Raw genomic sequence first — 57,671 nt, forward strand, 5'->3', positions numbered from 1 at the left:
GCCGTGACCGCGACCATCAGATACAGCACGGGGGGTTGCTGCGAGGCCCGCGAGATGAGCCACCCGGAGGTGGCCATGAGCCCGACGGCGCTCCCGAGGGCGAGGCTTCCGAGCAGCAGGGCAAGGGCGAGTCGTCCGCGGTGGGCGCGGGCCATGGCGCGGACGCGGGCGAGCACACCGCCGGCGGTCGTGGGGACCTCGGTTTCCGGCTCGGCGACGAGGTCGTCCGCCGCTGCTTCCTCGATGCGGTGGGCCGCCGCTCCCTTGGACACGGCCTCCGCCTCCGCGGGCACGTAGGCCGTGGCTTCTTCCAGCCGTACCACCCGATCCGCGACCCCCAGCAACGCCGGCCGATGCACCACCAGCAGCACTGTCCGTCCCACGGCCAGGCGCCGGACCGCCTCCACGACGTCGCCCTCGGTCTGCCCGTCCAGTGCGGCCGTCGGCTCGTCGAGCAGGAGCACAGGCCGGTCCGCGAGGAAGGCCCGGGCGAGCGCGAGCCGCTGCCGCTGACCGGCGGACAGCCCTGCCCCGTCCTCGCCGAGCAGGGTGTCCAGACCCTGGGGCAGCGCGTCCACGAACGCCAGGGCTCCCGCGTCCCGAAGCGCCTGCCGTACGTCCGTGTCGTCCGCGTCGGGACGAGCCAGCCGTACGTTCTCCGCGATCGTCCCGGCGTACAGATGGGGGCGCTGCGGCACCCAGGCGATCCGTGACCGCCACTCCTCGAGGTCGACCTCGGCGAGATCGACTCCCCCGAGCAACACACGCCCCTCAGCGGGCCGTACGAACCCCAGCAGGACGTGCAGAAGCGTCGACTTGCCCGCGCCGCTCGGACCGACAAGTGCGACCGTCTCTCCGGACTCGACGGTGAAGGACGCCTCGGAAACGGCGGCCATGGACCGGCCGGGGTACCGGACGGTGACGCACTCGAAACGCACCGGCCCGGTCGGCACAGCAGCGGTTCCCGACGCCGGCACCGGCGTCTCCAGCACCGCAAAGATCTCCTCAGCGGCCGCAAGCCCTTCCGCCGCCGCGTGGTACTGCGCCCCCACCTGCCGCAGCGGCAGATAGGCCTCGGGTGCGAGCACCAGGATGACCAGGCCGATGTAGAGGTCCATCTCGCCGTGGACGAGCCGCATGCCGATCGTCACCGCGACCAGGGCCACCGAGATCGTGGCGAGCAACTCCAGAGCGAAGGAGGAGAGGAACGCGATCCGCAGGGTGCGCATGGTCGCCTGCCGGTACTCGCCGGTGATGCGCCGGATCGAGTCGGCCTGTGCCTTGGCCCGCCCGAACACCTTCAGGGTGGGCAGCCCGGCGACGACGTCCAGGAAGTGTCCGGACAGCCGGGACAGCAGCTGCCACTGACGGTCCATCCGGGACTGCGTGGCCCAGCCGATCAGCATCATGAAGATCGGGATGAGGGGCAGGGTGCCGACGATGATCGCGGCAGAGACCCAGTCTTCGGTGACGATCCGGGCCAGCACCGCGACAGGGACGACGACTGCCAGCCCCAACTGCGGTAGATAGCGCGAGAAGTAGTCGTCGAGGGCGTCGACTCCGCGGGTGGCCAGGGCGACCAGCGAGCCGGTCCGCTGCCCGCTCAGCCAGCCCGGCCCCAAGGCCCCGGCCCGCTCCAGCAACCGCCCCCGCAGCTCCGACTTCACCGCCGCACTCGCCCGATGGGCGGCCAGCTCGGTGAGCCAGGCGACAGTGGCGCGGCCGACGGCGACGGCCACCAACAGCAGCAGGGGAGTGCGGAGTTCACCGACCGACTGCCCGTGCTGGAACGCACCGACCACCACCTCGGCGATGAGCATGGCCTGCGCGATGACCAGCACCGCTCCGACAGCCCCCAGGCCGACGACGGCCAGCAGAAAGAGCCGGGTGGCGCGGGCGTACCGGAGCAGTCGCGGGTCGATCGGTTTCACGTGAAACACACCCTCTTCTCACGAGGTCTCATGGGGCGTGTTTCACGTGAAACACGCCCCAATGCGGACTCAGTGCACTGCCCCGGCAGCAGCGTCGGCGGCGATGTGCTGCGTACCGATCCGCTTGCGGAACACCCAGTACGTCCACGACTGGTAGAGCACCACGATCGGCGTCGCGATCCCCGCGCACCAGGTCATGATCTTCAGCGTGTACGGGCTCGACGAGGCATTGCTGACCGTGAGGCTCCAGTCCTCATTGAGGGAGGACGGCATGACGTCCGGGAAGAGCGACAGGAAGAGCATCGCCACGGCGGCCACGATCGTGATCCCGGACAGGGCGAACGACCAGCCCTCACGCCCCACCTGATTCGCCACCAGCGCCGCGACCAGCGAGACGACCGCCACGATCAGGGCGACCAGGCTCTGACCGTCACCACTGTCGACCTGCGTCCAGAGCAGGAAGATCGACGCCAACACAGCGGTGACGAGGCCGACTTGCAGCGCCAGCTTCCGTGCCCGCATCCGGATGTCCCCGACCGTCTTGAGTGCCGTGAACACCGCACCGTGGAAGGTGAACAGCGTCAGGGTCACCAGCCCGCCGAGAAGGGCGTACGGGTTGAGCAGGTCCCAAACGGTGCCGGCGTAGTTGAAGTCCTGGTCGATCTTCACGCCCCCCACGATGTTGCCGAAGGCCACTCCCCACAGGAACGCGGGAATCAGGGAGGTCCAGAAGATCGCGGTCTCCCAGTTGCGCTGCCAGTTCTCCTCGGGCCGCTTCGCCCGGTACTCGAAGGCGACGCCTCGCACGATCAGGCAGACCAGGATGAGCAGCAGCGGCAGATAGAAGCCGGAGAAGAGCGTGGCGTACCACTCGGGGAAGGCGGCGAAGGTCGCGCCGCCCGCCGTGAGCAGCCACACCTCGTTGCCGTCCCAGACGGGCCCGATGGTGTTGATCAGCACCCGCCGCTCGGGCCGGTCCCGCGCGAGCAGCTTGGTGAGGATGCCGACCCCGAAGTCGAACCCCTCCAGGAAGAAGTAGCCGGTCCACAGGACGGCGATGAGGACGAACCAGACATCGTGAAGTTCCATGACTGTGCAGCTCCCTCGGCCTAGTACGAGAAGGCCATCGGCTTGTCGGCGTCACGGGAGTCGCCGCCGATCTTCGTGGGCGGGTTCAGGTCGGCCTCGGTGAGCTCGGGCGGGCCGGCCTTGATGTACTTCGCGAGCAGCTTGACCTCGATGACGGCGAGGATCGCGTACAGGGTGGTGAAGACGATCATCGAGGTGAGGATCTCGCCCTGGGAGACGCCGGGGGAGACCGCGTCACGGGTCTGCAGGACGCCGTAGACGACCCATGGCTGGCGGCCCATCTCGGTGAAGATCCAGCCCCAGGAGTTGGCGATCAGCGGGAAGGCCAGGGTCCAGATGGCGATGCGCCAGTACCACTTGGTGAGCGTCGGGCCGAGCGGCTTCTTCCGGAACAGCACGAGATGCGGCACCTCGTCATCGCCCACCCGCAGATGCTGCGGCAGCAGGAACTTCTTGCGGGTCAGCCAGAGTCCGATAAGGCCGATGGTGAAGGAGGTCATACCGAACCCGATCATCCAGCGGAAGCCCCAGTAGGCGACCGGGATGTTGGGCCGGTAGTCGCCGGGCCCGAACTGCTCCTGCTCGGCCTTCTGGACGTCGTTGATGCCGGGGACGTACGAGGTGAAGTCGTCCTTGGCCAGGAAGGACAGCAGGCCCGGGATCTCTATGGCGACCTTGTTGTGGCCCTTCTCCACATCGCCGTACGCGAAGACCGAGAAGGGGGCCGGCGCCTCGCCGTCCCACAGCGCCTCGGCCGCGGCCATCTTCATCGGCTGCTGCTCATACATGATCTTGCCGAGCGTGTCGCCGCTGACGGCGGTGAGCAGACCGCCGATCGCGACGGTGACCAGGCCGAGCCGCAGCGAGGTCTTCATCTCACGGATGTGCTTCTTGCGGAGCAGATGGAAGGCGGAGATGCCGACCATGAAGGCACCGCCGGTGAGGAAGGCCGCGGAGAGCGTGTGGAAGGCCTGGGCGAGCGCGGTGTTCTGGGTCAGCACCAGCCAGAAGTCGGTGAGCTCGGCCCGGCCCTTCGCCTCGTTGATCTTGTAGCCGACCGGGTGCTGCATCCAGGAGTTGGCCGCCAGGATGAAGTACGCCGAAAGGATCGTGCCGATCGAGACCATCCACATGCAGGCCAGGTGGATCTTCTTCGGCAGTTTGTCCCAGCCGAAGATCCACAGGCCGATGAAGGTCGACTCGAAGAAGAACGCGATCAGGGCCTCAAAGGCGAGGGGGGCACCGAAGACGTCACCGACGAAGCGGGAGTAGTCGGACCAGTTCATGCCGAACTGGAACTCCTGCACGATGCCGGTGACCACCCCCATCGCGATGTTGATCAGGAAGAGCTTTCCCCAGAACTTGGTCGCCCTGAGGTACTTCTCCTTCTCCGTGCGCACCCAGGCGGTCTGCAGTCCGGCCGTGAGGGCGGCCAGCGAGATTGTCAGGGGGACGAACAGGAAGTGGTAGACGGTGGTGATGCCGAACTGCCATCGCGCCAAAGTCTCCGGCGCCAGAGCCAGGTCCACGTCGTCAGTCTCCTTACGTCGCCGTGGTCACAGCGGCAGTTTGCCCCGCTTGTTCCGTACATCTCGGATGGAACCAGGACACGCTTGTGAACGCGTTCACATTCACAAGCAATTATGACGCACCCGCTTTCGATGTCCGCAAGGGGGTCCCCCTCTCTCGTCGTCTCCGTTCCACGTGAAACATCCACACCGAGCAGTCGTTGACTATCTCGCTTGCCCCACCCACTGGCCTCACGCTTGGATGGCGCCGGTCAAGGCGAGGCCGTTCGCGCCTCGAACGAGGAGGTCCGGGGGCATGCTCGATCGGCGGTTCGAGTGGCTCTGGGCGTCGTACGCGGTCAGCACCTTCGGCACCTTTTTCGCCTTCGACGCCTTCCGTCTGATCGCCATCCTCGTCCTGGACGCCGGTCCCACAGAGGTGGCGCTGCTGGCCGCCGCGGGGCTGGCCGTGGGGGCGGTCGTCGCGGTCCCCCTCGGTCCGTGGGTGGAGTTCCGCCGCAAACGGCCGGTGATGATCGCGATGGACCTGGTGCGGTTCACTGCGCTGCTGAGCATCCCCGCCGCGTACGCGCTCGGCCTGCTCACCTTCGCCCAGCTCGTGGTGGTGTCGGTCGTCGTCGCCGTGGCCGACATCGCCTTCATCTCGGCGAGCGGGGCCTTCCTGAAGAGCCTCGTACAGCCGCAGGACCTGCTTGTCGCGAACGGCCGCTTCGAGTCCACGACCTGGACCGCCACCATGCTGGGACCACCGCTCGGCGGGGCCGCGGTGGGCCTGTTCGGGCCGGTGACGACCGTGACGGCCGATGCGGTGAGCTACCTGCTCTCCGCACTGGGGATCCGCGCGGTGGGCGCCAAGGAGCCCCGCCCCGTACGTGACGAGGGACCGCGACTGCGCGCCGGCGACCTGCTCGACGGCTGGCGCCACATCCTCGGCCACTCGACGCTGCGCCCACTGTTCTTCAACACGGTGCTGGTCAACAGCCTGATCATGGCGCCGGCGCCGCTCCTCGCCATCCTCATGCTCGGCTCGCTCGGCTTCGCACCGTGGCAGTACGCCCTCGCTTTCGCGGTGCCCTGCACAGGCGGCCTGATCGGCTCACGGCTGGCCCGCCCGTTGGCCGCCCGGTTCGGCCGGCATCGGATGATGCTCACCGCCGGGGCGCTGCGCGCCTGCTGGCCGATCGGACTGGCCTTCATCGGCCCCGGCACGGCCGGGCTCGTCCTCGTCATGGTCGTGGAGTTCGGGCTGATCATCTGTATCGGGGTGTTCAACCCGGTGGTCGCCACCTACCGGCTCGAGCAGACCCCCAAGGAGCGCGTCGCCCGCACCCTGACGGCCTGGTCGATCACCGGCAAAGCCGCCACCGCGACCATGACGGCCGTATGGGGCCTGTTGGCCGCCGTCACCGGCACCCGCACCGCGATCGCCATCGCCGGTCTCCTGCTGCTGGCCACCCCGCTCCTGCTGCCCCGACGCGACGACGCGCAGCAGCTCGAGCCGGACGAGGCGGCCAACACCCGTATCTGACGCGGACACAGCCTCCCTGCGTCCGCCGCGGCCACAGCGCCCTGCGTCCCGCTACAGCTCCTTGCGGAACCCTTCGGCCGCCTTCAGGAAGATGTCGTTCCCCTCGGTCTCGCCGACCGTCACCCGCACGCCCTCGCCCGGGAACGGCCGGACGACGACGCCCGCCTGCTCGCACGCCGCCGCGAACGCGACCGTGCGCTCCCCCAGCCGCAGCCAGACGAAGTTGGCCTGGGTCTCGGGCACGGTCCAGCCCTGGGCGCGCAGTCCGTCGACCACACGCGCGCGCTCGCACACCAGCGAGCCGACTCGGCCGAGCAGTTCGTCCTCGGCACGCAGCGAGGCGATGGCCGCGTCCTGCGCGAGCTGGCTCACACCGAACGGCACGGCCGTCTTGCGCAGCGCCGCCGCCACCGGCTCATGCGCGATCGCGAACCCGACGCGCAGTCCGGCCAGTCCGTACGCCTTCGAGAACGTCCGCAGTACACAGACATTCGGCCGGTGGCGGTACAGCTCCACACCGTCCGGCACCTCGGCGTCGCGGATGAACTCCCGGTACGCCTCGTCCAGCACCACGAGCACATCGCTCGGCACCCGGTCCAGGAAGCGCTCCAGCTCGGCCCGCCGTACGACCGTGCCCGTCGGGTTGTTGGGGTTGCAGACGAAGACCAGCCGCGTCCGGTCGGTGATCGCGTCCGCCATCGCGTCCAGGTCGTGCACGTCGCCCTTCGTGAGCGGCACCTGCACCGAGGTGGCGCCGCTGACCTGCGTGATGATCGGATACGCCTCGAAGGACCGCCAGGCGTAGATCACCTCGTCGCCGGGGCCGGCGGTGGCCTGGATCAGCTGCTGGGCGACGCCGACCGAGCCCGTGCCGGTGGCCAGATGGGTGACAGGGACTGCGAACCGTTCGGACAGCTCGTTCATCAGGCCCGTGCAGGCCATGTCCGGGTAGCGGTTGAACGACGAGGCGGCGGCCGTCACGCTCTCCATCACGCCGGGCAGCGGCGGATAGGGGTTCTCGTTGGAGGACAGTTTGTACGCCACCGGACCGCCGGCGGCAGCGGGCCGCCCCGGCTTGTAGGTGGGGATACCCTCCAGCTCGGCGCGCAGCTTGGGGCTGATCTCGCTCACCGCAGTCCTCCTCGCGACCACCGGCGGCCCCTGACCGCCGCCGGCTTCCAATGCTTCTCACCTTATGAGGATTCGGCGCTGCTGCGTATGGGGCGGCGGTCACGTCGTGCAGCCAGGAGGAGCCAATCCCATCTGCCCCACTGACATCAGGGGCATCACTGTACGAAGGTGTGCGAATTCCGGGGCGCTCACACATATATCTATGCGCCGGTGGCTCGCGCGGTGGCGCGCATCACCCGTGAAGGTGAGTTGAGACCTCTTCGAAACATCGGCTACTTGGCAGGTATGCACACGCCGACAAGTTACGTGTTGGCGTGAAAGCGCCCAACTCCCTTGTTTTCCAAGGAAATTGACGGGCTATGACCTTGCAGAAACGTGCCTGTCAACGGGTGCATATGCGTCCGCACTACCCCACCGCATGAGCCCTACTATCGGCTCGCCATGACAGCAGCAGGGAAGCACCAGGTGAGCCGCGCGGAAACCTCACGTCGAGGCAGTCGGCCGGGCCGGGCAGGCATCAGAGACGTAGCCGCCGCCGCCGGAGTCTCCATCACGACCGTCTCCGACGCCCTCAACGGCAAGGGCCGGCTCCCGGACGCCACCCGACGCCATGTCCGCGAGGTCGCCGACCGACTGGGTTATCGCCCATCGGCCGCGGCCCGAACCCTCCGTACCGGCAAGTCCGGGCTGATCGGCCTGACTGTGACGACATACGGGGATGAACCTTTCACCTTCACCGAGTTCGCGTACTTCGCCGAGATGGCCAGAGCCGCCACCTCGGCCGCGCTCGCCCGCGGCTACGCCCTCGTGATCCTCCCCGCGACCTCCCGCCACGACGTGTGGTCGAACGTCGCCCTGGACGGCACGGTCGTGATCGACCCGTCCGACCAGGATCCGGTCGTCAGCGAGCTGGTCCGGCAGGGTTTACCGGTCGTCTCCGACGGCCGCCCGGCCGGGTCGCTGCCGGTCACGGCGTGGGTCGACAACGACCACGAGGCCGCGGTCATGGGCATCCTCGACCACCTGGCCGACGCCGGCGCCCGCCGCATCGGCCTGCTGACCGGGACGTCGACGGACACGTACACCCATCTGTCGACCACGGCGTATCTGCGCTGGTGCGAACGGGTCGGACAGGATCCGGTGTACGAGGCCTACCCGGCGCACGATCCATGCGCGGGCGCCGTCGCCGCCGACCGGCTGCTCGCCCGCCCCGACCGGCCCGACGCCGTCTACGGCCTGTTCGACCCGAACGGCACCGATCTGCTCGCCGCCGCCCGGCGCTACGGTCTGCGCGTGCCGGACGACCTGCTTCTGGTCTGCTGCAGCGAGTCCACCGTGTACGCCAACACCGAGCCGCCCATCACCACGCTCTCCCTGAAGCCGCGCCGCATCGGCACGGCAGTGGTCCAGCTCCTCATCGACGCCATCGAGGGGGTCGATTCGGACCAACCGGTCGAGCAGGTGATACCGACCGAGCTGATCGTGCGTACCTCGTCCCAGCGACGGCCGCCTCGTACGACCGTCAGCCCGCCGCGGTCGCCCAAGAAGGAGTAGGACAAGGGCGGTCGCACGGCGGGCAAAGCCCGGCCCAATCGGGGCGAAAGCCGCGATGAACTGGAGTCTTGCGCTGATTCACCACCCCTGGGTCATCACATGGCGCGATCCGCATTCCTATGATGGGCCCACGACACCGCGGGCCGCTGCGACCAGGCAGTCCGATGCGGTGCAGCTGCGGCGCGATGGTGGAGGGGTCGATGACTCAGGGGGCCGGTCAGGGACCCGAGGTGGAGCGGACGGCGACGTTGCGCGACTTCCGGGTACCCGCGTATGTCCACGAGACCGGTCCGTACGTCCACAGCATGCGCCCCGGCGAGGCCGTCAGCCCCGTCGAGGAGCCTGTGGACTACCCGGACGGCTACACACCCACGCAGCGCGACCTGCCCGTCATCAACCGCGGTGACACGCTTCAGGTGACCGTCGACCCCGTGTCCGAGCCGGCCCCGCAGTCGACTGCCGGGCCCGGTCCGCTGTACGTCGTCGGAGACGTCCACGGCTATCTCGACGAGTTGGTGGCCGCCCTTCAGGAGAAGGGCCTCATCGACACCGAGGGCAACTGGTGCGCGGGCACCACCCGGCTGTGGTTCCTCGGCGACTTCACCGACCGCGGCCCGGACGGCATCGGCGTCATCGACCTCGTGATGCGGCTGTCCGCCGAGGCCGCCGCGGCGGGCGGCTACTGCAAGGCCCTCATGGGCAACCACGAGCTGCTCCTCATCGGCGCCAAGCGGTTCGGCGACACTCCCGTCAACTCCGGCGCGGGCACCGCCACCTTCCAGGCCGCCTGGCTGCTCAACGGCGGACAGAAGACCGACATGGACCGCCTCCAGGACCACCACCTGCAGTGGATGGCCCGGCTGGACGCCATGGAAGAGGTCGACGGCCATCTGCTCGTCCACTCGGACACCACGGCCTATCTCGACTACGGCGACTCGATCGAGGCGGTCAACGACACGGTCCGCGAGACGCTCACACGCAATGACGCCGACGAAGTCTGGGATCTCTTCCGCAAGTTCACCAAGCGCTTCTCCTTCCGCGACGAGGGCGGCGCCGACCATGTGCGTTCACTGCTCGATACGTACGGCGGCACCCGCATCGTTCACGGCCACAGCCCCATTCCGTACCTCCTCGGCGAAGTCGGCTCCGAGGACGGCGAGGACGAGGCCGGTCCCCATGTCGAGGGACCGCACGTCTACGCCGACGGGCTCGCCATCGCGATGGACGGCGGAGTGACCATGGCCGGAAAGCTGCTGGTCCAGCAACTTCCTCTGGATATCTGAACGTTCACAGGGCAGGCGACCCGTCACGGAGGTACTACCGGAGACGGCGCAGGCCAAGGGGCAATTTTTGGAAACCCCCTGTCACCGTGTGCCGTCACCGCTCTACCATCGGCTTATCCGTAGCAGGCTCCCCTCCGTTTCTGCCATACGGCTCGTCAGCGTGCGAGCCCCAAGCCCTACGGAGCATCGGGGGATGCACATGAACAGCGTTCCGCAGCACCTGCTGAGCGAGGACCGCCAGGAATACGAGCGGATCCTCGATGAGGCGCTGCGCTCCGCCCCACACCGCCCTGAACTGACCGCTGTCGGACAGCGGCTCAACCCCGAACAGCTGCGCACCATGGCCCTCAACGCCTCCGCACTCATCACCGCGGCGGCGGCCACCGAGTACCAGCACTACGTGAAGGTCCGCGAGGAACTGCGCCAGCCGGCGCCGTCCACCCCGTCGTCCGTCCGCGAGTCCGGTTCCACGGAGCCGGCCGCGAACACGGTGGGGCTCGCCGCCACCATGGGCGAGGTCGCCGAGACCGCCGGCGCGGGCGCCGTCGCCGTCGTCGCGGTCCTGGCACCTGTCCTCGCCGGAACCGCAGCGGCGATCTTCCTGCTCGTGGGCTACATCCTGAAGATGCTGGACCCCGTGCCGAAGTTCGCCCAGACCATGCTGACCACCGGATGGGTGTTCGGCGCCATGACCGCGGTCGCGATCCTTGTCGCCGCCGTCGGGCTGCTGATCACCGCCCTGCGCAACAGGCCCTCGCTCGACACCGGCCCTTACGGCAAGCTGAGCGGGGAGGTGGCCAGGGCCAGGGAAGCCTGGCGCGAGGCCCTGCTGGAACGCGGCATCCTGCCGTTCCTGCGAGACGCCCTGGCCGAACCCGGCGCCGCCGCGGCACTGCACCGCACGGCACCACGGGCGACCACCAGCCGCATGCCGCATCTCGGCTACAACCGCCCGGGCTTCAGCAGCCCCGACGAGGGCCCCGCCCCGGGCCACCGCCCGAGCTTCAGCAGCCCGGACTACACCAGCCCGGATTTCGGAGGCCCGGAGCACCAGCCGGAGTAGCCCGCTCCGGCATGACGCCCCTCGGCTTGCGCCCCCACGGAGGGGAGCGCAAGCCGAACACGGGGCCACGGACGGCCTGTTCCGGAGGTCGACGTCAGTTCGCGATCGGCAGATACACACGGTTGCCCGCGTCAGCGAACTCCTTCGACTTCTGGGCCATACCCTCCTCGATCTCCGACTTGGTGCTGCCGTGCTCACGGCGGATGTCCTGTGAGATCTTCATCGAGCAGAACTTCGGCCCGCACATCGAGCAGAAGTGAGCGGTCTTGGCCGGCTCGGCCGGCAAGGTCTCGTCGTGGAACTCCCGGGCCGTGTCCGGGTCGAGGGCGAGGTTGAACTGGTCCTCCCACCGGAACTCGAAGCGTGCGTCGGACAGCGCGTCGTCCCACTCCTGTGCACCGGGGTGCCCCTTGGCGAGGTCGGCTGCGTGGGCGGCGATCTTGTAGGTGATGACGCCGGTCTTGACGTCGTCACGGTTGGGCAGGCCCAGGTGCTCCTTGGGCGTGACATAGCAGAGCATGGCCGTGCCCCACCAGGCGATCATCGCGGCACCGATGCCGGAAGTGATGTGGTCGTACGCCGGCGCGACGTCCGTCGTCAGCGGGCCGAGCGTATAGAACGGAGCTTCATCACAGATCTCCTGCTGAAGGTCGATGTTCTCCTTGATCTTGTGCATCGGGACATGTCCCGGGCCCTCGATCATGGTCTGTACGTTGAAACGCTTCGCGATCTGGTTGAGTTCCCCGAGAGTTCGGAGCTCCGCGAACTGCGCCTCGTCGTTGGCGTCCGCGATGGAGCCGGGCCGCAGTCCGTCGCCCAGCGAGTACGTGACGTCGTAGGCGGCGAGGATCTCGCAGAGTTCCTCGAAGTTCTCGTACAGGAACGATTCCTTGTGGTGCGCCAGGCACCACGCCGCCATGATCGAGCCGCCGCGCGAGACGATGCCGGTCTTGCGGTTGGCGGTGAGCGGTACGAAGGGCAGGCGGACGCCCGCGTGGACGGTCATGTAGTCCACGCCCTGTTCGGCCTGTTCGATGACCGTGTCCTTGTAGATCTCCCAGGTCAGCTCCTCGGCGCGGCCGTCGACCTTCTCCAGGGCCTGGTAGAGCGGGACCGTGCCGATGGGGACGGGGGAGTTGCGCAGCACCCACTCACGGGTCGTGTGGATATTGCGGCCGGTGGACAGGTCCATGACCGTGTCGGCGCCCCAGCGGGTCGCCCAGGTCATCTTCTCGACCTCCTCCTCGATGGAGGAGGTCACCGCGGAGTTGCCGATGTTGGCGTTGACCTTCACCAGGAATCGCTTGCCGATGATCATCGGCTCGATCTCCGGGTGGTTGACGTTCGCGGGCAGCACGGCCCGGCCCGCCGCGATCTCCTCACGGACCACCTCGGGCGAAACGTTCTCCCGGACGGCCACGAACTCCATCTCGGGCGTGATCTCGCCCCGGCGCGCGTAGGCGAGCTGGGTGACGGCCTTGTCGTCGCGGCTGCGGCGCGGCTGACGTGGCCGTCCGGGGAAGACCGCGTCGAGATTGCGCAGGCCGCCGCGCGGCGAGGTGTGCTTGATGCCGTCGTCCTCGGGACGGACGGGACGGCCCGCGTACTCCTCGGTGTCGCCGCGGGCGATGATCCAGTTCTCCCGCAGCGGGGCGAGCCCCCGGCGGACGTCGGTGTCGAAGAGCGGATCGGTGTACGGGCCGGAGGTGTCGTACAGCGTGACCGACTGCCCGTTGGTGAGATGCACCTGGCGGACCGGCACCCGCAGATCAGGGCGTGAGCCCTCGATGTACGCCTTGTGCCAGCCGATGGACTTCCCGGCCTCCCCGCTGGTCGGAGTCGGCGACGGAACGTCCGTCGCGTTCTGCGTGGAGGCAGGCGTGCGTGTGTCCTTGATGGTCATGAGACCTACTCCCTACGCCGGCATTACCCGGTAACAGGTTCAGCGGTCGACGCAGCGGTTTCCGTCTGCCGACGTTTCATGGGGAACATCACTCGATTCCGATGACGTTCCACGTGAAACATTGCGAAGACGGAGGTCAGCGCCCTCTCAGCCCGGTGCTCCGAGCTCCCGCGTGTACAAAGGTGCCTACACGCTAGCGTCAATTCGGGCGTGCTGAACAGTGGGCCCCGGCCGTTCTTGCGATGATCGGGCGGTGACCACGACACCTCAGTCCCCGTACCCACCGCCCGAGCCGCCCCGCGGCCCCGGCTCCGGAAGCGGCCCCGCGAACGGCAACAGCCGTGGAAACGGGCCCGTTTCCGGCGGCGGTCGCGAGACTGGAGCCGGAATGAGATCCGGCGACTGGCCTGAGCACGGGCCCGCCTCCGACGCCGGGCCCGACCAGAGTTCGGGTGCCGGTGGCGGCCACGGTCACGGCGGCGGGGGCGGACACGGACCCGGGGGCGGCGGCGGGCATGGCCACTCGCACAGTCACGGTCCCGCCGCGCCCGTCTCCCAGCACCTGCGCAAGATCATCGCGGCGATCCTCATCCCGTTCGCCGCGGCCGTTGTCGTAGGGCTCGCAGTGCTGTGGCCCGGCGGAGCGCCGCCGCACGAGCGCACCGGGGTCGGCTTCGACCGGCAGACCCAACAGGCCACGGTCACCAAGGTGGTCGAGGTCAGCTGCAAGGACGTCAACGCCTCGGGTGAAACCCCGACCGGGGACACCTCCACCGCGGAGGGTTCCTCGGCGCAGCAGCAGGCGAACGGCACGTGCAAGAGGGCGACGATCCGGGTCGACACGGGCAAGGACGAGGGCCGAACGTTCACCGAGATCGTGCAACCGGACCAGTCGCGGCAGCTACACGAGGGCCAGAAGGTCGTCGTCGCCTACGAGCCCTCCGCGCCCAAGGACTTGCAGTACTCGGTCACCGATGTGAACCGTCGCCTTCCGATGATGGTGCTCGCCGGGATCTTCGCCCTCGCCGTGGTGGTCGTCGGACGGTTGCGGGGTGTCATGGCGCTCGTCGCGCTGGCCATCAGCTTCCTGGTGCTGAACTTCTTCATCCTGCCCGCCATCCTGCAGGGCTCGAACCCGCTGGTCGTGGCGGTGATCGGGGCGAGCGCCATCATGCTGGTCGCCCTGTATCTGTGCCACGGCCTGTCCGCGAGAACCTCGGTGGCCGTGCTCGGCACCCTCATCTCGCTGTTGCTGATCGGCATCCTGGGCTCACTGTTCATCGACTGGGCCGCGCTCACCGGCAACACGGACGACAACACCGGTCTGATCCACGGCCTCTATCCGTCGATCGACATGAGTGGTCTGCTGCTCGCCGGCATCATCATCGGTTCGCTCGGTGTGCTCGACGACGTGACGGTCACGCAGACGTCAGCGGTCTGGGAGCTGCACGAGGCCAACCCGACGATGGGCTGGCGCGGGCTGTACCGCGCGGGCATCCGCATCGGCCGGGACCACATCGCATCGGTTGTCAACACGCTCGTCCTCGCCTATGCGGGCGCCGCGCTGCCGCTGCTGCTGCTCTTCTCGATCGCGCAGAGCAGTGTCGGCACCGTCGCCAACAGCGAGTTGGTCGCGGAGGAGATCGTGCGCACGCTGGTGGGCTCGATCGGCCTGGTCGCGTCGGTGCCGGTCACCACCGCACTCGCGGCGCTGATGGTCTCGGCCGACCGCCAGGGAGGAGAGCAGGCCGCGCCGTCCGGCGCGACTGTCGCGGCTCCGACACGAGGCGGGAAGGGGCGACGCCGCAAGCGGTGAGGGGAGCGGCCACCGGGAGCGGTTACCACCGGCGACATACCGAGCCTGCAATCGCTCGCACCGACCCGCCTCGCAAAAGCGTTCCTGCACGGCTGCACAGCCCCGGCGAACCGTTGCGTCACCGCCGCCCCCCACACCCTTCACCCCGCGCTCTGCTCCTCCGCCAGGATGCGGTCCAGCGCCTCGTCGAGGTGGGCGTCGAAGTCGGCGAGGGCACCTTCCTGGCCCAGCGGCACCAGCTTGTCGGTGCGGTCGAGAAAGGCCACGAGCGGTGCCGCCGAGGAGCGGAACACGGCCTGGTCGCCCCCGACCTGAAGCCGGATCAGGACGTCGCCGAGCGTGTCGGCTTCGGCGGGCGAGACACGAACGTCGCCCTCGCCGCACGGCCGGCCCACCCCGTCGATCAACAGCTCCCGCCCGAACGCCCAGGTCACAGGGGCGTCACCGGGCAGATGGAACGTCAGCCGCACGGCATAGGGATCATCGGTCTCGTAGCGCAACTCCACCGGGATACGGAAGGAGAGCTCCTCGGACACGAGAAAGCTCATCATGACCTCTGCCTGTACGGACTCGCGCATCGCCTGTCCCGTCATTTGCCATCGTCTGGCCGGGTATGGACCCCCCGGCACTGAAGGCATCTTGCTGAACGTACACAACAGATCACAAGGAGTGAGTTTTCAGATGCTGATAGAGATCGCCAGCGAGCCCAGGAGCCGCCCGATCTCACCCTGCAACTGCCGCACCGCGGGCAGCAGCCGATCGGCTTGATGGGAGGGCAGCGAGATGGCCATCGTCGCGGCCGTGGTGCCCACGCTGATCGGAATCGCCGCGCACACGGTCCCGAGCGCGTACTCCTGCCGCTCCGTCACCGGCTGCGTCCGCCGCGTCCGTTCCAGGCGCCGTAGCAGCGCGTGGTCGTCCCGCACGGTGTAGGGGGTGATGGACTGCACGGGATAGCGGGCGAGATGGTCGCGGCGGGCGTCCTCGTCGAGTTGGGACAGCAGGCACTGCCCGATGGCGTGCGCATGGCCGGTCTCGCGGAAGTCGGCCCACTCCTCGACGGCCGGATTGCCCGGGGTGTCGGAGACACACATGACTTCGATCTCGCCGTCCTGGTACATCGCGTAGTACACGGGTACGCCGATGGCGTCGCGCCATGTCGCGAGTGTCTCGACGACCGTGCTGCGACGTTTCTGCCGGGCACCGCTGCTGCTCAGCCGCTCAGCGGCCTCCCCGAGGAAGAACAGCCCTTTGTCACGGCGCAGATAGCCCTCGTGCACGAGGGTGCGCAGCAGGTGGTATGCCGTGGGCAGCGCCAGGCCGGTCTCGCGGGCCAGCTGCTTGGCGGGGGCGCCGTGCGCATGCCCGGCGACCGATTCGAGGAGGCGCATGGCGCGCTGAACGGATCCGATGAGCGTCGCGGAGTGCGGCTGCTCCTCAGGGGCCGCTGTCTGCTGCCGGGGCTGTCGCTCCCGGGGGCCGGGCTGCTCCGGGGGTCTGATGCGGGTGCCCGGAGTCAGAACGGCTGTGGGGGGTGCGTGGGGGTCTGCCGGTGCGGTGTCAGCCGTGGCCAAGGGTCACTCCCGATGCGAGGGGGCAGCCCGTGCGGGGGGAACACGGGAGGGGGTGTGCGCCGCTCGCGGGGTTCGTACGCCCCGCGTCGAATTCCGGACTTTAACCGTCTGCCACCGCTCACAGTCGGCCCGTCCGGAAAACTTCCCTCGCCCGAGGGAACCGGTGATTCCTGTTACCGCTCACCGGCTCCCCGCGTGCTCACCAGTCGCTGCGTGAGGACGAGCTCGAAGTGAACTTCCGTACGACGTAGATGAGTCCACCGACCAGTGCCACGAAGACCAGCAGCTTGAACAGCAGCCCGATGACGAAGCCGACGACGCTGGCTATCAGCCCGCCGAACACGACCAGGGCGATGACAGGCACCGCGATCCACTTCACCCACCACGGCAGTCCCGTGAAGATCTCTCGCATCGCCCTTGTCCTTACTTCTCCGCCCGCCGCTGTGCCGGGTCCGTCGATATCCGGTCCTGTCGGTACCGGATCCTTCTGATGTCCTGCACTCGATGCTAGGGCCGCGAGGGGGCCCGGCGGGGGCCTCGCAGCCCTTGTCCTCCCCTGATCGATCCCCTAGGGAATCCCGGGGTGCCAGGTCAGCTCTCGGGCGGAGAGAACACCACCAGCACCCGCAGATCCTCACTGATGTGGTGGAACTTGTGGGCGACACCGGCCGGCACGTACACCACGCTGCCACGCGCCACTTGCGTGGTCTCCAGACCGACGGTGATCGCTGCACGGCCGCTCACAACGAAGTAGACCTCGTCCTGGTTGTGCGGCTTCTGTGGATCATGCTCGCCCGCGTTGAGCGCGTACAGGCCGACCGACATGTTCCGCTCCCGCAGAAACTGCAGGTAGGCGCCCTCATTGGCGGCGCGCTCCGCCTCCAGTTCATCCAGCCGGAATGCCTTCATCGCCCTCGTCCGCCCTTGTCCCACTGCTAGTAGCCGATCTCGTCTGCCACGATCAGACACATGAAGAATTTCGTAGTCAAGACGATCGCCAACGCGGGCGCCCTGGCGGTCGCCGTATGGTTGCTCGACAAGATCACCCTGACCGGGGACAGCACGGGCAAGAAGATCTGGACGCTCATCCTCGTCGCCCTGGTCTTCGGCCTGGTGAACTTCCTGGTCAAGCCCATTGTGACGCTGTTCAGCCTGCCGCTGCTCATCCTGACGCTCGGCCTGTTCACCCTGGTCGTCAACGCGTTGATGCTGCTGCTCACCTCGTGGCTCGCCGACAAGCTGGATCTGAGCTTCCACGTCGAAGGCTTCTGGACCGCGGTCCTGGGCGGCCTGATCATCTCGGTCGTGTCCTGGGCACTCCACGTGGTCCTGCCCGACGGCAAGGACTGAGTACGGCATGCCCTACCGCGTCTGCTTCGTCTGCACCGGCAACATCTGCCGCTCCCCGATGGCCGAGTCCGTCTTCCACGCGCGCGTGGTGGAGGCTGGGCTGGACGAGCTCGTCGAGGTCGACAGCGCCGGCACGGGCGGCTGGCACGAGGGCGACGGAGCCGACCCGCGCACCGTCGCCGTACTCGAGGAGCACGGCTACGACAGCGCGCACACGGCCCGCCAGTTCCAGGCGTCCTGGTTCTCCCGCCTCGACCTCGTCATCGCCCTCGACACCGGCCATCTCAAGGCCCTGCGCCGCCTCGCGCCCACCGAGCAGGACGCGGAGAAGGTGCGGCTGCTGCGCTCGTACGACCCCGCTGCGGGCCACGACGTCGACGTCCCGGACCCGTACTACGGGGGGATGGACGGCTTCGAGGAGTGTCTTGAGATGGTGGAGGCAGCGAGCGTAGGGCTGCTCGCCGCGGTCCGTGAGCAGGTGGAGGGAGAGGCAGCGTGAACGATTCCGCAATGGACAGGGGCGGTTCGAGCACCGGCGAGGGCACGCGCGCGGTGCGGGCCGGCCTCCCTGAACCGGTCAAGTACGAGCCGGCGCTGCCCGGTCCGGTGTTCGCCGCGCACTACCATCTGCCGGGCGACCCGACGGGCCCGTACAACTACGGCCGCGACGAGAACCCGACCTGGACGCATCTGGAGCGTGCGATCGGCGAGCTGGAGGCTCCCGGGCAGGACGGCGTCGAGACGCTGGTCTTCGCCTCCGGCATGGCCGCCATCTCCTCCGTCGTCTTCTCCCAGCTGCGCTCCGGCGACACGGTCGTCCTGCCCAGCGACGGCTACCAGGCACTGCCGCTGTTGCGCGCGCAGTTGGAGTCGTACGGCATCGAGGTGCGCACCGCTCCCACCGGAGGCGACGCCCAACTGGACGTCTTGGACGGCGCCAGGCTGCTGTGGATCGAGACCCCGTCGAACCCCGGGCTGGACGTGTGCGACATCCGGCGGCTCGCCGAGGCGGCACACGCGCGTGGCGCCCTCGTCGCCGTCGACAACACGCTCGCGACGCCGCTCGGGCAACGTCCGCTGGAGCTGGGCGCCGACTTCTCCGTGGCCAGCGGCACCAAGCAGCTCACCGGGCACGGAGACGTCCTCCTGGGCTACGTCGTCGGCCGCGACGCCGAGGCCATGGCGGCCGTACGCCGCTGGCGCAAGATCGTCGGGGCGATCCCGGGGCCCATGGAGGCCTGGCTCGCGCACCGTTCCGTCGCGACGCTCCAGCTGCGGGTGGACCGGCAGAGCGCCACTGCCCTCGCGGTCGCCGAAGCGCTGCGCGACTGGCCCGAGGAACTCGGGGTGCGCTACCCGGGACTGATGAGCGACCCCTCGTACAAGATCGCCTCACAGCAGATGTACCGCTATGGGTGCGTCGTCTCCTTCACGCTGCCCACGCGCGCGCGTGCCGACCGTTTTCTCGACGCCCTGCGGCTCGTCGACGACGCGACGAGTTTCGGCGGGGTGCGCTCCACGGCCGAGCGCCGCGGCCGCTGGGGTGGGGATGCGGTGCCGGAGGGCTTCATCCGTTTCTCCGTCGGCGTGGAGGACCCCGAGGATCTGGTGGCCGATGTGCTGCGCGCGCTCGACGAGTCGGCGGGCTGACCGCGTCTGACCGGCCCGGACGGGGTCCGGATACGTACAACGGACGGTCCGAGCCTCCCCCCTCGTGGCTCGGACCGTCCTCGGTTCCGCGCGCGAAGAACCGCGCGAACAAGGCTAGTTGACTCTGTGTCAGTGTCCAATCACAGTAGCGACAGCGACCTATCGACTTATTTATAGTTGGGCGCGGCCGGGGGGTCAGGGGAAAGCAAAGAAGGGGAGGGTGCGCCATGGATCTGGCCTTGCTGCGCACCTTTGTGACCGTGCACAGGGCCGGCTCCTTCACCCGCGCCGCCGCACTGCTAGGACTGTCGCAGCCGGCCGTCACCTCCCAGATCCGCACCCTGGAGCGGCAGCTGGGCCGCCCCCTGTTCCTGCGGCAGGCGCGCGGTGTGACACCGACGACCATCGGCGACGAGCTTGCGCACAAGGCCGCGCCGCATCTCGACGCGCTGGTCGAGATCGCCGAGACGGGGATCGACGACGAGTCCTCCTTACGCACCCTGCATCTCGCCGGTCCCCCCGAGTTCACCGCCGAGCGAGCGCTGCCCGTGCTCACCGAGCTGACCGGCGAGGACGGCCAGGGCTTCGCGCTCCGCGCCTCCTTCGGGAACGCCGAGGAGACCTTGGAGGGGCTCGCCGCTGGGCATCACGATCTGGCCATCACTACGGCACGTCCCCGAGGTGCTCTGCTCACGGCGACTGCGCTCTGCGACGAAGAGCATGTCCTGGTCGCCGCCCCGCGCTGGGCCGAGCAGATCGACTCCGGGAAGCTGCACCACATGGGGGCGCCCGTCCTGGAGAACCTCCCTGTCGTCGAGGTGCACGAGTCACTGCCCTTCGTCTCCCGCTACTGGGCCTCCGTCTTCGACTCCCGCCCGGCGGCCTCCGGCTCCGTCATCGTTCCCGATCTGCGCGCGGTGCTTGCCTGCGCGTCCGCGGGCGCCGGGCTCGCAGTGCTGCCTCGCTATCTCTGTGCGCTCGCTCTGGAGCGCGGGGAGGTCGTGGCCCTGCACGAGCCCGCGGTCCCACCGCTGCGGACGTACTTCCTGGTGGTGCGTACCGGCACGCTGGCGATGCCGCACATCGCACGAGCCCATGAGTGGCTGCAACAGGCCGCCACGGACTGGTGTTGAGGCGCCGACCACGAGGCATCACGCCCCGAGCCCAGGCGATGACATGCCGCGATGTTTCACGTGGAACATCGCGGGCCACATTTCTCCCATGACCGTCCGACCCGTGGTCAAGCGCACCGCCCGCGCCGTTCTCCTGGACGGTGACGACCTGATCCTCATCAAGCGCACCAAGCCTGGCGTCGATCCCTACTGGATCACCCCCGGTGGTGGGGTGGAACCGGAGGACACGACCGTCGTCGAAGCCTTGCACCGTGAGGTCTACGAGGAACTCGGCGCCAAGATCATCGATGTGGTGCCCTGCTTCGTGGACACCGTGGAGCACATCGGCGAGGACGGCGGCGCGACCGGAGTGAAGGTGCAGCACTTCTTCGTCTGCCGTCTGGGGTCCATGGACCCGGCCCTGCGGCACGGACCCGAGGTGGACGAGCCCGCGGGCGAGTACGAGATCGTCCGGGTGCCGTTCACCCGCGTCGGCATCGCCTCCGTGCACCTCGTCCCGCTGTCACTGCGGCACTACCTGGACGGGAACATCGAGGGCGTACGCGCGATGCACGCCCCGGACCTTGGCTGATATCGCGCTGGGGCATCAGTCCCCGGCGGCGACGAGCTCCTCCACCGAGTCATGCCGTATGCGCTCCGACGGGATGCCGACGTCTCTCAGGGCGTCCACACCGCTGCGGATCATTCCGGGCGGGCCCGAGAGATAGGCGTCGTACTCGATCCAGGGCCCGTACTCGCGTACGGCGTCAGGGAGCTGGAGATGCGCCTGCTGGTCGACGATCGCGCGGACCGAGAGCCAGGGGTGCGACTGCTGGAGTCTGAGCATCGTGTCGATGTCGTACAGGTCGTGATCGGTGCGGGCGCCGTAGAACACCTCGACCGGTCGCCGCTCGCCGTGCTCGGCGACGTCCTCGACCAAGGCCTTGATGGGCGCTATTCCGGTGCCGCCGCCCAGACAGAGCAGCCCGCTGTCCGTCGTGTGGTCCACCGTCATCGAACCGGCGGGCGGGCCGAGCCGGATGATGTCGCCAGGCCGGGCGCGATGCACCAGGGCGTTGGAGACCCAGCCGGCGGGGACGGCCTTCACATGGAACGACAGCAGGCCGTCGGAACGGGGCGCCGAGGCGAAGGAGTAGTGCCGCCATATTCGCGGCCACCACGGTGTCTCCAGGCTCGCGTACTGCCCGGCGAGGAACGGATAGGGCTGGTCCGGGCGGACGGTGACCACCGCGACGTCCGGCGTCCTGAGATCGTGCGACACGACCTCCGCGTACCACCAGGCCGGGGCGCGCAGTTCATCCGCGGCCGCCGCGTCGATCATCACCTGCGAGATCGTCGTGTACGTCCGGACCCAGGCCGCCTCCGTCTCCGCGTCCCAGATGGGCTCGGCGTATCTGCTCAGGGCGCCGATGAGGCACTCGCCGACGGCCGGGTAGTGCTCGGGACGGGTGCCGTACTTGCGGTGGCCGCGACCGAGGTTCTGCAGATACTCGACGAGGACCGGGGTGTTGTCGATGTGCTCGGCAGCGGTGAGCAGCGCCTTGAGCAGCCGGTCCCGTTGGGTGTCCATCGCGGCCGGGAACAGCGACCGCAGGTCGGGATGGCGTACGAAGAGCAGCGCGTAGAAGTACGAGGTGACCTTGTCGGCCACCGGGCCGACCTCGGCCATGGTCCGGCGGACGAGAATGGCGTCCGGCGAGGCGGCGTCCTCGGGCGGTTCCGACCGCTGGACGGGTACGCGCTGCTCGGAGGGCGGAGGGTCGGCCGGGAGGGCTTGCGGTGGCGGGGGAGCAGCCGGGGTGCCTGCCGGGGAGGGGGGCGGTGAGGTGGGACCTGCCGTGACGTGAAGTGGCGGCGTGGCAGCCCGTGTGGGGGCGGGCGCCGACGGCTCCTCGGTGGCCGTCTCGGGCGTACCCTCCGGGGCTGTGACGGAGGCGGACCTGCCCATCGGCCGCATTCCGGCCAGACGGCTGCCCTCCGCCGCGTCCTGCTCACCGCCCGGAGTCGCCGACGGCTGCTTGCGCGGCGTGAACCAGCCGCCACCGCCGCCGGAAGTGCCATTGTCGGCCGACGTGGTGGTCGGAGCGTCCATGGTGTGCCTCGCCTCGAACATCTTTCGGTCGGTCTGCGCACTTCCCCAGTCGGAAGGTGCCTGCTTTCCCCCGCAGACGGTTGTGCTGTCCCGTTCGGCGCCGCGGCCAATGCGGCCACATTCAACCCGCATTCGTGCTGCGTACGGACAAGTAAGGCGAGAGTGTGACATTGGCCGCAGTACTGTGACCGCAGCATCCCACCCCGCGTGGAAGCCTCAGCCGTATAACCCGGAATGCGGGTCTTCGATCTCTCCGTCCCGTTAGGCTGCATTGCCCTGCTCTCGGCCCGGGCCAAGAGCTGCGTGCCCCGCCCCGGAAGCGAACCGGAGTCGACCATACCGGCCGCCGCCCCGATCACAAGTCCCCCCTTGCTCCCCCACGAATGAGACGAGAGGGCGAACCAGCAATTCCCTCAATTACCGGGCGTGACGCACCAATTCATAGGCTTCCCACAGATCTCTCCCCTTGTAGGAATGCGTCGCGAGACCGGAGAGCACAGGGTCCGCGTTGACCGCGACGGAGACCGGCACCACGCCGAACAGAGCCGTGTCCGACGATGAGTCGCCATAAGCGATGCAATCGCCGCGGGTCACTCCGAACTTCTCGCACAGCATGTCGGCGATCTCGACCTTGGCTGCGGCACTGAGCACTCCGGCAGGGTCCACAGGCTCGGTGAACGGAAGGGCGGGAAAGCGGGATCCATATGCCGCGTGCGCGCCCCAGGCGGTGAGGCGCTCGACAAAGAACGACGGAGAGAGCGAGACAACGGCGCAGTAGTCGCCCTGCGCCGTGATCTCCGCCCAGACGTCACGGATTCGCGTCAGCCACGGTGCACCCTCGAAGGCGGCGGACACATGTTCCTCGGTGAGATCCGCCCACAGCCCATGCACCCTCGTCGCATACTCCGGCGGCCCGATTCGCCCCGCCGAGATCGCCCGTTCCAGCAGCACCGTCTCGGCCTCGAGTCCGAGCTGCCGTGAGATCTCCATGGGAGCGGAGGTGCCATGCAGCAATGTGCCGTCCAAGTCGAAGAGATGAAGTCTCGCCATGGGCCTTGAGGCTAATGGGACGCGCACGCCGCACTTAGCACGAGTACAGTCCGGACGAGCCGAGTCCGAGCGCCCGATGCCCGCCGTTCGCCCATGTTTCACGTGAAACATCCGGCACACATGGACGCGCTGTGCACGTCGCTATGACATGGCCAAAAGGTCGCACAACTCCCCGGAAACAGGTGGACGCAGAGGGTATCCGTCGGACAGCCTGACCTGCGTGCCGACTCCTTTCCTCACCGCTCTGCCCATCCGCCGTCTGACGCTCCGTGATCTCACCGCCTGCGCCGACTTGTCCGAGGACCGGGGGTGGCCACGCGAGGAGCACAAGTGGAGCTTCCTCCTCACAGCCGGAAAGGGCTACGGCATCGACGACCCCGACGGAGGACTCGTCAGCGCCTGTGTCGTCACCGAGTACGGTCCCCCGGAACGCCCCGACCTCGGCGCCATCGGCATGGTCCTGGTCGCCGAGCGGTACGCCCGCCAGGGCGTCGGTCGCCGGTTGATGCGGCATGTCGTGTCCGAGCTGGGCACGACGCCGCTGACATTGCACGCCACGCCGAACGGCCGCCCGTTGTACGAGGAAATCGGCTTCAAGGTCACCGGCCGGGCCGAGATGCTGCGCGGCCACTTCACGCCGGGCGAACGCACGCCTGAGGTCACCACCCGCGCCGCCACCGCCGAGGACCTCACGGCGATCGTCCGGCTCGACGAGGAGGTGTTCGGCGCCGATCGCACGCACATCATCACCCGGCTGCCCGCCTTCGCCGATCGGCTGTGTGTGGCCGAGGAGCACGACCGAATCGTCGGATACGCGGCCGCCTGGCCCAACATGGACACGCATGTCGTGGGCCCGCTGATCGCCCGTGACACGGAGATCGCCAAGGCCCTCATCGCCTCCCTGGCCGCCCATACGAACCGCCCGCTGCGCACGGACATCGATGTGCGCCATGAGGAGCTGCTGGCGTGGGCGAAGGACCGTGGTCTGGCCTCCATCGCCTTCAATGCGGTCATGACGTACGGCATTTCTGAACTGCCCGGCGACTGGACCCGGCGGTTCGCCCCACTGACGGTGGCCGCCGGCTGAGACCCTCCGATACGCCGACACCGGCCCCGTGGATGTCGGGGACCGGTGCAGCGTGGGGGCACATCAGCGGTGTACGGCGCTCTGCCGCTCGGCGGGCACGGCACCGGCCACAACGGCACTGGGTGCGCTCTCGCGGCGCTCCAGAGCGGCTGAAAGGACTGCCAGGACCAGCGCCGCCGCAGCCAGGATGGCGCCCACCCAGTTGGGTGCGGTGTAGCCGAGACCGCCCGCGATGACGAGGCCACCGAGCCAGGCGGACAGCGCGTTGCCGAGGTTGAAGGCGCCGATGTTCACCGCCGAGGCCAGAGTCGGGGCGCCGTGCGCCTGGTCGAGGACACGCTTCTGCAGGGGCGGGACGGTGGCGAAGCCCAGGGCACCGATGAGGGCGATCGTGACGGCCGCGAGGACCTTGTTGTGTGCGGTGAGCGTGAACAGCGCGAGGACGACCGCCAGGGCGCCCAGCGAGACGTACAGCATGGGCATCAGGGCTCGGTCGGCGTACTTGCCGCCGATGAGGTTGCCGCCCACCATGCCGAGGCCGAAGAGGACCAGCAGCCAGGTAACAGAGCCGTCGGCGAAGCCGGCGACGTGGGTCATCATCGGCGCGATGTAGGTGATGGCCGCGAAGACCCCGCCGAAGCCGAGGACGGTCATCGCCATGGCGAGCAGGACCTGGGCGTTCTTGAACGCGGCCAGTTCATGGCGCAGGTGCACGCCTTCGGGCTTGGGCAGGTCGGGGACGAGCTTGGCGATGCCGACCAGGCCGACGACGCCGAGAGCGGCGACGATGCCGAAGGTGACGCGCCAGCCGACGGACTGTCCGACCAGCGTGCCCAGCGGAACGCCGACGACATTGGCGACTGTGAGGCCGGTGAACATCATCGCGATGGCTCCGGCTTTCTTGTCCGGGGCGACCAGGTCGGCCGCGACGACCGAGCCGATGCCGAAGAAGGCGCCGTGGGCGAGCGAGGCGATCACCCGTCCGGCCAGCATGACGCCGAAGGCCGGGGCGAGGGCGGAGAGCAGGTTGCCGGCGATGAACAGGACCATCAGCAGCATCAGCATCCGCTTGCGGGAGATCTTGGTGCCGAACACGGTCATCAACGGTGCGCCGAACATGACGCCGAGCGCATAGCCCGTCACCAGGAAGCCGGCCGTGGGGATCGAGACGCCGAAGTCTCCGGCGACCTCGGGCAGCAAGCCCATGATCACAAACTCGGTCGTTCCGATCCCGAAGGCCCCGATCGCGAGGGCCAGAAGCGCGAGAGGCATGACGTGGTGAACCTTCCAGACGATTGCAGGAGCGCTTTGCGTACGCCCACAATAATTGCAGACGCCTGATATTTGCAAGCGCAGGCTATTGCGAGTCTGGTCTATCCTGGTGTCAGCCGCTCCGGGACGGAGGAACACGCCAATGACAGCGACGGACCCCGCGCTCACCGCCCTCGCCCAGGGCTGGTGCGCGCTCTCCCTGCTGCACGGGAGGATCGAGGCCCACATCGAGCGGGCCCTGCAGGCCAAGCACGACCTGAGCGTGCGCGAGTACTCCCTGCTCGACGTCCTCAGCCGTCAGCACGACGGGGACGGAGGCCATCTGCAGATGAAGCAGGTCGCCGACGCCGTCGTTCTCAGCCAGAGCGCCACCACCCGGCTGGTCACACGGCTCGAGGACCGTGACCTGCTCACCCGCTACCTCTGCCCCACCGACCGCCGCGGCATCTACACCAATGTCACAGAGGCAGGGCTCAAGCTCCTCGCGGAGGCGCGGCCGACCAACGACGCCGCCCTGCGTGAGGCCCTCGACGAGGCAGCCAGAAACCCCGAACTGGTTCCGCTGGTACGTGTCGTGGAGTCGCTGAACGTGCCCGCGTAGGGTGCGGGCATGGGAGATCTTGAAATACGTCCCGCCACCACGGGCGACGTCCCGGCGATCGTGGCCATGCTCGCCGACGACCCCTTGGGCGCCCAGCGCGAGTCCCCGGACGACCTGACCCCTTATCTGACGGCTCTCGAGCGCCTCAGCGCCGATCCGAACCAGCACGTGGTCGTGGCCGTAAGGGAGGGCCGGATCGTCGGGACCCTGCAGCTCACGATCATCCCCGGGCTGTCCCGCAAGGGAGCAACCCGCTCGATCATCGAGGCAGTACGCATCCACGCGGACGAGCGCGGCAGCGGTCTCGGCACCCAGCTCATCGAGTGGGCAGTCGACGAATCCCGTCGTCAGGACTGCCAGTTGGTGCAGTTGACCTCCGACGCCTCCCGGACCGACGCGCATCGCTTCTATGAGCGGTTGGGCTTCGAGGCCTCGCATGTGGGCTTCAAGCTCGTGCTGTGACGGAGGGTCCTGTTTCACGTGAAACAGGACCCTCACCTGCCGTACGCACCGAGCCGGTGGTTACCGAATGCCTCGCCAGCCCTCCGGATCGACTCCACCCGGCACAGAAGCCGCCTCGTCGTACGGCTGACGCGTGAACACGAACGACCCGAGGTCCAGATGGTCCACCGTCCCGTCCGCGCGCCGTACGGCCCGTAGAAGCTCTCCGGCGTAGTAGCCCTCCAGGCCGGTCCAGGTGCCGTCGCCGTTCGACCGGAAGCGAGAGCGACGGCCGGTGCCGGACAACGGCTCCAGTGAGACGCCCTCGGCTGCTGTGAGCCGCAGTGCGAAAGCGTGCGTCCCCCAGTACCACTGGCCCGTCAACTCCAGTGCAGCCCGGTCTACTTCGGGCAAGGGGCGCCACGGTGCGGGAATGCGCGGCTCAGCGTCGGCGACGATGCATACGAGGTCGGCGCCGACCGAACCCAGCAGGGGCCCGGAGGTGCAGTTGGCCAGCACCACCGCGGCGACGTCGTCCTCCACGCTCATGGTGAGGTTCGCCAGGAAGCCCGGCAGCGAGCCCGAATGCCCCACCAGCAACCGACCGTTCCGGCTCTGGAGCTGCATGCCGAGACCATAGATCGCACCGTCCACGACATCCGCGGCCTCAGCGGGTGCCGCCGGAGTCCGCATCTCCCGTACCGTCTCCGCACTCAGCACCCGGCTGTCCCCCTTGTTCAGGAAGACCGCGAATCGCGCCAAGTCCTCGGTAGTGGACCAGAGTTGACCTGCCGGAGCCATCCGCCCCAGGTCCTCCGTCGGCTCAGGCAACATCACATCGGCCCAGGGATGCACGGCCCAGCCGCCGGCATACGGCGCCTGGGGGTGAGCACTCGTCCGCTTCAGGCCCAGGGGTTCGAGCACTTCACGCCGAAGTACGTCCTCCCAAGCAGCACCCCGCAACTTCTCGACGAGCGCACCCAGCATCGTGTAGCCGGGGTTGGAGTAGTGGAAGCGGCGGCCTACGGGGTGCACGAAGGGCTGTTTGCCGAGCACGTCGGCGAGGTCGGGGCGCAGGGTCCCCGGCGTCCGCTCCCACCACGGCGCGGGCGACTCGGCGGCCAACCCGCCGGTGTGCGCGAGGAGTTCGGCGATGGTGGCCTCCCCCGCGCCCGTACCCGGCAGATGCTTCTCCAGTTGGTCACCGAGGTCGAGCACTCCCTCGTCGCGCAGCCTCAGCACGAGAACGGCCGTGAAGGTCTTGGTGATCGAGCCGATTCTGTACTGCACGTTCTCGTCGGGCGCGTGCCCGTCCACCGAGGTCCGGGCACCGTGCCACACCGTCCGGCCGTCTCGTACAACGGCGGCGACCAGCGACGGCGCACGCCCTTCGGACTGGGCAACCGCGATCCGGTGCAGCAGCGCCCGGCGCGTGCCGGGAAGAAGCTCATCCTGAGTTGTCGTCATGCTGCCCAGTCCATCCGGCGGGACGGCACACGTCGAGCGCATTTCCGCGTGCCCGCCCGTCGGCGTCGGATCAGGTCTGCGCCATGTCCACGAAACGCGAGTAGTGCCCCTGGAAAGCGACCGTGATCGTCGCTGTCGGGCCGTTACGGTGCTTGGCCACGATCAGATCGGCCTCGCCCGCACGGGGCGACTCCTTCTCGTAGGCATCCTCGCGGTGCAGCAGGATGACCATGTCGGCGTCCTGCTCGATGGAGCCGGACTCACGCAGGTCGGAGACCATCGGCTTCTTGTCGGTCCGCTGCTCGGGACCACGGTTCAGCTGGGAGAGCGCGATGACCGGAAGCTCCAGCTCCTTGGCCAGCAGCTTGAGGTTACGGGACATGTCCGAGACCTCCTGTTGACGGCTCTCGGCTCGCTTGGAGCCGCCGGACTGCATCAGCTGGAGGTAGTCGATGACCACCAGCTTGAGGTCGTTGCGCTGCTTCAGTCGACGGCACTTGGCGCGGATCTCCATCATCGACAGGTTCGGAGAGTCGTCGATGTAGAGCGGGGCGGCCGAGACGTCCGGCATCCTGCGGGCCAGCCGCGTCCAGTCCTCGTCGGTCATCGTGCCGGACCGCATGTGGTGCAGGGCGACACGGGCCTCGGCGGACAGCAGGCGCATCGCGATCTCGTTGCGGCCCATTTCCAGGGAGAAGATGACGCTCGGCAGATTGTTCTTGATCGACGCGGCGCGCGCGAAGTCCAGCGCGAGCGTGGACTTACCCATGGCGGGACGCGCGGCGATGACGACCATCTGCCCCGGGTGCAGGCCGTTGGTCAACGAGTCGAAGTCGGTGAATCCCGTGGGCACACCGGTCATCTCGCCGCTACGCGAACCGATCGCCTCGATCTCGTCGAGCGCGCCCTCCATGATGTCGCCGAGCGGCAGATAGTCCTCACTGGTGCGCTGCTCGGTGACCGCGTAGATCTCGGCCTGGGCGCGGTTGACGATCTCGTCGACGTCGTCGTCGGCCGCATATCCCATCTGGGTGATGCGGGTGCCTGCCTCGACCAGGCGGCGCAGGACAGCCCGCTCATGCACGATCTCGGCGTAGTACTCGGCGTTCGCCGCCGTCGGCACGGTCTGGACGAGGCCGTGGAGATACGACGCGCCGCCGACCTTGTTGATCTCGCCGCGCTTGGTGAGCTCGGCGGCGATCGTGATCGGGTCGGCCGGCTCCCCCTTCGCATAGACATCGAGGATCGCCTGGAAGATCGTTTCGTGCGCGGGCTTGTAGAAGTCGTGGCCCTTGAGGATTTCGACGACGTCGGCGATGGCGTCCTTGGACAGGAGCATGCCGCCGAGGACGGACTGCTCTGCGTCGAGATCCTGGGGCGGTACACGCTCGAAGGCCGTGCCCCCGCCGTCCCATGCGCTCTCCCGGCCGCGGTCGTGCTGTTCGTCGCGGCCACGGCCGCCGTCACCGCGTCGGCGAGACGCGGGGAGACGATCACCTGGACCGCTGTCGGCCCACGGGTCGTCCAAGGGCTCGGAAATACTCACCGAGCCACCTCCTCCCGTCCGCCCAGCGGACCTCGCCGCGCCCCTCTTTTCTACGGCACGGCACTGACAAATAAGAGGCCCAACTCCGGTTGTCTCGCGTCGGATTTGTGATGGTTTCCAAGCCGACGGGCGGGGCAGGCGTCGGACCACCGTAGGCCCCTGGGCACCGTCAGCCAATCTGGTTATCCACAGGCCATGTGGACGACGGTCCCGATGCTGTGGAGAACTCCGCAAAACCTGTGCACGACACGGTGGACAGGCCTGTGAACAAGCCCCCACCTCCGCCCCAAAGGCCGCCATGACCTGCACTTTTCCCATCCACCGGCTGTGCAGAAGAAAAACTTTCCCCGTGGGACCAAGATCACTTCAAACTGTGCACGAGAGCGCACAGGCCGAGACGGCAAGTAAGGGTCCTATTGGCATTGCATCTCTTACCTGTGGACGATTAGATTGATGCTCATGACACAGGCTTCCGCGACCCCCAAGGCCGCCCGGCGACAGCACGATCGGGAGATCGTCGCACTGGCCGTCCCGGCCTTTGGCGCACTCGTCGCCGAGCCCCTCTTCGTCATGGCCGACAGCGCGATCGTCGGCCATCTCGGCACGGCGCAGCTCGCCGGACTCGGGGTCGCCTCAGCCCTCCTCATGACAGCCGTCAGCGTCTTCGTCTTCCTGGCCTACGCCACCACGGCGGCCGTTGCCCGACGCGTCGGCGCCGGCGATCTCCAGTCCGCCATCCGCCAGGGCGTGGACGGCATCTGGCTCGCGCTACTCCTCGGCGCAGCGGTCGTGGCCGTCGTCCTGCCCACGGCACCAGCCCTCGTGGACCTCTTCGGCGCCTCAGACACCGCGGCACCGTATGCGACCACCTATCTGCGGATCTCGGCCCTCGGCATACCGGCGATGCTCGTCGTACTCGCCGCGACGGGTGTCCTGCGCGGACTGCAGGACACCAAGACGCCTCTGTACGTCGCGATCGCGGGCTTCATCGCCAACGGCGCCCTGAACATGGGACTCGTCTACGGCGCCGACCTCGGCATCGCCGGATCCGCCTGGGGCACTGTCATCGCCCAGTGCGGTATGGCGACGGCCTACCTTGTGGTGGTCGTCCGGGGCGCCCGCAGTCACGGCGCTTCGCTGCGCCCCGACATCGCCGGGATCCGGGCTTCCGCACAAGCAGGTCTGCCCCTGCTGGTCCGCACCCTCTCCCTGCGGGCGATCCTGATGATCGCCACGGCTGTAGCAGCCCGCCTCGGCGATGCCGATGTCGCAGCGCACCAGATCATCCTGTCCCTGTGGAGTCTGCTCGCCTTCGCGTTGGATGCCATAGCGATCGCCGGGCAGGCCATCATCGGACGCTATCTGGGCGCCGGAGACACCGAAGGTGCCCGAGCCGCATGCCGACGCATGGTGGAGTGGGGTATCGCCACCGGAGTCGTACTGGGACTGCTGGTGATGCTCACCCGCCCGCTGTTCCTGCCACTGTTCACCAGCGACTCCGTGGTCAAGGAGACTGCGCTGCCCGCTCTGCTGATGGTGGCCCTCTCACAGCCGATCTGCGGCATCGTGTTCGTCCTGGACGGCGTCCTGATGGGCGCAGGAGACGGCCCTTATCTGGCGTGGGCGATGGTTGTCACCCTCGCGGTCTTCGTCCCCGTCGCGCTACTCATCCCCGCACTCGGCGGAGGGCTCACCGCGGTCTGGGCCGCCATGACACTGATGATGACCGTCCGGATGTTGACGCTGTGGCTGCGCACCCGCTCGGGCCGCTGGATCGTCACCGGCGCGACGCGCTGAGCGTTTCACGTGAAACATGCGGGGTCGGCGGTTCGCGGTGTTTCACGTGAAACACCGGAAAGCAGAGAGGGGCCGCACCCCGAAGGGTGCGGCCCCACACACTGCTCTCGCGAGCGCAGCACTTACGCCGCGACAACCTCGATGTTGACCTTGGCGGCAACCTCGGGGTGCAGACGAACGGACGTCTCGTGAGCGCCGAGGGTCTTGATCGGCGCACCGAGTTCGATACGGCGCTTGTCGACCTCGGGGCCACCGGAAGCCTTGATCGCGGAAGCGATGTCGGCCGGGGTGACGGAACCGAAGAGACGACCGGCGTCGCCGGAGCGAACGGCCAGACGGACCTTGACGCCCTCGAGCCGGGCCTTCACAGCGTTGGCCTGCTCGATGGTCTGGATCTCGTGGATCTTGCGAGCACGACGGATCTGCTCGACGTCCTTCTCGCCACCCTTGGTCCAACGGATCGCGAAGTTCCGCGGGATCAGGTAGTTGCGAGCGTAACCGTCCTTGACGTCAACGACGTCGCCCGCGGCACCGAGGCCGGAGACCTCGTGGGTGAGGATGATCTTCATGTGTCGGTCACCCTTCCCTTATCGCGCGGTGGAGGTGTAGGGCAGCAGCGCCATCTCACGGCTGTTCTTCACGGCCGTGGCGACGTCACGCTGGTGCTGCGTGCAGTTGCCGGTCACGCGGCGGGCACGGATCTTGCCGCGGTCGGAAATGAACTTCCGCAGCATGTTCGTATCCTTGTAGTCCACGTACGTGACCTTGTCCTTGCAGAAAGCGCAGACCTTCTTCTTAGGCTTGCGCACAGGCGGCTTCGCCATGGTGTTTCTCCTGTGTGATCAAGAAGTGTGGAGTACGACCCACCCTCGACCACGGGCACATGGGCCCGAAGGTCTAGAAGGGGGGCTCGTCCGAGTAGCCGCCGCCACCGCCGCCGCCGGAGTTTCCACCCCAGCCGCCGCCACCGCCGCCCTGCTGGCCGCCGGCGGGAGCGCCGGTCGCCCACGGGTCGTCGGCGGGAGCACCGCCGCCGCCCTGCTGACCGCCGCCGGGGCCACCGCCCCAGCCGCCGCCACCCTGGGCGCCACCGCCACCGCCGCCGTAACCACCCTGGCCACCGCGGCCGGCGGTCTTGGTGACCTTGGCCGTGGCGCTGCGCAAGCTGGCGCCGACTTCCTCGACGTCCAGCTCGTAGACCGTGCGCTTGACGCCCTCACGGTCCTCGTAGGACCGCTGCTTCAGCCGGCCCTGCACGATGACGCGCATGCCTCGCTGAAGCGACTCGGCGACGTTCTCCGCCGCCTGACGCCAGACCGAGCAGGTGAGGAAGAGGCTTTCGCCGTCCTTCCACTCGTTCGTCTGGCGGTCGAAGGTGCGGGGAGTGGACGCGACACGGAACTTCGCGACCGCCGCACCGGAGGGGGTGAAGCGCAGCTCGGGGTCGTCGACAAGATTGCCGATGACCGTGATGACGGTCTCGCCTGCCATGGGGGAACCTCTCGGCGGGTTTGCTGCTGCTGGCTGCTAGTGCTGCTACTCAGAGTCCCGAGTTCAGCTGAGCGGGAGAGCTCAGTGGGTCTCGGGGCGGAGGACCTTGGTCCGGAGGACCGACTCGTTCAGGTTCATCTGGCGGTCGAGCTCCTTGACGACCGCAGGCTCGGCCTGCAGGTCGATGACCGAGTAGATGCCCTCGGGCTTCTTCTTGATCTCGTACGAGAGACGACGACGGCCCCAGGTGTCGACCTTCTCGACCTTGCCGTTGCCCTCACGGACGACGGAGAGGAAGTTCTCGATCAGGGGGGCGACAGCGCGCTCCTCCAGCTCGGGGTCGAGGATGACCATCACCTCGTAGTGACGCATGTGGAACCCACCTCCTTTGGACTCAGCGGCCACGGTCGTTCCGTGGCAGGAGGGTTGTGATGCGTACGCAACGGTATCGGCCGCCACTGACAATCGGGGTTCCCCTCGGGATTCCGTGCCGTGGCATGGGCAGACACCAGTGCAGAGGGTACAGAGTACCCGCACACCGGCTTCCGGTTGAAATCCGGCCGCCGACACCGACAATCTGTACACATCGGGTGTGTATGGCGCTACGATGCGCCGTCTTCCGCAGGAGGTGCCCTATGGCACAAGCATTGCGACCCAACACCGTCGGAGGCCTCTTCGCCACCGACGGCAAACCCCACCCGCTCCAGGACACGCTTCTCGCGGTGACCCTGGTGCTGGGCATCATCTCCTTCGTCACAGCGATGTTCCACAGCCTGCACCTGCTGAGCTCCTGGACAGGCTTGGTGGGGATCATCACCGGCGCCTACGGGCAGTGGATCTCGGAGACGACCCGCGAACGCTTCGGTCTGATCCTGGGCCTCGGCGCCTCAGGGGTCGGCTTCTTCCTCGGCATGGCGCACGGCGGTCTCTTCGGCGGAGTCTTCTGACGGCACCGCCACTGTCTCCTCAACACCGCACAACGCCCCGGCGGCCAACAGGCCGGGGCGAAGCTTCCGTATGCCCAGTCGGGGCGCTCGCAAGGCGCAGTAGGCTTCGGCGCTAGAGCCGGAGCCCCTGTACCCATGGGGACACACCAGCCCGAGGAGCGCCCCGAATGAGCCTGACCCTGAGGACGATCAGTCGCGAGCAGCATCTGGCGTACATCCAGAGCCTGCCAGCGGCGAGCCACATGCAGGTCCCGGCCTGGGCCGACGTCAAGGCGGAGTGGCGCTCCGAGAGCCTCGGATGGTTCGACGACCGCACCGGTGAATTGGTCGGTGCGGGGCTCGTCCTCTATCGGCAACTGCCCAAAATCAAGCGCTACTTGGCCTATCTGCCCGAGGGCCCGGTCATCAACTGGTTCACGCCGAACCTCACCGAGTGGCTGGAACCGATGCTCGCGCACCTCAAGCAGCAGGGTGCCTTCTCCGTGAAGATGGGCCCGCCGGTGATCATCCGGCGCTGGGAGGCCGGCTCCATCAAGCAGGGCATCCAGAATCCGGACGTGAAGCGCCTGCGCGACATCGAGGCCGACTTCATCGAACCGCGCGCTTTCGAAGTCGCCGACAAGCTCCGCCGCATGGGCTGGCAGCAGGGGGAGGACGGGGGCGCCGGCTTCGGTGACGTACAGCCCCGATACGTCTTTCAGGTGCCGCTGGCCAACCGCTCCCTGGAAGACGTCCACAAGAACTTCAACCAGCTCTGGCGCCGCAACATCAAGAAGGCCGAGAAGGCCGGCGTCGAGGTCGTCCAGGGCGGCTACCACGACCTCGAGGAATGGCAGCGGCTGTACGAGATCACCGCTGTGCGCGACCACTTCCGGCCCCGCCCGCTGTCGTACTTCCAGCGCATGTGGACGGCCCTCAACACCGAAGACCCCAACCGCATGCGGCTGTACTTCGCGCGCCACAACGGTGTGAACCTGTCGGCCGCGACCATGCTGATCGTCGGTGGGCACGTCTGGTACTCCTACGGCGCTTCCGACAACATCGGCCGCGAGGTCCGGCCCTCGAACGCGATGCAGTGGACGATGCTGCGCGACGCTTATGCGCTCGGCGCCACCGTCTACGACCTGCGCGGTATCTCCGACTCGCTGGACGAGACCGATCACCTCTTCGGCCTGATCCAGTTCAAGGTGGGCACGGGCGGGCAGGCCGCCGAATACCTCGGTGAGTGGGACTTCCCGCTCAACAAGCTGCTCCACAAGGCGCTCGACATCTACATGTCCCGCCGCTGACACACCACAATTTGCTTTCACATCTCTGATACACCGCAGCCACGAGAAAGGTTCCAGGTCCGGCCATGGCGCTCACGCTCTACGTCGACACCGCGCGCTGGCGGGCGCACCACAAGCACGTGCAGGAGCAGTTCCCGGGCCTCGTCCCGGTCTGCAAGGGCAACGGCTACGGCTTCGGACACGAACGGCTCGCCGAGGAGGCCACCCGGCTGGGCTCGGAGGTCCTCGCCGTGGGCACGACGTACGAGGCCGCGCGCATCAAGGACTGGTTCGGCGGCGACCTGCTGGTGCTCACGCCGTACCGGCGCGGTGAGGAGCCGGTACCGCTGCCGGACCGGGTCATCCGCTCGGTGTCGTCGGTGGACGGCGTGTACGGCCTCGTGGGCGCCCGGGTGGTCATCGAGGTGATGTCCTCGATGAAGCGGCACGGCGTCAACGAGCAGGACCTGCCGCAGCTGCACGCCGCCATCGAGAACGTCCGCCTGGAGGGCTTCGCCATCCATCTGCCGCTGGACCGCACCGACGGCTCGGACGCCGTCGAGGAAGTCATCGGCTGGATGGACCGGCTGCGCGCGGCCCGTCTGCCGCTGCACACGATGTTCGTCAGCCACCTCAAGGCCGAGGAACTCGCCCGCCTCCAGCAGCAGTTCCCGCAGACACGCTTCCGCGCCCGCATCGGCACCCGGCTGTGGCTGGGCGACCACGAGGCCACCGAGTACCGCGGCGCGGTCCTGGACGTCACCCGCGTCTCCAAGGGCGACCGCTTCGGCTACCGGCAGCAGAAGGCGGCCTCGGACGGCTACCTCGTGGTCGTGGCGGGCGGTACGTCGCACGGAGTGGGCCTGGAAGCCCCGAAGGCGCTGCACGGCGTCATGCCCCGCGCCAAGGGCGTCGCCCGCGCCGGCCTCGCCACCGTCAACCGGAACCTCTCGCCGTTCGTCTGGGGCGGCAAGCAGCGCTGGTTCGCCGAGCCGCCGCACATGCAGGTCTCCATCCTCTTCGTGCCCGCGGACGCCCCGGAGCCGACGGTCGGCGACGAGCTGGTGGCCCATCTGCGGCACACCACCACACAGTTCGACCGGCTCGTCGATCGCTGAGCAGCGGCGCCGCAGCAGAAAAGGCCGTACACGGAAACACCGTGTACGGCCTTTTGCGTAGCCCGCGTCCGCTCTGTTCGCTCAGAGCGAACGCCCCTCTGGCGGCCCCGGGTGTGCGCTGCCCCACTCCACCTGAGCTCCTTCGAACTGAGCCGCGTGCCGCGGCGGATGGGCGGCAGCGCCGAGCACGAAGACGTCCTCAGCACCGTCGAGTACCCCTCCCGAGGGGTCGTCGTCGCCCGCCCTGCGCACCATGTCCCGCTCCGGCATGAGGATGTCGCGCACGATCACCACGCACAGGTACAGCGTGCCCAGCAGGTGCACGGCGATGGCCCAGTGGTAGCCGTCGGTCGGAAGGCCCTTGTGGGCGTCTCCGCTGGTCGTGTAGGCGAGGTACAGCCAGATGCCCAGGAAGTACGCCACCTCGCAGGCCTGCCAGATCAGGAAGTCCCGCCACTTCGGCCGGGCCAGCGCGGCCAGCGGGATCAGCCACAGGACGTACTGCGGGGAGTAGACCTTGTTGGTGAGGATGAAAGCCGCGACGATCAGGAAGGCGAGTTGGGCGAAGCGCGGACGGCGCGGTGCGGTCAGCGTGAGCGCCGCAATGCCCGCGCAGCACACCAGCATCAGCAGTGTGGCGAGCGTGTTGACGGTGTCGGTGCTGAGCGGGTTGGACGAGTTCTGGGCCATGATCAGCCAGAAGGAGCCGAAGTCGACGCCCCGCTCCTGGCTGAACTCGTAGAACTTCGACCAGCCTTCGAAGGCGAACAGCATCACCGGCAGGTTCACGACCAGCCAGGCGACGACCGCCCCTCCCAGCGCCGTGCCGAACTCCCGCCATTTGCCCGCGCGCCAGCAGAGCACAAGCAGCGGCCCGAGCAGCAGGAAGGGATAGAGCTTGGCGGCCGTGGCAAGCCCCAGGAGGACACCGAAGGCGAGCGAGCGGCCCCGCGACCACATCAGCATCGCCGCGGCCGTCAGAGCGACCGCCAGCAGGTCCCAGTTGATGGTGGCGGTCAGCGCGAAGGCGGGCGCCAGAGCGACCAGCAGACCGTCCCAGGGCCGCCGGGCATGCGTACGGGTCACACAGACGGCGATGACGACGGCGCACACCATCAGCAGCCCGGAGTTGACCATCCAGTACCACTGCTCCTGGTCCTGGATGCTGCCGCTGCCGGGCGTGAGCCAGGCAGCCACCTCCATGAACACTCCGGTCAGCACCGGGTACTCGAGGTACTGCATATCGCCGGAGAGCTTGTCGAAGTACGGCACAAGCCCGTCGGCGAACCCGCGCCCCTGATAGAGGTGCGGGATGTCCGAGTAGCACGCGTGCGTGTACTGCGAGCTGGCGCCGAAGAACCAGGCGCCGTTGTAGCAGGGCGCCTTCTGGACCAGGCCGAGGGCGAACATACCGATCGCCACTAGCGCGACGACCCGCACGGGGGTCCACCAGGACGTCCCGAGCAGGGCGCGCCGGCCGATGGGCCCGCCGATCAGCTCACTGCCGGTGGCCGCGACCTCATCGGTCTTGGTCGGCGGTACCGGGGCCGGCTCGTGCACGCTCGCTTGCGTCGATTCTGCGCTGGGCATAGGGCACATCCTGCCGTACCGACCTAGGAATACGCCGAGGGCCGCCGCACCTCGTGGGTGCGGCGGCCCTCGTTTCACGTGAAACATCCGGGTGTTTCACGTGAAACACTCACACCGGACGATCCGGCGGCTAACCGGTTGAGCCTCCCAAGAAGCCTCCGTTGCCATTGCCGTTGTTTCCGCCCTCGTCGCCCGTATCTGTAGGCGTCGGTGAGGCCGTCACACCTCCGTCCGCACCTCCGGCGTCCGCACCACCCGTCTCGGTGCCGCCGTCCTCACAGCCGAAGAAGCCACAGTTCTCGCTCTCCGTGGGCGTAGGCGACGGAGAGGGCTGACTGGGCGTCGGAGTCGGCGTCGGGCTCTCCTCCTGCGTTTCCGTGATGGTGGGAGTGGGGGTCGGCGTTGGCTCGTTGATGACCTTTCCAATGGGCTTGGGCGTCGGGAAGTCCATCGCAGGCTCGCCCTTCAGCGCCGCATCCATGTAGTCGTGCCAGATCTCGGCCGGGAACGAGGCGCCGTGGATCGAATCCTGGTCACCTGTGCCGTACATCTCCAGGAACGTACGGTTCTTCTTGGTCTCATCGTCGTCGTACCGGAACATGGTGATCGACGTGGACAGCTGCGGGGTGTAGCCGACGAACCAGGCGGACTTGTTGCCGTCGGTGGTACCGGTCTTGCCGGCCACATCGCGCCCGGTCAGCTGGGCGTTGGTACCCGTTCCGTCATCGACGACCGTCTTCAGGACGTCCGTGACGTTGTCGGCGACGTCCTCGGTGAACGCCTCCTTGGTCTTGGTCTCGTGCGTGAAGATCGTGCCGTCCTTGCTCGTGACCTTCTCCACGGAGAACGGTTCACGCTGCTTGCCGCTGGCCGCGAACGTTGCGTACGCACCCGCCATACGGATCGCGCTGGGGTCGGAGGTGCCGATGGAGAACGTCGGGTAGTTGGTGCCGGCCAGGCTGTCCTCCTTGAGGCCGGCGTTCATGGAGGCCTCCTTCACCTTGTCCAGGCCGACGTCCATGCCGAGCTGCACAAAGGCGGAGTTCACCGACTCCCGCATCGCCTCACGGAGATCGATCTGGTAGTCGGGCGGAGTGCCGTACGACTTGTCGCCGTCATTGACCTGCAGCCACTCCTTGCCCTTCTCGTTCTGCCAGACCTCTCCGGTGTAATCCTTGATCTTCAGCTTGTTCTTGCCGCTGAACAGGCTCTTCGGGGACACCTGGGTCCGCTCGTCCTGCGCCTGGGTCGGACCCAGCTCCGGGTCCCGTACCCCCCACGTCATCGCCGCCGCGAGCACGAACGGCTTGAACGTCGAACCGACCTGGGCGCCGGTGACATCGGCGTTGTTGGTGAAGTGCTTGGTCGCGTCCTCACCACCGTAGATGGCCTTGATCGCGCCGGTCTTCGGGCTGATGGAGGCACCGCCGAACTGGACGTGGGTGTCCGTCTTCGGGCGCTTCTTGGGGTCGATGTTGGCCTTCTGGACCTTCTTGACCGAGTCCTCGAGCTCCTTGACCTTCTTCTTGTCGAAGGTCGTGTAGATCGAGTAGCCGCCCTTCTGCAGGTCGTCCTCAGTGATCTTCGTGTTGTTGACCAGATACGCTTTGGCCAGGTCGACGAGATAACCGACCTGGCCGCTCAGCGCGGCGTTCGAGCGCGGACTCTGGGTCTTGGGAAGCTCGGTGTACTTGGCCCGCGTCGCGGCATCCAGATGGCCGTACTCGACCATCTTGTCCAGGGTGTCCTGCATCTGGATCTTTGCGCGCCGCTTGTTCGCGTCGGCACTGGCCCCGACCGGGTCGATGGAGGGCGAACCCGCCGGGTCGTAGTACGTGGCGCCCTTGAGCGTCGCCGCCAGGAAGGCACACTCGCCCTCGTTCAGGTCGACGGCGTCCTTGTTGAAGTACGCGCGCGCGGCCGCCTGGATGCCGTAGGCCCCGCGGCCGTAGTAGGCGGAATTCAGGTAGCCGGCCATGATCTCGTCCTTGGAGAGCTTCGCTCCCACCTTGACCGAGACGAAGATCTCCTGGAACTTCCGGGAGACGGTCTGCGACTGATCGTTGAGCATCGCGTTCTTGACGTACTGCTGGGTGATCGTGGAGCCACCCTGCGTCTCGCCGCCCCGGGCCATGTTGAACACGGCACGGCCGATGCCCTTCAGGTCGATGCCGTTGTCGGTGTAGAAGGTCTTGTTCTCCTGGGAGATGACCGCGTACTGCATCGCCTTGGGGATCTGCGAGAGGTTGACGATCTGACGGTTCGTCTCACCACCCGTGGAGACCATCTCGGTGCCGTCGGCCCAGTAGAAGACGTTGTTCTGCGCCTCGGCAGTCTTCTGGATGTCGGGGATGCCCACCATCGCGTAGCCGATGCCCGCCACGGCCACCAAGCTGCCGAAGAAGCCGATGCACAGGCCGGAGACGAGCTTCCAGGAGGGCACCCAGCGGCGCCACCCGTACTTGCCGGCCCGGGGGTAGTCGACGAGCCTCTTCCGGCCCGGAGGAGCCGATCGCCCTCTTCCTCGTCCAGGACCATTCGGACCGCCTGGGCCGGCGCCTCGGGCGCTCCGGCCAGGGTCGGCCGCTCTGCGGCGGCCGCCTGCGCTTCTCTGGGCCGCACGCCGGGCCTCGGCGCGGCCGCCGTACGGCCGCTCCTCGGCTCCCGACCCGGAACCCGACCCGTACGAGTCGGAAGGCGACCCGGTTGCGCCTCGCGGTGCCGCGCGGCGGCCGGTGGGCAAGCCGGACTGGCCGCGTCGGGCCGCGGCACGTCCGCCTCCCTGCGGCTGCGGCGGTTTGCGACGGTGCTCGCTCATCGAACGACTACTCCTAGGGCAGGCGCACCGTGGCGCGCCTGGAAACGGCGGCAGGTTTCCGGTCCCCCCGAAGTACGGATGTGGTCGGTCCTGCATTCACCCGTACTGCACCAGGGACGAGGACGTCCCCAGGCGTCACTCGGTTCCCGGTGGTCTGCATGCCGCACAGACTACGCACCGTCAAAACCCACCTAGCACCGAAGTTCACCCCAAAACAGGCAACTTACTTCCTACGAATCGGTGATGTGATCCCGTTCACCGTCCTCCCTCTTGTCGCATCCGGAAGGCCGTTCTATCGTCGTGATGTATCGAGTCGATACATCAGCACGACATAAGGGCCGTCAAGGCGCCCGTCGCACGGGCCGCGGCAGAGAGGAGGCGACGATGAGCCGGCGTTCCGGGATCCTCGAGTTCGCCGTACTCGGCCTGCTCCGCGAATCCCCGATGCACGGCTACGAGCTGCGCAAACGACTCAATACGTCACTGGGTGTGTTCCGTGCGTTCAGCTACGGGACGCTCTACCCCTGCCTCAAGACGCTGGTCGCCAACGGCTGGTTGATCGAAGAGCCGGGGAACACCACCGAGGACGCCCTCGCCGCGCCCCTCACCGGCCGCCGCGCCAAGATCGTCTACCGGCTGACGGCGGAAGGTAAGGAGCACTTCGAGGAACTGCTCTCGCAGACCGGGCCCGATGTGTACGAGGACGAGCACTTCGCCGCTCGCTTCGCCTTCTTCGGGCAGACGTCGCGCGACGTACGCATGCGCGTACTAGAGGGGCGACGCAGCCGGCTGGAGGAGCGCCTGGAGAAGATGCGCGCCTCTCTGGCGCGCACCCGGGAGCGCCTCGACGACTACACACTCGAGCTCCAGCGCCACGGGATGGAGTCCGTGGAGCGCGAAGTGCGCTGGCTGAACGAGCTCATCGAAAGTGAGCGGGCGGGCCGGGACCTGAAGGGTCCCGCCCACGGAGAAGTCGCTCGCGACACCACAGAGGGAGCGCCGGGCGTCCTGCCCCGGCCCGGGGACACCCCCGGGCCGGATACGCCCGGCGACACCACCACGTGAGACCCCTGCCAGGGCCTCACTCGTACACACAGGGAGCAACCGGAATGGGTTCGGTTCGCGTAGCCGTCGTCGGCGTGGGCAACTGCGCCGCGTCGCTGGTGCAGGGAGTCGAGTACTACAAGGACGCCGATCCGGCGTCGAAGGTGCCCGGCCTCATGCACGTGCAGTTCGGCGAGTACCACGTCCGTGACGTGGAGTTCGTCGCCGCGTTCGATGTCGATGCGAAGAAGGTCGGCCTCGACCTCGCGGACGCCATCGGCGCCTCCGAGAACAACACCATCAAGATCTGCGACGTGCCGAACACCGGCGTGACCGTCCAGCGCGGCCACACCCTCGACGGCCTCGGCAAGTACTACCGCGAGACCATCGAGGAGTCCGCCGAGACGCCGGTCGACGTCGTCCAGATCCTCAAGGACAAGCAGGTCGACGTCCTCGTCTGCTACCTGCCCGTCGGTTCCGAGGACGCGGCGAAGTTCTACGCCCAGTGCGCCATCGACGCCAAGGTCGCCTTCGTCAACGCCCTCCCGGTCTTCATCGCCGGCACCAAGGAATGGGCGGACAAGTTCACCGAGGCGGGCGTGCCGATCGTCGGCGACGACATCAAGTCGCAGGTCGGTGCCACCATCACGCACCGCGTCATGGCGAAGCTGTTCGAGGACCGCGGCGTCGTCCTGGACCGCACGATGCAGCTGAACGTCGGCGGCAACATGGACTTCAAGAACATGCTCGAGCGCGAGCGCCTGGAGTCCAAGAAGATCTCCAAGACGCAGGCCGTCACCTCCCAGATCCGCGACCGCGACATGGGCGCGGACAACGTCCACATCGGCCCGTCCGACTACGTCGCCTGGCTGGACGACCGCAAGTGGGCGTACGTCCGCCTGGAGGGCCGCGCCTTCGGTGACGTCCCGCTGAACCTGGAGTACAAGCTCGAGGTCTGGGACTCCCCGAACTCGGCCGGCGTCATCATCGACGCCCTGCGCGCCGCGAAGATCGCCAAGGACCGCGGCATCGGTGGCCCGATCCTGTCGGCGTCGAGCTACTTCATGAAGTCCCCGCCGGTCCAGTACTTCGACGACGAGGCCCGGGAGAACGTGGAGAAGTTCATCCAGGGTGAGGTCGAGCGCTAAAGACCCAGGTCTTGCTCGATGGTGAGGGTCCCCGAGGCATTCCGCCCGGGGACCCTCCCCGTATGTGAGGCTGTGCCCCATGGCCGTCGTCCGTGACCTGCGCGTCCTCCTGCGCTTCCAGGGCTTCCGGCGTCTGCTCGCCGTACGCCTGCTGTCCCAGGGAGCCGACGGCATCTACCAGGTCGCACTCGCCTCCTACGTCGTCTTCTCGCCCGAGAAACAGACGTCGGCCGCCGCGATCGCCTCCGCGATGGCGGTCCTGCTCCTGCCGTACTCCCTGGTCGGCCCCTTCGCCGGCGTCCTGCTGGACCGCTGGCGCCGCCGTCAGGTCCTCCTGTACTGCAGCCTGCTGCGCGCCCTGCTGGCGTCGGCGACCGCCGCCCTGATCGTCAGCGACGTCCCGGACTGGCTCTTCTACGTCTCCGCCCTGTGCGTCACCGCTGTCAACCGCTTCGTCCTGGCGGGCCTGTCCGCCGCGCTGCCCCGCGTGGTCGACGCCGACCGGCTGGTGATCGCCAACTCCCTGTCCCCGACCGCCGGAACGCTCGCCGCGACCGTCGGCGGCGGCCTCGCCTTTCTCGTACGCCTGCTGGGCGCCGACTCCGACGCGGCCGTGGTGCTGCTGGGCGCCGTGCTGTATCTGTGCGCCGGGCTGGCTTCGCTGAGCATGGCCCGGGACCTGCTGGGTCCCGACCGGGAACTGGTCCAGCCCCGCCTCACCGCCGCACTCTCCGGCACCGCACGCGACCTGGCAGCAGGTGTACGCCATCTCGCCGCGCCGCAGCGCCGGGAGGCGACGTGGGCGCTCTGCGCGATGACGATGATGCGGTTCTGCTACGGCGCCCTGACGGTCATGCTGCTGATGCTCTGCCGGTACGCCTTCACGTCCACCTCGGAGGACGGACTCGCCCTGCTGGGACTGGCGTTGGCCATTTCCGGTGCCGGCTTCTTCGCGGCGGCGGTGCTGACGCCCTGGGCGGCGGGACGACTCGGACCCGGCCGCTGGATCGTCGTGTGTGCCGCGGCGGCCGCGGTCCTGGAACTCGTCCTGGGCCTGCCGTTCGCCACGGCTCCCATGCTGGTCGCGGCATTCGTCCTGGGCCTCACCACGCAGGGGGCGAAGATCGCCACGGACACGATCGTGCAGTCCTTGGTCGACGACGGCTTCCGCGGTCGCGTCTTCTCCGCCTACGACGTCCTGTTCAACGCCGCCTTCGTCGGCGCCGCAGCGGTGGCCGCCGTGATGCTGCCGCCGGACGGTCGGTCGGTGCCGCTGGTGGTCACAGTGGCCGTTATCTACGCGGCAGTTGCCGCCACTTTGGCCCGATTTGAACGCCAGTAAGTGTCACATCAGTGCCACAGAGTCACTCCCGGATACGGAATTGTCAGCGGAGGCCGATAACTTACGTGCGTCTTATTTCGACGCCATGTCCGCGTCACGCATCCTTTTTCAGGGGGGACCCCAGTGACAACTCCGCCGCCCCAGGGCCAGAACCCATTCGCGCAGGGCCAGAACCCTTACGGCCAGCCGCAGGGCCAGGCTCCGTACCCGCCCCAGGGCGGCTATCCGCAGCAGGGCGCCTCGCCCTATGCGCCGGTCCCACCGCAGCCGTCCGGCCGCAAGCTCAGCTTCAAGACGATCAAGAACATCGTGATCGGTGTGGTGGTCATCGGTGTGGTCATCGGCGGCATCCTCGCCAGCCGGGATGACGCCAACACCGCCGCGGTGGGCGACTGCATGCACCGCGGCAGCACCAGCGACAGCAACCCGGACCTCGAGGTCGTCGAGTGCGGCTCTGCGGACGCCGAGTACGTGGTGCTGGCCAAGATCGAAGGCTCGTACACCACTGACGCCGTGGCCAGCTCAAAGTGCGAGGCCAAGGCCAAGGACTTCCAGTACGTGTACACCGAGAGCGGCGATGGCAGTGACTTCCTGCTCTGCCTGAAGGACTACGCCAAGTAGGGCAGACATCGAGAGGGGCGATGTTTCACGTGAAACATCGCCCCTCTCGTGCGTCCTGAACGGGGGCATGTTTCACGTGAAACATGCCCCCGTTCCACATCCTCAGCCCTGCTCGGCCCACCACTCCTTGAGTGCCGCCACCGCTGCGTCATTGTCCATCGGCCCGTTCTCCAGCCGAAGCTCCAGCATGTGCTTGTACGCACGCCCGACGACCGGCCCCGGTCCAACCCCGAGGATCTCCATGATCTGGTTGCCGTCGAGGTCGGGGCGGATCGAGTCCAGCTCCTCCTGCTCCTGGAGTTGAGCGATGCGGTCCTCCAGTCCGTCGTACGCCCGCGCCAGGGCCGCCGCCCTGCGCTTGTTGCGGGTCGTGCAGTCCGAGCGGGTCAGCTTGTGCAGGCGGTCGAGGAGGGGGCCGGCATCACGGACGTAGCGGCGGACCGCGGAGTCGGTCCACTCTCCGGTGCCGTAGCCGTGGAAGCGGAGGTGGAGTTCGACCAGACGGGAGACGTCCTTCACGAGCTCGTTGGAGTACTTCAGCTCCGTCATCCGCTTCTTGGTCATCTTCGCGCCGACCACTTCGTGGTGGTGGAAGGAGACCCGGCCATCGCTCTCGAAGCGACGGGTGCGGGGCTTACCGATGTCATGCAGCAGCGCGGCGAGGCGGAGCGTGAGGTCCGGGCCGTCGTCCTCGAGCGCCATCGCCTGTTCCAGAACGATCAGCGTGTGGTCGTAGACATCCTTGTGCCGGTGGTGCTCGTCGCGTTCCAGACGGAGTGCCGGAAGCTCGGGCAGTACGTGGTCGGCGAGTCCGGTGTCGACCAGCAGCGTCAGCCCCTTGCGCGGGTGCGCGGAAAGGATCAGCTTGTTCAGCTCGTCCCGGACCCGCTCGGCCGAGACGATCTCAATGCGCCCGGCCATCTCGTTCATCGCCGTGACGACCTCGGGAGCCACCTCGAAGTCGAGCTGTGCGGCGAAGCGCGCGGCCCGCATCATCCGCAGCGGATCGTCCGAGAAGGACTCCTCTGGGGTGCCCGGAGTACGCAGCACACGCTCCGCGAGGTCCTTGAGACCACCGTGCGGGTCGATGAACTCCTTCTCCGGAAGCGCGACCGCCATCGCGTTCACCGTGAAGTCGCGCCGGACGAGGTCCTCCTCGATGGAGTCGCCGTACGACACCTCGGGCTTGCGTGAGGTCCGGTCGTACGCCTCGGACCGGTAGGTGGTCACCTCGATCTGAAAGCGTCGATCAGTGTCTCCGACGCGGGCGTCCTTCTGGACCCCGACGGTCCCGAAGGCGATCCCGACCTCCCACACGGCGTCCGCCCACGGGCGCACGATCTTCAGTACTTCCTCGGGGCGGGCATCAGTCGTGAAGTCGAGGTCGTTGCCGAGCCGGCCGAGCAACGCGTCCCTGACCGATCCGCCGACCAGAGCGAGTGAGAACCCGGCTTCCTGGAAGCGGCGGGCGAGGTCGTCGGCGACAGGAGCGATCCGCAGCAGTTCACTGACCGCGCGGTGCTGCACCTGGCTCAGGGCACTGAGGTTGTCTTCGTTGGCGTTCGGCACAACAGAAGAGGGTACGTGGCCCGGGCGACCCCCAGCGCCCTTATTAAAGGGGGGAAGACATCACACCCCAAAGCGGACGGGCACCTCGCCTCCCTGATACGCGCACAAGATCCGTCCTTGCGGCGAGCGGAGACACTCCTCCTTTATACGGGCACATACGGGACAGCCCGGCGCCGTCCACCGATCTTGTGGAGCGGTCCGCGGCACTTCCTCTCAGCGCGCATCGTTACCATGCGTGGGCGGACATTCCGACGACCACTGACGACGACGAGGGACGGACGAGCGCGTGGCCGAGGCGGCAGAATTCCAGGGGACCAGTCCCTCACCTGCCCGCCGGTGGCTGCGGCGCACGGCAGCATTGCTCGCCGGGGCGCCCCTGCTGACCGGGCTGCTCCAGCTGCCCGCCGCCACGCCGGCGGACGCCGCCGGACAGACCTCCCTGAAGGCCGCCTCCGGCTCGAGCACGGTGGCCGTCGCCGTCGACTCGCTCACCCCCGTCGCCCCCGTCGAGGGCGACACCCTGACCGTCTCCGGCACGGTGACCAACAACGGCAAGCAGGACGTCACCGGCGCCGAAGTCGACCTGCGCCTGGGCCCCCGGCTGACCACTCGCTCCGCCATCGACAGCGCCGCCCAGCGCACCGGCTACCAGGAGGGCGCCGACGGCTCACCGGTCGGCGGGGAGTCCGTCGAGGAGTTCTCGAAGCTCACGCCGGGCGTCTCCGAGCGCTTCAGCATCTCCGTCCCGGTCGACGAGCTGGATCTCGGCGCGGACGGGGTCTACCAGTTCGCCGTCTCACTCTCCGGCGAGACGTCCGCGCAACCATGGGATCAGGTACTCGGCATCCAGCGGACCTTCCTGCCCTGGCAGTCCGGCGAGGCCGACACCAGGACGAAGACGACCGTCCTGTGGCCACTCGTCTCCACGGTCCACATGACGGCGGAGACGGGATCGAACGAGCAGCAGACTCCGGTCTTCCTCAATGACGACCTCGCCAAGGAGATCTCCCCGGGCGGCCGGCTGAACCAGCTCCTGGCCCTGGGCAAGAACCTCGACGTCACCTGGGTGATCGACCCGGACCTGCTGGCATCGGTCGATGCGATGACGCGTGGCTACCGGGTGAAGAACGAGGACGGCACCACCACGGCCGGCGCCCATCAGGCGGTTGCGAAGAAGTGGCTCGCCTCGCTTCAGGAGGCGGTCGTCGACAAGGAGGTCGTCGCTCTTCCCTTCGCCGACCCGGACCTGGCCTCCATCGCCCACAACGGCACCAGCGTCACCGGCTCGCTGAGCCATCTCAAGGAAGCCACCGACGTCGCCGCCAACACGGTCGAGACGATCCTCCACGTGGAACCGATCACGGACTTCGCCTGGCCCGTGAACGGCGCCGTCGACCCGTCGATCGTCAAGGTCGCCACTTCGGCCGGAGCGGACAAGGTGATCGCCCGCAGCGACAGCCTGGAGGAGACGGGCGGACTGCCGTACACGCCCTCGGCAGCGCGCCCGATCGGCGGGGGCATCACCGCGGTGGTCGCGGACACCCGGCTGTCGATGGCCTTCCAGGGCGATCTGACGAAGGCGTCGGCCTCCACGCTCGCCGTGCAGAAGTTCCTCGCCCAGAGCCTCACGATGAACCTCCAGACGGACAAGCAGCGCAGCGTCGTCGTCGCCCCCCAGCGCATGCCGACGGCCCGGCAGGCCCGGGCGATGGCCGAGGCGGTGACGGCGCTCCAGGGCGGCGCCTGGTCCGAGTCCCAGGAGCTCACGGCCGCCGCGGCAGCCGAGCCGGACGAGGGCGCCACCACGGACGTGCCGTCGAGTTCCGCGTACCCCTCGTCGCTGCGCAAGCAGGAGCTGCCCCGGTCGGCCTTCCAGCAGATCGCGACGACGCAGGACAAGCTCAACAACTTCAAGGTGATCCTCAGCGACCAGTCCCGTGTCGTGACCCCCTTCGGGCGGGCCATGAACCGCGAGATGTCCACCTCCTGGCGCGGCCGGGCCGAGGAGGCGGCAAGCTTCCGCGAAGACGTGGAGAAATATCTCGACAACCTCGCCGGCCAGGTCACGCTGATCGACAAGTCCGAGACCAAGCTCTCCGGACGCAGCGCCACCATCCCCGTCACCGTGCAGAACAATCTGGTGCAGGGCGTCGACCACCTGGTGCTGCGGCTCACGTCGACAAGCCCGAACCGGCTCGAGATCGGCGGAGATTCCTACGAGGAGCAGCCCGTCACGGTCTCCGGCGGCCACAGCCAGACGGTGAAGTTCACCACCTCGGCCAAGGCCAACGGCCGCGCGACGGTGATCGCCCAGCTCTACACGGAGGACGGCCAGCCGTACGGCCGGCTGGTCACCTTCGACGTGAAGGTCACCGAGTTCACGGCCACGGTCATGCTGGTCATCGGCGGCGGTGTCCTGCTGCTCGTCCTGGCCGGCTTCCGCATGTACACCCAGCGCAAGCGCGCCGCCGCCCGCGAGGCCGATGGAGACGGCCCCGACGAGGCGAGTGAAGGCGACGACACCCCGCAGAACCCCGACGGGCCCGAAGACCGTCTCAAGGAGGAGTCCGGCACCCGGACCCGGGCAGGCGACCCGGAGCAGCCGAGTGACCCGGCACCGGACACCCCAGCGGAAAGCGCAGACCCGTCCGGCACGGGTGAGAGAGTGGACCGTTGAGGATGTCGTGGCCGGTGGGCCCGGGACGATGAGGTGGGGTAACCATGAACGCGCCGCACGACGGTGACCGCGGCCAGGCCGCGGGCAACTCGGGGCACCCCGAGGGCCCGCCGCCCGAGCACGGCCAGGTGCCGCCGCAGCCCCCCGCGGACATGTACCTCCAGGACGCCTACGACCAGGATCCCTACCGGGCGCAGGACCTCTCGGCCCAGGACCCGGTCGCCGAGGCGCTCTACGACCGCGCCGCGCACCCTCCGCCGCCCCCCGGCACCTACCCGCCGCCGCAACAGCTCTACGCCCAGCCGCCACAGTCCCCGTACGCCCCCGACCCGCGCGTCTGGGCCCAGACCCCACCCCCCGAGCCGGACGGCCCGACCCAGTACCTGCCATACGGCGACGATCCCCGCACCACCCAGTACGTCGGCGTCGACGACCTCGTCACCCACTCCTCCGAGGAGCGCCACGAGCCGGACGCCTTCGCGCATCTCTTCCGGGACCAGCAGCAGGGCAGCGGCCATCCGCAGTACGAGCAGGCGTCGGTACCCGGCCAGTACCCGGCGCAGGGACAGTACGGCCAGTACCCCCCGGCGACCCCGCCGCCCGCGCCTGAAGCCCCCGCTCCAGCGCCAGCCCCGGCGGCGGCCAAGAAAGCCGGCCGGGCGGGCGGTCTGCTGAAGTCGAGCGCCGTGATGGCGGCGGGCACGATGGTCTCCCGCCTCACCGGCTTCATCCGCTCCGCGCTGATCGTGTCGGCGCTGGGCCTGGGCCTGCTGGGCGAGTCCTTCCAGGTGGCGTACCAGCTGCCGACGATGATCTACATTCTGACCGTCGGCGGCGGCCTCAACTCCGTGTTCGTCCCGCAACTGGTCCGTGCCATGAAGGACGACGAGGACGGCGGCGAGGCGTACGCCAACAGACTGCTGACCCTGGTCATGGTGATCCTCGGTGCCCTCACCGCGCTCGCCATGTTCGCCGCCCCACTCCTGGTCCGGGCACTGTCGACACCCCTGGCCAACAATCCTGCGGCAAACGACACCGCCGTCACCTTCACCCGGTTCTTCCTGCCCTCGATCTTCTTCATGGGCATCCATGTGGTGATGGGGCAGATCCTCAACGCCCGGGGACGGTTCGGCGCGATGATGTGGACGCCGGTCCTGAACAACATCGTCATCATCGCGAGTCTCGGCGCGTTCCTGTGGGTGTACGGCACCGCTGAACACTCCGGCATGCAGGTCACGAACATCCCGCCGGAGGGCGTTCGGCTGCTGGGCCTCGGCGTCCTCCTCGGTCTCGTCGTCCAAGCCATCGCGATGATCCCGTATTTGCGTGAGACCGGGTTCAAGCTGCGGCTCCGCTTTGACTGGAAGGGCCACGGTCTCGGCAAGGCCGCGATGCTCGCGAAGTGGACGATCTTCTTCGTCCTCGCCAACCAGGCGGGCGCTCTCGTCGTGACGCAGCTCGCCACCGCGGCCATCACCGACTCCGGTGTCCCCGGCACCGGCTTCAGCGCCTACGCCAACGCCCAGCTCATCTGGGGCCTCCCGCAGGCCATCATCACCGTTTCCCTGATGGCTGCCCTGCTGCCCCGTATCTCCCGCTCGGCGGCCGAGGACGACACAGGTGCCATCCGTGACGACATCTCGCAGGGTCTGCGTACGACGGCGGTGGCGATCGTGCCCCTCGCTTTCGGATTCCTCTCGCTCGGCATCCCGATGTGCACGCTGATGTTCGGCTCCTCCGGCACGAGCGAAGCAACGAACATGGGCTACATGCTGATGGCGTTCGGCCTCGGCCTGATTCCCTACTCGATTCAGTACGTCGTCCTGCGCGCCTTCTATGCCTACGAGGACACCCGCACCCCGTTCTACAACACGGTCATCGTGGCTGCGGGCAACGCGGGAGCCTCAGCGCTCTGCTACGTCCTGCTCCCGGCCCGCTGGGCCGTGGTCGGTATGGCAGCCTCGTACGGCCTGGCCTACGCGATCGGCGTCGGCGTCGCCTGGAACCGGCTGCGCAAGAAGCTGGGCGGGGACCTCGACGGGACTCGCGTGATGCGGACGTACGCCAGACTGTGCATCGCCTCGGTGCCCGCGGCGCTGCTCAGCGGCGCGGCCTGCTACGGCATCAGCCGCTCGCTCGGCCAGGGCGTCATCGGCTCCTTCGCCGCGCTCCTCGCCGGCGGAGCCGTACTGCTGGGCATCTTCTACGTGGCTGCCCGCCGCATGCGCATCGAGGAGCTCAACTCGCTCGTCGGCATGGTCCGCGGGCGTCTGGGGCGCTAGAGCTGGGGTACGCGCACAACCATCGGCCCCCACCGTGTGTCGTGCATAGCGGCGGACTGTGGGCACAATTGGTTTCGGCGTCGGACGGCGCGCACGGCAGTCGAACGGCGCGTAATGGATGGGGAGGCAGGAACGACGGTGGCGGAACGGAGCACGGCTGCCGTCGACGTGGCAGACAACAGCGGCGACGAGCCGCTGACCGCACAGGCGGACCAGTCCACGGCCGACGGGGTGGCCCAGAATCGGGAGCTGGACACGGACATCGACGAGGCACAGGGGAGCGGCGGGACCGAGCGTCCCGGAAAAGCCTCACCACCCGAACTGCACAGCGGCCACAAACTCGCCAGACGCTACCGACTCGAGGAATGCGTCACCCGTCTGGACGGATTCAGCAGCTGGCGCGCGGTGGACGAGAAGCTCCGTCGCGCGGTCGGCGTCCATATCCTGCCCGCGGACCACACCCGGGCGCGTTCCGTCCTGGCAGCGGCCCGCTCCTCCGCCCTGCTCGGCGACCCCCGGTTCGTCCAGGTCCTCGACGCCGTCGAGGAGAACGACCTCGTCTACGTCGTCCACGAGTGGCTGCCCGACGCCGTCGAGCTGACCGCGCTCCTCGCCCCCGGGCCGCTGGAGCCGCACGACGCCTACCAGATGGTCAGCCAGGTGGCCGCCGCGATGGCCGCAGCCCACCGCGAGGGCCTCGCCCATCTGCGCCTGAACCCCAACGCCGTCCTGCGCACCTCGTCCGGTCAGTGGCGTATCCGCGGCCTCGCCGTGAACGCCGCGCTGCGCGGCATCAGTTCCGACACTCCCCAGCGCACCGACACGGAGTCCATCGGCGCCCTGCTGTACGCGGCGCTCACCCAGCGCTGGCCGTACGAGAGCGACGCCTACGGCCTGTCCGGGCTGCCCAAGGACGTGGGTCTGATCGCCCCCGACCAGGTGCGCGCCGGCGTACACCGCGGTCTGTCCGAGCTCGCCATGCGCGCACTCGCCAACGACGGCGCGACCGCCTCCCGCCACGAGTCCCCGTGCACCACGCCGGAGGAGCTGGTGAAGGCGATCGGCGAGATGCCCCGCATCCGCCCGCCGGAGCCGGCGTTCACGGCCCCGCCCGAGTATCAGCGCACGACCTACCAGCAGGGCACGTACGGCCGTCAGGCGCCGCGCCCCGGAGCCACCCAGCCGGTACAGGCGCCGCCGCCTCCGCTGCAGAGCCGCACCGGCAAGGCGCTGAAGTGGGCTGTCTCGGCCCTCCTGATCGCGGCCCTGGGCCTGGGCAGCTGGCAGCTCGCCGATGCGCTCATGGACCAGGGCAACAAGTCCGAGGACACCAACCAGACGCAGACGGAAGAAAACGAGAAGAACGGCGACAAGAACAAACCCGTCAAGCCGCTCCCTATCGAGGGTGCCCAGGAGTACGTGGCCGAGGGCGACGCCCAGCATCCCGGCGACGTGGACCTGACGTACGACAGCAGCACCACGACGGGATGGCGGACCAACAGCTACAACGACGGCCCGAAAATAGTGATCAAGCCCGGTGTCGGCATCGTCTACGACCTCGGCTCCGCCCAGGAGGTGTCGACCGCGACGCTCTCCCTCCGCTACGGCGGCCCTCACACCACCGCCAAGCTGTACGCGACCGAATCGCTGGATTCGTCCACACCGCTGAGCTCGATGAAGGAGCTGGGCGAGGCAACCACGAGCGGCACCTCCGCAAAGGTGACGGTCGACAAGCCGGTGAAGAGTCGCTACGTGCTGGTCTGGCTGACAGCGATGCCGTATTCGGGAGAGGATTCCGCCAACTACAGCAGCGCCGGTTACAAGCAGGCCATCACCGACGTGAAGTTCACCGGCTGACAGCTCACCGCATTCCAGGGGAGGGGGTCCGATGGCAGATGGCACCGCATACGGCGACGCAAGCGACCAGGACCTCCTCGCTCGCCATGTGGAGGGCGACCCCGACGCCTTCGGCGAGCTCGTACGGCGCCACCGTGATCGGCTCTGGGCCGTGGCCCTGCGGACGCTCGGTGACCGCGAGGAGGCCGCTGACGCGGTCCAGGACGCCCTCGTCTCCGCCTACCGGGCCGCCCACACCTTCCGCGGCCAGTCGGCCGTCACGACATGGCTCCACCGCATCACGGTGAACGCCTGCCTCGACCGCGCCCGCAAGGCGGCCTCACGCAAGACCTCTCCCGTCGACGACACCGAGCGTCTGGAGCAGCTGCTGGAGCCGCATGAGTCAGCCTCGGCTCCCGCGGAGCGCAACGATCTGAACCGCCAGCTCCTCGAAGCGCTCGGTACGCTTCCACCCGACCAGCGCGCGGCCCTCGTCCTGGTGGACATGCAGGGCTACCCCGTCGCCGAAGCCGCCCGCGTCCTCGACGTTCCGACCGGCACGGTGAAGAGCCGCTGTGCCCGTGGCAGAGCCCGGCTTCTGCCCCTTGTCTCTCATCTGAGGTCCGAAAACGCCGACGACGACAGAGAACCCGGCCGGGGACGGAACCGGGTGCACGGGACATCCGTCCCACCGGCAGCGGATCCGCATGACGCCGGTTCCCGCGATACAGGACCCAGTGATTCAGCTGCTGTGAAGGGCGGAGGTGGGCGAGCGTGACATCCACGACAGACACGGCCGGGCACCCGGACGTCGCCGAGATCTCCGACCTCACCGAGGGCCTGCTGCCTCCGGACCGGACCGCGGACGTACAGCGGCATCTGGACGAGTGCGAGCTCTGCGCGGATGTGCACGCATCACTCGAAGAGATCCGGGGCCTCCTCGGCACACTGCCGGGTCCGCAGCGCATGCCCGACGATGTTGCGAGCCGTATCGATGCCGCCCTTGCCGCTGAAGCTCTTCTCCAGGCCACCGCACCCGATACCGCGGATGACCCGGCACCCGTCGGCGCTTCCACGCCCGACCATCGTGCTCATGTTTCACGTGAAACATCGGTCTCCCCAGCCCGTCCGGCAGGGCACGCCCGCACCGCGACCACGGGCCCGGGCCGCAAGGAACGCAAGAGGGGCGTGCGCCGCAGGGCCACCGTCCTCGGTGCCGTCTTCGCAGTGGCCGCTCTGGGTCTCGGTTCCGTGCTGGTGGCGTATCTGAACGACGGCAAGCCGTCCGACGACACGACCACCGCGACCGACACATTCTCCGAGGGGAAGCTGGAGAACCAGGTCGCCGATCTCCTTGCCGAGAATCAGAGCGCCGGGAACGGCTCCCGCGCTCCACACAGCCTCGGTATGGAGTCGACCCCCGACAGCGCGAGCCCTCGCATCTTCAGGGAGCCCACAGTCCCGCCGTGCATCCAGCAGGGCATCGGCACCAACGACGCGGCAATCGCGACCGAGAAAGGCACCTTCCAGGGGACGGACGCCATGCTCGTCGTGCTGCCCGACCCCGCCGACCCCACTCGGGTCGTTGCCTACGTCATGGATGCCACCTGCGTCGCCCAGCCGTCGTCCGGCACAGCCAAGGTCCTGCTGAAGGACTCCTACACGCGCTCCTGAGCGCGAACGCTTCGTCTCTGTCCTGCGTGGTATCCCGTACGGTGTCCACTCTCCGTGTGCCCGGGCACACCGGGAATGCACGCCCCTTAGGATCCGTTGGGTGGGGTGAGAGTTCCGAGAGGGCTCCACTGGCCGTACTGACGCAGTCCAGAGACGAGGAATCAAGCCGTGAGCGACGTCCGTAACGTGATCATCATCGGCTCCGGGCCCGCCGGCTACACGGCGGCGCTGTACACCGCACGCGCGTCGCTGAAGCCGCTGGTGTTCGAGGGCGCCGTCACCGCGGGTGGTGCCCTGATGAACACCACCGACGTGGAGAACTTCCCGGGCTTCCAGGACGGCATCATGGGCCCCGAGCTCATGGACAACATGCGCGCCCAGGCCGAACGCTTCGGTGCCGAGCTCGTCCCGGACGATGTGGTGGCCGTCGACCTGTCCGGTGAGATCAAGACCGTCACGGACACCGCGGGCACGGTCCACCAGGCGAAGGCTGTGATCATCTCGACCGGCTCGCAGCACCGCAAGCTGGGCCTGCCGAACGAGGACGCTCTCTCCGGGCGTGGCGTCTCCTGGTGTGCCACGTGCGACGGCTTCTTCTTCAAGGACCAGGACATCGCCGTGATCGGCGGCGGTGACACCGCGATGGAGGAGGCGACCTTCCTCTCCCGCTTCGCCAAGTCCGTGACGATCGTGCACCGCCGCGACACCTTGCGCGCCTCCAAGGCGATGCAGGAGCGCGCGTTCGCCGACCCGAAGATCAAGTTCGTCTGGGACAGCGAGGTGGCCGAGGTCCAGGGCGAGCAGAAGCTGTCCGGTCTGAAGCTGCGCAACGTCAAGACCGGCGAGCTCTCGGACCTGCCGGTGACCGGGCTGTTCATCGCGATCGGCCACGACCCGCGCACCGAGCTCTTCAAGGGCCAGCTCGACCTGGACGAGGAGGGCTACCTGAAGGTCGAGGCCCCCTCGACGCGGACCAACCTGACCGGTGTCTTCGGCGCCGGTGATGTCGTGGACCACACCTACCGCCAGGCGATCACCGCGGCCGGCACCGGCTGCTCCGCCGCTCTCGACGCCGAGCGCTTCCTCTCCGCCCTGGCGGACGAGGAGCACGCCGAGCCCGAGAAGACCGCTGTCTGACCCCCTTCCGCCCCACGCACCAACCAGTTAAGGAGCCCGCCGTGGCCGGCACCCTGAAGCATGTAACCGACGACTCTTTCGAGCAGGACGTCCTCAAGAGCGACAAGCCCGTTCTGGTGGACTTCTGGGCCGCTTGGTGCGGTCCGTGCCGCCAGATCGCGCCGTCCCTTGAGGCGATCGCCGCCGAGTACGGCGACAAGATCGAGATCGTCAAGCTGAACATCGATGAGAACCCGGGTACGGCCGCCAAGTACGGCGTCATGTCCATCCCGACGCTGAACGTCTACCAGAACGGCGAGGTCGCCAAGACCATCGTCGGCGCGAAGCCGAAGGCCGCGATCGTCCGCGACCTCGAGGACTTCATCGCCGAGTAGTCGATGTTTCACGTGAAACACGAATGGGCCAGCCTCTGAGGGGGCTGGCCCATTCGTTTGTCGGAGTGGTCTCTACAGCGGCCGCAGCACCGGCTCCTTCTGCACCGCCCCCAGCAACCGGTCCAACGCCATCTCCACGTCTTCCTTCCAGGAGAGCGTCGTCCGCAGTTCCAGACGCAGTCGCGGAGATGTGGGGTGAGGCCGGACCGTCTTGAAGCCCACGGCCGTCAAATGGTCGGCAGGCAGAACACAAGCCGGCTCCGACCAACGAGCGTCCCCGAAGGCTTCGATCGCCTTGAAGCCCCGGCGCAGCAGATCCTTCGCGACCGTCTGCACCATCACTCGGCCCAGCCCCTGGCCCTGGTAGCCCGGCATGATGAATGCCGTCATCAGCTGCACGGCATCAGGGGAGACAGGGCTCGTGGGAAACGCCGTCGACCGGGGGACGTAGGCGGGAGGGGCGTAAAGCACGAAACCCACGGGCACTTCATCGACGTACACCACTCGGCCGCAGGATCCCCAGTCCAGCAGGACGGCGGAGATCCAGGCTTCCTTCTCCAGCGCTGGGGTGCCCGCCTTTACCGCGGCTTCGCCGCTGACTGGGTCCAGTTCCCAGAAGACACACGTGCGACAGCGCTTGGGAAGGTCCTGAAGGTTGTCCAGCGTGAGCGGTACGAGCCGGCGCCCCATGAAGGCTGTTCCTCGCTTCCTTCGCCTGCCGCGTCGCGGGCGGCCGTCAGGGCGCTTCGCTCCCGGAGCAGGCTGCCGACGAATCCGCCGACCGCGCCCAGCCCAAGGCCCGCGCTCACCAGTCCGGTGCGGCTCACCGTTCGCATGGCCCCTGCCTC

At 68.1% G+C, this 57,671-nt stretch carries 50 protein-coding genes (1 of these 50 only partly in view); 28 read left to right on the top strand and 22 right to left on the bottom strand.

Annotation, left to right across the window (positions count from 1 at the left end):
• The 3 genes from cydD to ACTWQO_RS16090 all read right to left on the bottom strand — a co-directional run.
• Positions 1-1,931: the 5' portion of a thiol reductant ABC exporter subunit CydD gene (gene cydD, locus ACTWQO_RS16080; protein WP_443237997.1), read on the bottom strand. Its footprint begins 1,567 nt before the window's first position; 1,931 of the gene's 3,498 nt are visible here — the first part of the coding sequence; its start codon is at positions 1,929-1,931; its stop codon lies off the left edge, out of view.
• Positions 1,932-2,000: 69 nt separating this feature from the next.
• Positions 2,001-3,020, bottom strand: a complete 1,020-nt coding sequence (gene cydB / locus ACTWQO_RS16085) for a cytochrome d ubiquinol oxidase subunit II (RefSeq protein ID WP_443237998.1) — start codon at positions 3,018-3,020, stop codon at positions 2,001-2,003.
• 20 nt (positions 3,021-3,040) lie between these two features.
• Entirely contained in the window at positions 3,041-4,549 is a 1,509-nt protein-coding gene (locus ACTWQO_RS16090) for a cytochrome ubiquinol oxidase subunit I (protein WP_443237999.1), read from the bottom strand.
• A 295-nt stretch (positions 4,550-4,844) separates the two neighbouring features.
• Here ACTWQO_RS16090 and ACTWQO_RS16095 point away from each other — a divergent pair, with 295 nt between their 5' ends.
• Positions 4,845-6,077 carry an MFS transporter gene (locus tag ACTWQO_RS16095; RefSeq protein WP_443238000.1) on the top strand — a complete coding sequence of 411 codons (1,233 nt, stop codon included), beginning with the start codon at positions 4,845-4,847 and terminating at the stop codon, positions 6,075-6,077.
• Between the two features lie 51 nt (positions 6,078-6,128).
• Here the strand turns inward: ACTWQO_RS16095 and hisC are convergent, their stop codons facing one another.
• Positions 6,129-7,208: a histidinol-phosphate transaminase gene (gene hisC, locus ACTWQO_RS16100; protein WP_443238001.1), complete on the bottom strand. Its 1,080-nt coding sequence runs from the start codon at positions 7,206-7,208 to the stop codon at positions 6,129-6,131.
• A gap of 441 nt (positions 7,209-7,649) precedes the next feature.
• On the opposite strand from hisC, the gene ACTWQO_RS16105 reads away from it, so the two are divergent.
• The 3 genes from ACTWQO_RS16105 to ACTWQO_RS16115 all read left to right on the top strand — a co-directional run bounded on the left by ACTWQO_RS16105 (position 7,650) and on the right by ACTWQO_RS16115 (position 11,108).
• Entirely contained in the window at positions 7,650-8,762 is a 1,113-nt protein-coding gene (locus ACTWQO_RS16105; RefSeq protein WP_301982382.1) for a LacI family DNA-binding transcriptional regulator, read from the top strand.
• Between the two features lie 185 nt (positions 8,763-8,947).
• Positions 8,948-10,045: a metallophosphoesterase gene (locus ACTWQO_RS16110; RefSeq protein ID WP_443238052.1), complete on the top strand. Its 1,098-nt coding sequence runs from the start codon at positions 8,948-8,950 to the stop codon at positions 10,043-10,045.
• A 193-nt stretch (positions 10,046-10,238) separates the two neighbouring features.
• A complete protein-coding gene (locus ACTWQO_RS16115; RefSeq protein ID WP_443238002.1) occupies positions 10,239-11,108 on the top strand; it encodes a hypothetical protein in 870 nt (289 codons plus the stop codon).
• 94 nt (positions 11,109-11,202) lie between these two features.
• Here ACTWQO_RS16115 and thiC read toward each other — a convergent pair whose 3' ends face one another.
• Positions 11,203-13,011, bottom strand: a complete 1,809-nt coding sequence (gene thiC, locus ACTWQO_RS16120; RefSeq protein ID WP_443238003.1) for a phosphomethylpyrimidine synthase ThiC — start codon at positions 13,009-13,011, stop codon at positions 11,203-11,205.
• 253 nt (positions 13,012-13,264) lie between these two features.
• Between thiC and ACTWQO_RS16125 the strand changes: the two genes are divergently transcribed.
• Positions 13,265-14,827, top strand: a complete 1,563-nt coding sequence (locus tag ACTWQO_RS16125) for a YibE/F family protein (protein ID WP_443238004.1) — start codon at positions 13,265-13,267, stop codon at positions 14,825-14,827.
• A 140-nt stretch (positions 14,828-14,967) separates the two neighbouring features.
• Here ACTWQO_RS16125 and ACTWQO_RS16130 read toward each other — a convergent pair whose 3' ends face one another.
• The 4 genes from ACTWQO_RS16130 to ACTWQO_RS16145 all read right to left on the bottom strand — a co-directional run bounded on the left by ACTWQO_RS16130 (position 14,968) and on the right by ACTWQO_RS16145 (position 17,310).
• Positions 14,968-15,405, bottom strand: coding sequence for an SsgA family sporulation/cell division regulator (locus ACTWQO_RS16130; protein WP_443238053.1), 438 nt, complete (start codon positions 15,403-15,405; stop codon positions 14,968-14,970).
• A gap of 99 nt (positions 15,406-15,504) precedes the next feature.
• On the bottom strand, positions 15,505-16,401 hold the full coding sequence (locus ACTWQO_RS16135; protein ID WP_443238005.1) for an IclR family transcriptional regulator: 897 nt from the start codon (positions 16,399-16,401) through the stop codon (positions 15,505-15,507).
• Between the two features lie 199 nt (positions 16,402-16,600).
• Positions 16,601-16,813 carry a DUF5326 family protein gene (locus ACTWQO_RS16140; protein ID WP_030189024.1) on the bottom strand — a complete coding sequence of 71 codons (213 nt, stop codon included), beginning with the start codon at positions 16,811-16,813 and terminating at the stop codon, positions 16,601-16,603.
• 179 nt (positions 16,814-16,992) lie between these two features.
• On the bottom strand, positions 16,993-17,310 hold the full coding sequence (locus tag ACTWQO_RS16145; RefSeq protein ID WP_443238006.1) for a cupin domain-containing protein: 318 nt from the start codon (positions 17,308-17,310) through the stop codon (positions 16,993-16,995).
• A 60-nt stretch (positions 17,311-17,370) separates the two neighbouring features.
• Between ACTWQO_RS16145 and ACTWQO_RS16150 the strand changes: the two genes are divergently transcribed.
• The 5 genes from ACTWQO_RS16150 (at position 17,371) to ACTWQO_RS16170 (ending at position 21,105) form a co-directional block, all read left to right on the top strand.
• Complete coding sequence (locus tag ACTWQO_RS16150; RefSeq protein WP_443238007.1) at positions 17,371-17,751, top strand: phage holin family protein; 381 nt, start codon at positions 17,371-17,373, stop codon at positions 17,749-17,751.
• A gap of 7 nt (positions 17,752-17,758) precedes the next feature.
• A complete protein-coding gene (locus ACTWQO_RS16155; RefSeq protein WP_443238008.1) occupies positions 17,759-18,250 on the top strand; it encodes a low molecular weight protein-tyrosine-phosphatase in 492 nt (163 codons plus the stop codon).
• On the top strand, positions 18,247-19,401 hold the full coding sequence (locus tag ACTWQO_RS16160) for a cystathionine gamma-lyase (RefSeq protein ID WP_443238009.1): 1,155 nt from the start codon (positions 18,247-18,249) through the stop codon (positions 19,399-19,401). The genes ACTWQO_RS16155 and ACTWQO_RS16160 overlap by 4 nt, the downstream gene beginning before the upstream one ends.
• 227 nt (positions 19,402-19,628) lie before the next feature.
• Complete coding sequence (locus tag ACTWQO_RS16165) at positions 19,629-20,534, top strand: LysR family transcriptional regulator (protein ID WP_443238010.1); 906 nt, start codon at positions 19,629-19,631, stop codon at positions 20,532-20,534.
• A gap of 88 nt (positions 20,535-20,622) precedes the next feature.
• Entirely contained in the window at positions 20,623-21,105 is a 483-nt protein-coding gene (locus ACTWQO_RS16170) for an NUDIX domain-containing protein (RefSeq protein ID WP_301982391.1), read from the top strand.
• A gap of 15 nt (positions 21,106-21,120) precedes the next feature.
• Here ACTWQO_RS16170 and ACTWQO_RS16175 read toward each other — a convergent pair whose 3' ends face one another.
• Entirely contained in the window at positions 21,121-22,626 is a 1,506-nt protein-coding gene (locus ACTWQO_RS16175; protein ID WP_443238011.1) for a globin domain-containing protein, read from the bottom strand.
• A 417-nt stretch (positions 22,627-23,043) separates the two neighbouring features.
• A complete protein-coding gene (locus ACTWQO_RS16180; RefSeq protein WP_443238012.1) occupies positions 23,044-23,676 on the bottom strand; it encodes an HAD family hydrolase in 633 nt (210 codons plus the stop codon).
• A gap of 220 nt (positions 23,677-23,896) precedes the next feature.
• On the opposite strand from ACTWQO_RS16180, the gene ACTWQO_RS16185 reads away from it, so the two are divergent.
• Complete coding sequence (locus ACTWQO_RS16185; RefSeq protein ID WP_443238013.1) at positions 23,897-24,763, top strand: GNAT family N-acetyltransferase; 867 nt, start codon at positions 23,897-23,899, stop codon at positions 24,761-24,763.
• Between the two features lie 63 nt (positions 24,764-24,826).
• Here ACTWQO_RS16185 and ACTWQO_RS16190 read toward each other — a convergent pair whose 3' ends face one another.
• A complete protein-coding gene (locus ACTWQO_RS16190) occupies positions 24,827-26,035 on the bottom strand; it encodes an MFS transporter (protein WP_443238014.1) in 1,209 nt (402 codons plus the stop codon).
• 142 nt (positions 26,036-26,177) lie between these two features.
• Between ACTWQO_RS16190 and ACTWQO_RS16195 the strand changes: the two genes are divergently transcribed.
• Both ACTWQO_RS16195 and ACTWQO_RS16200 read left to right on the top strand, forming a co-directional pair.
• On the top strand, positions 26,178-26,636 hold the full coding sequence (locus ACTWQO_RS16195) for a MarR family winged helix-turn-helix transcriptional regulator (protein ID WP_443238015.1): 459 nt from the start codon (positions 26,178-26,180) through the stop codon (positions 26,634-26,636).
• 9 nt (positions 26,637-26,645) lie between these two features.
• On the top strand, positions 26,646-27,098 hold the full coding sequence (locus tag ACTWQO_RS16200; protein WP_443238016.1) for a GNAT family N-acetyltransferase: 453 nt from the start codon (positions 26,646-26,648) through the stop codon (positions 27,096-27,098).
• A gap of 60 nt (positions 27,099-27,158) precedes the next feature.
• Here the strand turns inward: ACTWQO_RS16200 and ACTWQO_RS16205 are convergent, their stop codons facing one another.
• Together ACTWQO_RS16205 and dnaB are read right to left on the bottom strand one after the other, a co-directional pair.
• A complete protein-coding gene (locus ACTWQO_RS16205; protein ID WP_443238017.1) occupies positions 27,159-28,544 on the bottom strand; it encodes a serine hydrolase domain-containing protein in 1,386 nt (461 codons plus the stop codon).
• A gap of 70 nt (positions 28,545-28,614) precedes the next feature.
• A complete protein-coding gene (gene dnaB / locus ACTWQO_RS16210) occupies positions 28,615-30,090 on the bottom strand; it encodes a replicative DNA helicase (protein WP_443238018.1) in 1,476 nt (491 codons plus the stop codon).
• Between the two features lie 453 nt (positions 30,091-30,543).
• Here dnaB and ACTWQO_RS16215 point away from each other — a divergent pair, with 453 nt between their 5' ends.
• On the top strand, positions 30,544-31,887 hold the full coding sequence (locus tag ACTWQO_RS16215) for an MATE family efflux transporter (protein WP_443238019.1): 1,344 nt from the start codon (positions 30,544-30,546) through the stop codon (positions 31,885-31,887).
• A gap of 122 nt (positions 31,888-32,009) precedes the next feature.
• Here ACTWQO_RS16215 and rplI read toward each other — a convergent pair whose 3' ends face one another.
• The 4 genes from rplI to rpsF all read right to left on the bottom strand — a co-directional run bounded on the left by rplI (position 32,010) and on the right by rpsF (position 33,750).
• The gene (rplI, locus tag ACTWQO_RS16220) at positions 32,010-32,456 is read right to left on the bottom strand and encodes a 50S ribosomal protein L9 (RefSeq protein WP_067018185.1); all 447 of its coding nucleotides are present in this window, start codon (positions 32,454-32,456) and stop codon (positions 32,010-32,012) included.
• A gap of 18 nt (positions 32,457-32,474) precedes the next feature.
• Positions 32,475-32,711, bottom strand: coding sequence for a 30S ribosomal protein S18 (rpsR, locus tag ACTWQO_RS16225; RefSeq protein ID WP_003949403.1), 237 nt, complete (start codon positions 32,709-32,711; stop codon positions 32,475-32,477).
• A gap of 73 nt (positions 32,712-32,784) precedes the next feature.
• Positions 32,785-33,378, bottom strand: a complete 594-nt coding sequence (locus tag ACTWQO_RS16230; protein WP_443238020.1) for a single-stranded DNA-binding protein — start codon at positions 33,376-33,378, stop codon at positions 32,785-32,787.
• Between the two features lie 81 nt (positions 33,379-33,459).
• Entirely contained in the window at positions 33,460-33,750 is a 291-nt protein-coding gene (rpsF, locus tag ACTWQO_RS16235) for a 30S ribosomal protein S6 (protein WP_146481131.1), read from the bottom strand.
• Between the two features lie 263 nt (positions 33,751-34,013).
• On the opposite strand from rpsF, the gene ACTWQO_RS16240 reads away from it, so the two are divergent.
• From ACTWQO_RS16240 to ACTWQO_RS16250, 3 genes are all read left to right on the top strand, one after another.
• Entirely contained in the window at positions 34,014-34,325 is a 312-nt protein-coding gene (locus ACTWQO_RS16240) for a hypothetical protein (protein ID WP_210573517.1), read from the top strand.
• 167 nt (positions 34,326-34,492) lie between these two features.
• Positions 34,493-35,614 (top strand): peptidoglycan bridge formation glycyltransferase FemX, encoded by a 1,122-nt coding sequence (gene femX / locus ACTWQO_RS16245; protein WP_443238021.1) that lies wholly within the window; start codon positions 34,493-34,495, stop codon positions 35,612-35,614.
• Between the two features lie 65 nt (positions 35,615-35,679).
• On the top strand, positions 35,680-36,711 hold the full coding sequence (locus tag ACTWQO_RS16250; RefSeq protein WP_362941465.1) for an alanine racemase: 1,032 nt from the start codon (positions 35,680-35,682) through the stop codon (positions 36,709-36,711).
• Between the two features lie 81 nt (positions 36,712-36,792).
• Here ACTWQO_RS16250 and ACTWQO_RS16255 read toward each other — a convergent pair whose 3' ends face one another.
• Complete coding sequence (locus ACTWQO_RS16255) at positions 36,793-38,310, bottom strand: glycosyltransferase family 87 protein (RefSeq protein WP_443238022.1); 1,518 nt, start codon at positions 38,308-38,310, stop codon at positions 36,793-36,795.
• A 121-nt stretch (positions 38,311-38,431) separates the two neighbouring features.
• Positions 38,432-41,119, bottom strand: coding sequence for a transglycosylase domain-containing protein (locus ACTWQO_RS16260; RefSeq protein ID WP_443238023.1), 2,688 nt, complete (start codon positions 41,117-41,119; stop codon positions 38,432-38,434).
• Between the two features lie 384 nt (positions 41,120-41,503).
• Between ACTWQO_RS16260 and ACTWQO_RS16265 the strand changes: the two genes are divergently transcribed.
• The 4 genes from ACTWQO_RS16265 (at position 41,504) to ACTWQO_RS16280 (ending at position 45,274) form a co-directional block, all read left to right on the top strand.
• Positions 41,504-42,184 carry a helix-turn-helix transcriptional regulator gene (locus tag ACTWQO_RS16265; RefSeq protein ID WP_443238024.1) on the top strand — a complete coding sequence of 227 codons (681 nt, stop codon included), beginning with the start codon at positions 41,504-41,506 and terminating at the stop codon, positions 42,182-42,184.
• Between the two features lie 44 nt (positions 42,185-42,228).
• Positions 42,229-43,311, top strand: a complete 1,083-nt coding sequence (locus ACTWQO_RS16270) for an inositol-3-phosphate synthase (RefSeq protein ID WP_210573491.1) — start codon at positions 42,229-42,231, stop codon at positions 43,309-43,311.
• Between the two features lie 79 nt (positions 43,312-43,390).
• Complete coding sequence (locus tag ACTWQO_RS16275) at positions 43,391-44,653, top strand: MFS transporter (RefSeq protein ID WP_443238025.1); 1,263 nt, start codon at positions 43,391-43,393, stop codon at positions 44,651-44,653.
• A gap of 123 nt (positions 44,654-44,776) precedes the next feature.
• Complete coding sequence (locus tag ACTWQO_RS16280) at positions 44,777-45,274, top strand: LppU/SCO3897 family protein (protein ID WP_443238026.1); 498 nt, start codon at positions 44,777-44,779, stop codon at positions 45,272-45,274.
• Between the two features lie 102 nt (positions 45,275-45,376).
• Here ACTWQO_RS16280 and ACTWQO_RS16285 read toward each other — a convergent pair whose 3' ends face one another.
• Positions 45,377-46,843, bottom strand: coding sequence for a CCA tRNA nucleotidyltransferase (locus tag ACTWQO_RS16285; RefSeq protein WP_443238027.1), 1,467 nt, complete (start codon positions 46,841-46,843; stop codon positions 45,377-45,379).
• Between the two features lie 286 nt (positions 46,844-47,129).
• Between ACTWQO_RS16285 and ACTWQO_RS16290 the strand changes: the two genes are divergently transcribed.
• The 7 genes from ACTWQO_RS16290 (at position 47,130) to trxA (ending at position 56,823) form a co-directional block, all read left to right on the top strand.
• Positions 47,130-49,520 carry a DUF6049 family protein gene (locus ACTWQO_RS16290; protein ID WP_443238028.1) on the top strand — a complete coding sequence of 797 codons (2,391 nt, stop codon included), beginning with the start codon at positions 47,130-47,132 and terminating at the stop codon, positions 49,518-49,520.
• A gap of 44 nt (positions 49,521-49,564) precedes the next feature.
• A complete protein-coding gene (gene murJ, locus ACTWQO_RS16295) occupies positions 49,565-51,802 on the top strand; it encodes a murein biosynthesis integral membrane protein MurJ (protein WP_443238029.1) in 2,238 nt (745 codons plus the stop codon).
• 138 nt (positions 51,803-51,940) lie between these two features.
• Positions 51,941-53,659: a protein kinase family protein gene (locus ACTWQO_RS16300; RefSeq protein WP_443238030.1), complete on the top strand. Its 1,719-nt coding sequence runs from the start codon at positions 51,941-51,943 to the stop codon at positions 53,657-53,659.
• Between the two features lie 31 nt (positions 53,660-53,690).
• Positions 53,691-54,416: an RNA polymerase sigma factor SigM gene (gene sigM, locus ACTWQO_RS16305; RefSeq protein ID WP_443238031.1), complete on the top strand. Its 726-nt coding sequence runs from the start codon at positions 53,691-53,693 to the stop codon at positions 54,414-54,416.
• Positions 54,413-55,312 (top strand): anti-sigma factor family protein, encoded by a 900-nt coding sequence (locus ACTWQO_RS16310; RefSeq protein WP_443238032.1) that lies wholly within the window; start codon positions 54,413-54,415, stop codon positions 55,310-55,312. Before sigM ends, ACTWQO_RS16310 begins: the two co-directional genes overlap by 4 nt.
• Before the next feature lie 168 nt (positions 55,313-55,480).
• Positions 55,481-56,449, top strand: coding sequence for a thioredoxin-disulfide reductase (gene trxB, locus ACTWQO_RS16315; protein WP_443238033.1), 969 nt, complete (start codon positions 55,481-55,483; stop codon positions 56,447-56,449).
• 41 nt (positions 56,450-56,490) lie between these two features.
• Positions 56,491-56,823 (top strand): thioredoxin, encoded by a 333-nt coding sequence (gene trxA / locus ACTWQO_RS16320; RefSeq protein WP_123998972.1) that lies wholly within the window; start codon positions 56,491-56,493, stop codon positions 56,821-56,823.
• A 72-nt stretch (positions 56,824-56,895) separates the two neighbouring features.
• Here trxA and ACTWQO_RS16325 read toward each other — a convergent pair whose 3' ends face one another.
• Complete coding sequence (locus ACTWQO_RS16325; RefSeq protein WP_443238034.1) at positions 56,896-57,513, bottom strand: GNAT family N-acetyltransferase; 618 nt, start codon at positions 57,511-57,513, stop codon at positions 56,896-56,898.
• Positions 57,514-57,671 lie beyond the last annotated feature (158 nt).

This window comes from Streptomyces sp. 4N124, from assembly GCF_052245395.1.
In the GTDB taxonomy this organism is placed as follows: domain Bacteria; phylum Actinomycetota; class Actinomycetes; order Streptomycetales; family Streptomycetaceae; genus Streptomyces.

What these genes read in the sequence shown, in the direction of transcription:
- ACTWQO_RS16130 (WP_443238053.1), bottom strand. Translation starts at nt 15,405, where the DNA reads ATGCGCGAGTCCGTACAGGCAGAGGTCATGATGAGCTTTCTCGTGTCC.
- femX (WP_443238021.1), top strand. Translation starts at nt 34,493, where the DNA reads ATGAGCCTGACCCTGAGGACGATCAGTCGCGAGCAGCATCTGGCGTAC.
- ACTWQO_RS16180 (WP_443238012.1), bottom strand. Translation starts at nt 23,676, where the DNA reads ATGGCGAGACTTCATCTCTTCGACTTGGACGGCACATTGCTGCATGGC.
- ACTWQO_RS16275 (WP_443238025.1), top strand. Translation starts at nt 43,391, where the DNA reads ATGGCCGTCGTCCGTGACCTGCGCGTCCTCCTGCGCTTCCAGGGCTTC.
- ACTWQO_RS16165 (WP_443238010.1), top strand. Translation starts at nt 19,629, where the DNA reads ATGGATCTGGCCTTGCTGCGCACCTTTGTGACCGTGCACAGGGCCGGC.
- sigM (WP_443238031.1), top strand. Translation starts at nt 53,691, where the DNA reads ATGGCAGATGGCACCGCATACGGCGACGCAAGCGACCAGGACCTCCTC.
- ACTWQO_RS16175 (WP_443238011.1), bottom strand. Translation starts at nt 22,626, where the DNA reads ATGGACGCTCCGACCACCACGTCGGCCGACAATGGCACTTCCGGCGGC.
- ACTWQO_RS16170 (WP_301982391.1), top strand. Translation starts at nt 20,623, where the DNA reads ATGACCGTCCGACCCGTGGTCAAGCGCACCGCCCGCGCCGTTCTCCTG.
- ACTWQO_RS16095 (WP_443238000.1), top strand. Translation starts at nt 4,845, where the DNA reads ATGCTCGATCGGCGGTTCGAGTGGCTCTGGGCGTCGTACGCGGTCAGC.
- ACTWQO_RS16110 (WP_443238052.1), top strand. Translation starts at nt 8,948, where the DNA reads ATGGTGGAGGGGTCGATGACTCAGGGGGCCGGTCAGGGACCCGAGGTG.
- ACTWQO_RS16105 (WP_301982382.1), top strand. Translation starts at nt 7,650, where the DNA reads ATGACAGCAGCAGGGAAGCACCAGGTGAGCCGCGCGGAAACCTCACGT.
- ACTWQO_RS16270 (WP_210573491.1), top strand. Translation starts at nt 42,229, where the DNA reads ATGGGTTCGGTTCGCGTAGCCGTCGTCGGCGTGGGCAACTGCGCCGCG.
- rpsR (WP_003949403.1), bottom strand. Translation starts at nt 32,711, where the DNA reads ATGGCGAAGCCGCCTGTGCGCAAGCCTAAGAAGAAGGTCTGCGCTTTC.
- rplI (WP_067018185.1), bottom strand. Translation starts at nt 32,456, where the DNA reads ATGAAGATCATCCTCACCCACGAGGTCTCCGGCCTCGGTGCCGCGGGC.
- rpsF (WP_146481131.1), bottom strand. Translation starts at nt 33,750, where the DNA reads ATGCGTCACTACGAGGTGATGGTCATCCTCGACCCCGAGCTGGAGGAG.
- cydB (WP_443237998.1), bottom strand. Translation starts at nt 3,020, where the DNA reads ATGGAACTTCACGATGTCTGGTTCGTCCTCATCGCCGTCCTGTGGACC.
- ACTWQO_RS16240 (WP_210573517.1), top strand. Translation starts at nt 34,014, where the DNA reads ATGGCACAAGCATTGCGACCCAACACCGTCGGAGGCCTCTTCGCCACC.
- murJ (WP_443238029.1), top strand. Translation starts at nt 49,565, where the DNA reads ATGAACGCGCCGCACGACGGTGACCGCGGCCAGGCCGCGGGCAACTCG.
- ACTWQO_RS16140 (WP_030189024.1), bottom strand. Translation starts at nt 16,813, where the DNA reads ATGCGAGAGATCTTCACGGGACTGCCGTGGTGGGTGAAGTGGATCGCG.
- ACTWQO_RS16260 (WP_443238023.1), bottom strand. Translation starts at nt 41,119, where the DNA reads ATGAGCGAGCACCGTCGCAAACCGCCGCAGCCGCAGGGAGGCGGACGT.
- ACTWQO_RS16325 (WP_443238034.1), bottom strand. Translation starts at nt 57,513, where the DNA reads ATGGGGCGCCGGCTCGTACCGCTCACGCTGGACAACCTTCAGGACCTT.
- ACTWQO_RS16115 (WP_443238002.1), top strand. Translation starts at nt 10,239, where the DNA reads ATGCACATGAACAGCGTTCCGCAGCACCTGCTGAGCGAGGACCGCCAG.
- ACTWQO_RS16155 (WP_443238008.1), top strand. Translation starts at nt 17,759, where the DNA reads ATGCCCTACCGCGTCTGCTTCGTCTGCACCGGCAACATCTGCCGCTCC.
- ACTWQO_RS16250 (WP_362941465.1), top strand. Translation starts at nt 35,680, where the DNA reads ATGGCGCTCACGCTCTACGTCGACACCGCGCGCTGGCGGGCGCACCAC.
- ACTWQO_RS16150 (WP_443238007.1), top strand. Translation starts at nt 17,371, where the DNA reads ATGAAGAATTTCGTAGTCAAGACGATCGCCAACGCGGGCGCCCTGGCG.
- ACTWQO_RS16255 (WP_443238022.1), bottom strand. Translation starts at nt 38,310, where the DNA reads ATGTGCCCTATGCCCAGCGCAGAATCGACGCAAGCGAGCGTGCACGAG.
- ACTWQO_RS16230 (WP_443238020.1), bottom strand. Translation starts at nt 33,378, where the DNA reads ATGGCAGGCGAGACCGTCATCACGGTCATCGGCAATCTTGTCGACGAC.
- thiC (WP_443238003.1), bottom strand. Translation starts at nt 13,011, where the DNA reads ATGACCATCAAGGACACACGCACGCCTGCCTCCACGCAGAACGCGACG.
- ACTWQO_RS16195 (WP_443238015.1), top strand. Translation starts at nt 26,178, where the DNA reads ATGACAGCGACGGACCCCGCGCTCACCGCCCTCGCCCAGGGCTGGTGC.
- ACTWQO_RS16200 (WP_443238016.1), top strand. Translation starts at nt 26,646, where the DNA reads ATGGGAGATCTTGAAATACGTCCCGCCACCACGGGCGACGTCCCGGCG.
- ACTWQO_RS16215 (WP_443238019.1), top strand. Translation starts at nt 30,544, where the DNA reads ATGCTCATGACACAGGCTTCCGCGACCCCCAAGGCCGCCCGGCGACAG.
- ACTWQO_RS16190 (WP_443238014.1), bottom strand. Translation starts at nt 26,035, where the DNA reads ATGCCTCTCGCGCTTCTGGCCCTCGCGATCGGGGCCTTCGGGATCGGA.
- ACTWQO_RS16205 (WP_443238017.1), bottom strand. Translation starts at nt 28,544, where the DNA reads ATGACGACAACTCAGGATGAGCTTCTTCCCGGCACGCGCCGGGCGCTG.
- ACTWQO_RS16145 (WP_443238006.1), bottom strand. Translation starts at nt 17,310, where the DNA reads ATGAAGGCATTCCGGCTGGATGAACTGGAGGCGGAGCGCGCCGCCAAT.
- ACTWQO_RS16265 (WP_443238024.1), top strand. Translation starts at nt 41,504, where the DNA reads ATGAGCCGGCGTTCCGGGATCCTCGAGTTCGCCGTACTCGGCCTGCTC.